Source organism: Mesorhizobium sp. L-8-10 (assembly GCF_016756635.1).
Taxonomy (GTDB): domain Bacteria; phylum Pseudomonadota; class Alphaproteobacteria; order Rhizobiales; family Rhizobiaceae.
In genome coordinates this window covers 8,010,310-8,067,980 of record NZ_AP023263.1, presented here as the reverse complement: position 1 = coordinate 8,067,980, position 57,671 = coordinate 8,010,310, and the positions used below count along the sequence as shown (strand labels likewise).

Sequence of the window (57,671 nt, the reverse complement as noted above, 5' to 3'; positions counted from 1 at the left end):
CCGACATTTGCTGCGGCATCGGCGATTTCGCCGTGCTGGCATTCAAGGAGTTCGCGCCGGCCAGGATGGTCGCGCTCGACCATTCCAGGTCGAGCCTGGCTTATGCGCGCCGCGTGGCGGGCGATTTCGGCATCCAGGGCATCGAATATGTCTATGGCGACGCGTCCGAGATGCTGCTTGAGGACAACCAGTTCGACTTCGTCACCTGCCGGCACTCCCTGCAGGTCTTCGACCGGCCCGAACTGATCCTCAAGGAACTGTTCCGGATCTGCAAGCCTGGCGGGCGGGTCTACATCACCAACGAGAAGAACTCGCATTGCCTGGGCGAGCCGCGCGCGGATACCATCCAGTGGACATACAACGAGGTTGCTGCCCTCTGGGCTCATTTCAAGATGGACATCGAGCTCGGTCCGAAGAGCCGCCGCTACATGCTCGACGCCGGCTTCGACGACGTGAGGATGGAATCCTTCATGGTGACCAATCTCGACGGGGATCCGCAGGATTTCGCCGACGTCATCCAGTCCTGGGAAGATGTCTATGCCGGCCGGATGGCCGTCGAGCGGGGTGATTCTCCCGAATTCATCGAGCGCTTCCGCAGAGGCTTCCAGGATCATATCTTCGCCGCCCTGCATCCGAAGGGTTATGCCGGATGGCCGATCTGGGTCGCATCGGGGCGGAAGCCCGCATGACGGACGCCGTTCAAGCTGATTCGCCGCGGGTTCCGTGGTTTTCCTTCAAGAGCTTTCGGGCGAAGTTCGTCGTAGTGGTCGGTGCGGCGATCATCTTCGATCTGATGCTCGCCGGCGGCGTGGCCATCTGGAATGTGCAGAACCTGTCGCGTGACGCCACCCGGACGATCGGCGATGGGCTGACCAGGGCCTCGCAGGAATATCTGGACACCTATATCGAGACGACTGGCCGGCGGGCGGACTCGCTCCTGGCCCAGGTCCATTCCGAGGTGACGACGCTGGCCAACGCCATGCAGGGGCTGATCGACAGCCCCGAGACGAGCAACGCCATCGGCGCGGCTGTGGAAAGCAATCCGGCGCTGAAGGACGATCTCGTCTACAATCCCGAAGCCAAATGGGTGCAGAACGCGCCGGGCAAGTCCGTCGTCAGCGTCTGGGGTTACCTTCTCGGGCCGGACGGTGCGCCGCTGCCCGCGGTGCGGGACGAGATCAGCCGGAGTTCGGCCTTCAATCTCATCGCTCCCGGCATGATGGCGACGGGAGCGCCGAAGCTCCAGCTCTATTATGTCGGGCCGAAAGATCGGCCGATCATGCGCACGACGCCTTACACGGATCAGGCGCAGACGTTCGATCGCCTCTATCCCGGGCACAATGCGGCCAATTTCTGGGACTTCTTCTTTCCCGGCGTCTACGAGGGCTGGCAGGGCTGGATCGGCAATTCCACCGCGCGTCCCGTCGCTTCCAACATCGTCACCACCGCCCCTTATGTGGACGCCATCACCGGCGCCCTCATCGTCAGCTTCTTCCATCCGCTGTGGACCAAGGATCGTTCCGATGTCGCCGGCATGGCGGCGGTCGACATCACGCTCGAACAGCTCTCCAGCCTCGTCACCAACGTGACCATCGCGGAAACCGGCTTCGCTTTCCTGACGACATCGCAGGGCAATGTGACGACGGTCAGCGATGCCGGCGTCGGCGCTCTCGGCCTCGTGTCGAGCGATGTCAGCGGACAGGGCGTCACCGGCGTGAGCCGTTCGCTGCGCAGCAGCACGCAGCCCGCGATCGCGGCGCTGAAGCTTCCGACGGACCAGAACACGAAGATCGAGACCGTCTTCCTCGAAAAGGACGGCGAGCAGGTTCCCTATATCGTCGTGCTGCGGCAGCTCGAACCGACCAACCTCTGGAACGGCAGCATTATCGTCAAGGAGGCCATGACGCTCGGCTTCGTCGTGCCGCAGAGGGAGATCTACGCCGCGCTGATCGCCGCCCAGGCGGACATTTCGAACGCCACGAACCGCATACTGAACTGGCAGCTCGCTGCCTTCTGCATCTCGCTGCTGATCGTTTTCCTGGCGGTCTATGCGATCTCGGGCCGCATCACGGCTGGGCTGAGCGCGCTGGCCGACGCGGCGCGCCGCCTGCAGGCGAAAGACTATTCGGTGCGTGTCTCCATCCCGACGCGCGACGAGGTCGGCGCTGTCGGCGTGGCCTTCAACAAGATGGCGGAGGAGATCCGCTACCATACCGAGAACCTCGAAGGGCTGGTCGCCGAGCGCACGCGCGAGCTCGGCAAGGCCAATGAGGAGATCACCGCGCTCAATGCGCGGCTGAAGAGCGAAAATCTGCGGCTGGGCGCCGAGCTCGACGTCGCCCGCCACATCCAGATGATGGTGCTGCCCAAGTCGAGCGAACTGGGCGCCATCCCGCGCATCGAGATCGCCGGCTATATGGAGCCGGCCGACGAGGTGGGCGGCGACTATTACGACGTGCTGCAGGACGGCAACCGGGTGAAGGTCGGCATCGGCGACGTGACCGGTCACGGGCTGGAGAGCGGCGTGCTGATGCTGATGGTCCAGTCGGTGGCGCGTGCGCTGCAGGAGAAAGGCGGCGGCGACCCCAAGGAGTTCCTCGAGGTGCTGAACCGCGCCATCTACAAGAACATCGAGCGGACGCGCACCGACAAGCATCTGTCTCTGGCGTTCCTCGACTATGAGGACAGGCGAGTGACCCTTTCGGGCCAGCACGAAGAGGTGATCGTGGTGCGCGGCGAAGGCGAGGTCGAGCGTATCGACACGGTGGATCTCGGCTTCCCGATCGGCCTTGAAAGCGACATCGCTTCGTTCGTGGGGACGCGCGATTTCCATTTCGACAGCGGCGACGTCATCGTGCTGCATACCGACGGCGTGACCGAAGCCGAGGCGCCGAGCGGCGAGCTGTTCGGATTCGACCGGCTTTGCGAGAGCGCGAGGCGCCATCGCAACGGCAGCGCCGACGAGATCAAGGACGGCATCATCTCGGACCTGATGGCGCATATCGGCTCGCAGAAGATCCACGACGACATCACCCTGGTCGTGATGAGGCACAGGTAGGCGCATGCACGACAGCATCGGCAATACGGAGCTCCACAACGGCGCCTCGGCGATCGCCAACAGGCTGCGGCTCGCCGATGGCCCGATCGACCTCGCCTGGCATCATTGCAGCACCACCTCGGAGTTCCTTGGCGAGTTCTTCGCGCTCCGCTGCAAGGCGTCGGGCGCAGACTACAACGAGGCCCGGCACAGCATCGGCTATCTCGTCAACGAACTGCTGGAGAACGCGGTCAAGTTCAGGGCGCCGGGCGACATCGTGATCGAGAGTTCGCTGGAGGGCGCCAGGTTCGAACTGAAGGTCACCAATCTGGTCGATGCCGAAACGGCGGCGCGCTTCGGCGCGTTGCTCGTCGAACTGACCGCGCGCGATCCCGGCGACCTCCTGATCGAGCGCATCGAGGCCAACGCGGCCGACGCCGGGTCCAGCGGATCGGGGCTTGGTCTTCTGACCCTGATGAGCGACTATGGCGCACGCTTGGGCTGGACATTCCACAGGATCGCGGAGGCCGGGCCGGTGCGGCTGACCACTTTCGCCGCGCTAGACATCGCCTGAGACCAACACTGGAGCCGATTGCATATCATGGAAATCAAGACGGACGACTACAGGGTCTGGAGCGAGGCAGCGACGATCCATTATGAGGGAACGATGCGCCTGTCGGGCACGGAGGCCTATGCGCCGATCCTCGAACTGATGGACAAGGTGCTGGCTGCAAAGCCCAAGACGATCGTGCTCGATCTCACCGAGCTCCAGTTCCTCAATTCATCGGGCATCAACCTGCTCGCCAAGTTCACGATCGAGGTGCGCAAACGTCCCGAAGTCGGGCTCGCGGTGAAGGGTTCCACGCGCATTCCCTGGCAGTCGAAGTCGCTGCCGAACCTGAAGAAGCTGCACCCGGCGGTCGATCTCGTGATCGGCTGAGGGCCTGGAGTTACCCCTGATCCGACCGCGCGGAGCCTGTCCTCGGGCTTGCTGGAGGCAAGACCCGTGGGCGCGGCCACCTTCTCCCACAGGGGGAGAAGGCCGGAGCTTGGCTCAGCGGCCGTTACAAATCGTCAAGGCTCGCGATTGGCCGAAACGTTGCCGCGGCGTTCCCTTCTCCCCTTGTGGGCGAAGGTGGCCTCGCCCGACAGGGTGAGGTCGGTTGAGGGGTGCCTGCCACCATCTTAGGTTTCATTCCTCGCTCAACAACAACTCCCGCGCCATCTCCGCTGCCGTAGGCCTGTCTCCCGCGGGACCCAGACCGGCTTCGAGCAACCTGACCAGGCAGCGGTCGTCGAGCAATCCCGCCAGCCTTACCTCCGGCCGAACAGTCCTGCGCCGCTCCGCGAGCACCGCGTCCGCCGTGCCACAAAACAGCGGTGCGCCTTGGGCTATCGACACGCCGACGGCGCACAGCGACCAGATGTCCGCCGACGGCGCGGGCTTCGCGCCGTGAAGCTGTTCGGGAGCCATCCAGGCCGGCGAGCCGACCATCTCCTTGCCGTCGAGCGGGTCGTCGGCGATGAGGCCGGCGACGCCGAGGTCGATCAGGGCGGGCTGTTCCCCGCGGAACATCACATGAGCCGGCTTCACGTCGCGATGCACGATACCGCGGGCATGGAGATAGGCGAGCACGGCGGCCAACTGGGCGACGAGCCGCCGAAGCCCGCCCGGTCTTGTCCACCGGTCGCCCGGCGGCTCGAGCCGCTCGAAAGCGATCCAGTTCTGGCCATGACCATGCACCGTCGCCAGGCCGGGATGGCGCGCTCCGACGTTGAGGGCGATCTCCCGGGCAAACCGCCTTGCGCTGACCGGATCGGTCGCTGCGGCCGCCTCGTCGAGTATCTTGACCACGACCGAAGTCGCGCCGTCGACCGCCTCGTGGACGGATACTATCGATCCCGCGCGGAGCGGCCCGACCAGTTCGTAGGGACATGGCCCGGCCATCGCGGCCGCAACGGATCAGAGCGCGCCCAGCCGCCGCCACAGCGGCAAGGCGACCATCGTGATCTTCTCCATATTGTCGCGCAGGATCCGCAGGTTCTCCTCTTCGCTTTCGATGATGCTGCCTTCATGGCGCACCTTGTCGCCGCGCGACTGGAGCAATGTCCAGACCGCCGCGGTCAGCGCGGCCGGGTCGGCTGATGTGCCCGAGGTCAGGGCCTCGTAGGCGAGCATCTCGAACACAGTGACCGTGACCGCCGAACCGATGGCGGGGGCGGCCAGCGCCGTCACAGCGCGGCCGGCGTCGGCGCAGGCGGCGAGATGATGCCGGTTATAGGTGCGGGCTGCCACGACGGCCTCGGGCGTGACCGCGTTGACGACGGCCATGGCCTGTCGCGAGCCCACCAGCATGCCGAGCACCTCGCGCGCCGATGCGGTCGAGCCGGCCGCCTCCGGCAGGTCGAGAAGCTCGCCGATGGAGCGGGGGCCCTCGGTCAGCGCCTTCAGTGCCGGCGCATAGAAGCCTTCATTGAGGTTCGCCTCGCCGAGCGGCACCTTGATGTCGCGGGTGACGGCGGATGGCGGGACGACGAGCATCAGGCTGCGCTCGCGCAGCCGCTTGTCACGGCGCCGGTCGGGGATAAGCCTGACGCCGCGCATGAAAACGTCGCGGCGGAAGGTGCGAACCATGAAATAGTCGCGCAGGGTTTCCCGCATGCCGTCGGGGGCGTCCTGGATCAGCGTCCGCTGCCCGGCGTTGAGGGAGAGCTCCGGAAAATTCTCCAACAGGTTGGCCGAGCCGACGAATTCCAGCTTGGCGGCGGCGAGATCGCGCGCCACGTCCGCGTGGTAGCAGGGCGCCCAATGCGCGTTCAGATATTCGTGGCTGAGATAGGCGAGGTTGCCGCTGTCGCGCTCCTTCTCCAGCCGCGCCACGAGGTCGGCCGGCAACAACCCGGCGCCGGCGTCGCAGACGCGGCGCGCCAGGTCGATCGCCTTGCTGACCCCGATATCGCTGCGCTCGTGGCCTAGGGCGGCGAAATCCGAGATCAGGCGCTGCAGCGGCATGGTCGACGTCCAGCCGGGCAGCGCATTGTAGGTCACGTAGGCGAGGCCGCCGGGCTTCAGATGACGGTCGATGAAACGCGTGATGGCGGCGCGGTTGGCGGCGCTGATCCAGGCCCAGACACCGTGCAGCGTGATGTAGTCGAAGACGGGAAGCCCGAACCGGTCCGACTGCGCGAGCTCTTCGAAAGAGGCCTCCTCCAGCCTGATGTTGCCGAGGCCGCCGGACCGCGCCAGTTCGCGGCCACGCGCGATGTGGGCGGGGTTGAAGTCGAAGCCCCAGACCTCGCTGTCGGGATTGGCGGCGGCGATCGCCAGCGCGCTTTCGCCGACCCCGCAGCCGAGCTCGCAGTAGCGGAACGGCTCGCCCGCCGCCACCGGAGGCTCGACATTGCGCAGCAGGCACACGAGGTCGAGATGGGCCGGCGACTGGTCGACATAGAAGCCCGGAAGATACTCGATGTCCGAGACGTAGCCATCGTTCCAAGTGCTCATGCTTCGATCCTGTCATGGGTATCGGTCGGCAACCGGGCAAGCCCACCTCCGCCCCGGTCCGATCCGCATCGGGGACGCTACAGCATCGGGCGTCCGAGGGGGAGGCGGTCGCGGCAAGAAATCCCGCACGGACAAGATGATAGGCCGGCGGAATGCGGCGGTGGCCGCGCCTATCTCAAATGCGGCGCCGGGCGGAACTCCGCCTCGACCGGCCGCGTGCGCGGCGCGGATGCGGCGAGCCAGGTGTTCCAGCCGAGCCGGCTCGCTTCCGCCCGGTCGGGGTCGCCGCCCAGCCTGAGCGGCGGAACCTCGCCGGGCAGCAGGCCAAGGCGAATGCGGAAGGCCTTGTCGGCGCCGAGCGCGATCGCCGCCAGGTCGGCGAACATCCTGGCCTGCGCGCCGTCCGGTAACAGCGAGCGAAACACGGCGTAGTGGAGCGGCTCGACTTCCAGGGCAACCGAGGACTGGATGTCGAAGGTACGCTCGCCCAGGACCGTGTCCTCGCCCAGCCGGCAAAAGGCGCCCTCGGGCGTACCGGGGCCGGGCAGCCTCGTCCTGTCGGCCTCGTCGATGGGCAGCCATTCGCCGTGGAACTGCTCCACCGTCACCTTGCAGCCGAGCACGCCGCGCAGCGCGCTTTCCACAGCGCTCGCCGAGCGTCCCTCGCGGCCGAGCAGGCCGCCGAAACGCACCAGCGTTGCGTCCCGTGTTTCCATCCGTTCCGACAGCGACGGCATGCCGATGCCGGCCAGCGCCCTGAGTGCGGCGTCGATCGGCTGGCCGGTCTTCAGGTGGCGGTCGCGTTCCTGCTCCACCACGATCCGGTATTTCGCCCAGGCGTCGTAGAGAAGCCCTGCGAGGCGGTTGTTGAACAGGTCGAAGAACTCCCGCAGGCCGCGGTTGCGGTCGCGCACGCTGATATGGACCATTTCGCTGAAGGCGTGCGGCAATACGCCGGACGGTCCGGTGAGCCCAACCACGGTCTGCGTCATCTCGACCGGGCCGCCGCCGCGCGGACGCCGGAGCGCGGTGACCTCGGCCGCCGCGAAGCCGAGCGGAACCGCCGAGCGGATGTTGAGCGTAGCGTTCGCGGGCTCGACGCCGCGCCCGGCCGCGTCGGGGGTCACCTCGCTTGCGGTCTTGGCCTCGTCGGCCGCGATCGCCTCGACGATGCGCACGGCCTGGAAGAAATCGTAGGCCTGCGGTCGATCGAACAGGTCCGACTTCAGAGAAGAATGCGGTCGCCGGCGCGTGCTGGCCATGTCTTGAGCACTCCGCTGCGGCCCTTCACCAGGGCTGTGAGGCGCGAGAAGGAATTGACGCCGGCATAGAGCCCCAGGAAGCGTTCGAGAACGCTCGCCATGAGGAAGACGCCGTTGCCGGAGAAATTGCCCTCGTCGAAGGTGACGGTCACGTCGATACCGCGGCAGAAGGCGGTCTGGCCGCGGCTCCTCACGCGCGCCGTGCCCGGCTTCGAGGACAGGCCGAGCATGCCGTCGATCAGCGCCTGCGTCTCGGCCGAGTTGCGGAAGTCGTAGAGCAGCAGCATCTCCTTCAGCGCCTCCACGCCGCCGTCGGATACCAGCGAGAGATGGTTGAGCGACAAATGCGAGATCAGCCGCCAGCGGGCGCCCTGGCCGTAATCCGGGCGGATGGTCGGGGTCGGCGCGGTCAGGAGCCGCATCGTCTTGACCAGCGGAACCGGATCGACCATGCGCAGCGCCGGCTGGCCGCCGCCGAAGGGCAGCCGTTCGGGGCGGTTGCGGTTGAGGCAGAGCGTCTCGACCGACAGCACGCTGTCCGGCTCGGCCGCCGGGCTAAAGGCCGGGTCGACGATGGACAGATAGACCTCGCTGCCGGGGTTTTCCGGATCGGATATCCGCCGCGCTGCGAGCCACCATGCAGGCTGCTCGCCGTCCATGCTGCCGTGGCGTTCGTCGAGGCTGTGGCGCACGCTGTAGAAGGGCAGGATCTCGCGCCTGTTGCCATCGGCGTCCGAGGCGGTGACGGCTTCGACGCTGTAGACCTCAAGAGCGCGCGGTCGCCGGCTGTCGGGCACGACCCGATATTCGCTCGTCCGGTGGTCGACGGCGATCGGCTCGGCGGTCTGGGGGAAGAGGTTGACGATCGGTGTGCAGCCGAGCGCGAAGCTTGCCGCCGTGACCGAGCGCTCCAGGCTGGGCGAGGGGCGCTTGAGATAGACGAAGACGTCGAGCGTGCGTCCCTTGCCGGCGAGCCGGCCGATTTCGGGGAAAGCGAGGTCGACGAACAGGAATTTCTCGGGAAAGGCGAAATATTCGGTGAGGATGCGATAGCCGATATGCGACCCCTTCTCATAGGGCAGCAGTCCTTCATGCTCGCCGAAGCCGCCGGGCGAGAAGGCCGAGGCGTCAAGCACCACGGCATCGGGATCGTTCGCGCCTTCCGCGAAGGCAACGGCGATGGCGTCGTTGAGCAGCAATTCGTAAAGCGGATAGACGAGTTGCGGCTGGCCGCGCAGGAACATCCGCAGCCGGTCCGGTGCGTGGCTCGCGAAGCTGCCGTCGGGCGCCGTCATCTCAAGTGTGAGGCGAAGGCAGGCGGCGGCGTTCTGGGCGCGCGGCGTGCTGGGCGCGGTGATCGGCCGGCCTGAAAGCGTGGCCGTTCGCACTCCCAGAGGATGCAGCGTCACATCGAAGGCGGTGCGGAAACGGCAGCGTTCGCCTTCCATGGGCTCGGTGTCGATGAGCGTGCCGGCCGGTACGCGGTGGGCGTGCGGCATGTCGGGCTGCGGTTCGAGCTGCAGGATCGACATGGACGGGATCGGCCGGTCGAAATGCGGATAGAGGATGCCAAGCATCGCTCCGGTCAGCTCGGGAAAATCGTCGTCGAGCTTCTGGCGCACCCGCGCCGTGAGATAGGCGAAGGCTTCGATGAGACGGCCGACATGCGGGTCCTCGACCGCGTCCTCCGAGAGTCGCAGCCGCCCGGCGATGCGCGGGTTCTCGGCCGCGAAGGCCGCCGCCGCGCGCCGGATATGGAGCAGTTCCCGGTTGTAGTGGATCAGCATGTCGTCCGACATGGCGCGAGCGCATTCCCCCCGGAGACTTCAGATAACTTGGACCACGGAACGGGGTCCCCCGATCCGACACGGATTCGCCCGCGAGGATGATGAAGCCGCAGGCGGGTGTCAATGGAAGGGCGGCCCCTTGAATGCTGCGCCCTCCAACAACGACGAACGATTCGCTCGCTGCCTCACCCGGCGCGGGCCAGTGCCACGGCGTCTGCGCCGGCCGGGAACCGCAACCGGTCGGACATGTCGTTTGCCGCAAGCCACAGCGCTTCGGCCACATCGGATTCCTCCGCTGGACGAGGTCGCCAGGCGCGTCGGATACGGCTCGGCCAGCGATCGGCGCAAGCCGGATAGGGGCGCCCTCCTGGCCAGTGCACGAGACGACTCCTTCACCGGCCTCGCTGCATTTGGAGGAGCCATCATCGCTCCGGCCGAGTGATAGCCAAGTGCAACTCGAGCCGGCGCCTGCCAGCCGGTGAGTGGCGCTCGGGCGAATACCTCTCGAAAGTTGCGGCAATCGCCAGGCAGGCTACCCTGAACTTGCTCTGTGTGAAGCGCCTGGTGCCGAAGGGGCGGACGCGAGCGACGTCGGTCGCCCGTGCAACGCCTCCGCCGACTCGCGGACGACCTCGGAGATCTGGAGGAGTTGTTCGGCGAGCGGGCTCGCCTTGCGCCAGATCATGCCGATCGTTCGGGACGGCTGCGGACTTTTGAAGCGTGCGACGGACACCGAAGCGGAACGGGTCTCCACCGCCACGGCCATCTCCGGGATCAAGGTGACGCCGATGCCCGCGCTGACCATCTGCACCAGTGTCGAGAGCGAACTGCCGTCCATCAGTTCCCGCGGTCGCGCCGACTGCCCATTGCAGAAGGAGAGGGCCTGGTCGCGGAAACAGTGGCCCTCCTCCAGGAGAAGCAGCCGCATCTCGCGCAGCATCTCGCGGCTTGGTACCGGCTTGCCCTCGTCCTCGCCCGGCCGGACCAGGACGAAATCTTCCGAAAACAGCGCGACTTCGCTGAGGAAAGGCTCGGACACCGGCAGGGCGACGATGGCCGTGTCGAGCCGGCCTTCCGCCAGTTCCCGGATCAGCTTCTGCGTCTGCGTCTCGCGCACATGGATGTCGAGGCCGTCATGCAGGCTGGTCAGCTTGCCGATGATGGTGGGCAGCAGGTAGGGCGCGACGGTGGGGATGACACCGATCCGCAGCCGTCCCACCAGCCGCTCGCGCGACGCGCGCGCCAGATCGCCGAGCTCGTCGACCGATCGCAATATGTCGCGAACACGCAGCGCGAACTCTTCGCCGAAGCCGGTGAGCCGGACCTGCCGCGCGCCCCTTTCGAAGAGTTCGGTGCCTAGCGTCTCTTCCAGCTCCCTGATCTGCACCGACATTGCAGGCTGGGAAATCGCGCAGGCATCGGCCGCGCGCCCGAAGTGGCTGTGGTGCGCCAGCGCTTCGAAATAGCGGAGCTGCTTGAGTGTGACATTGACCATAACCTCATATTATCCCAGCGATCAACAAATCCAACTTCAATTTATCGCTGGGGTTTGGTACAGGATCAACATGAGGAAGAGCGGGCCGCGCCCGCCGCCTCTCGCCGCGACCTGCGTGCGGGTCGCCCCAATCCCACGTAGCAGATCAACCGAGCCACGCCGGAGAGTACAATGGACGCGAAGACTGAGAAGAGCGAGGGCAAATGCCCCGTCGTGCACGGGGTGGCCCCCAGGGCCAACCGGGACTGGTGGCCGAACCAGCTGGACCTTCAGGTTCTTCACCAGCATTCGACCCTCTCCAACCCGATGGGTGAGGCCTTCGACTACGCCAAGGAGTTCGAGAGCCTCGATCTCGATGCCGTCATTGCCGACCTCAAGGCGCTGATGACGGATTCGCAGGACTGGTGGCCGGCCGACTTCGGCCATTACGGCCCGCTCTTCATCCGTATGGCGTGGCACAGTGCCGGCACCTACCGTATCGGTGACGGGCGCGGCGGCGCCGGCGCCGGTCAGCAGCGTTTCGCACCGCTCAACAGCTGGCCCGACAACGTCAACCTCGACAAGGCGCGCCGGCTGCTCTGGCCGATCAAGCAGAAATACGGCCGCAAGATCTCCTGGGCCGACCTCATGATCCTGACCGGCAACGTCGCCCTCGAATCGATGGGCTTCAAGACCTTCGGTTTTGCCGGCGGCCGCGAGGACGTCTGGGAGCCGGAGACGGACATCTACTGGGGCCCGGAAGGCAAGTGGCTGGCGGACGAGCGCTACAGCGGCGATCGTGATCTCGAGAACCCGCTCGGCGCCGTGCAGATGGGCCTGATCTATGTGAATCCGGAAGGACCGAACGGCAATCCGGACCCGATCAAGGCGGCGCGCGACATCCGCGAGACTTTCGCGCGTATGGCGATGAACGACGAGGAGACCGTCGCGCTGATCGCCGGCGGCCACACCTTCGGCAAGACCCACGGCGCCGGCGATGCCGCGCTGGTCGGGGCCGAGCCGGAGGCGGCCGGCATCGAGGAACAGGGCCTCGGCTGGCGCAACGCCTTCGGCTCCGGCAAGGGCGGCGACACGATCGGCAGCGGCCTGGAAGTGACGTGGACGACGACGCCGACGAAATGGTCCAACAACTTCCTCTGGAACCTGTTCGGCTACGAATGGGAGCTGACGAAGAGCCCGGCCGGCGCGCATCAGTGGACGCCGAAGCACGGCATGGGCGCCGGCACGGTGCCGGATGCGCACGACAAGTCCAAGCGTCATGCGCCGACCATGCTGACCACCGACCTGTCACTGCGCTTCGATCCCGAATACGAGAAGATCTCGCGGCGTTTCCTGGAGAATCCGGACCAGTTCGCCGACGCCTTCGCCCGCGCCTGGTACAAGCTGACGCATCGCGACATGGGCCCGATCCAGCGTTATCTCGGCCCGCTCGTCCCGAAGGAGATCCTCCCCTGGCAGGATCCGATCCCAGCCGTCGATCATCCGCTGGTCGGCGAGGAGGATGTCACTGCCCTGAAGGCCAAGATCCTCGCCTCGGGCCTGTCGGTGTCGGAGCTGGTCTCGACCGCCTGGGCTTCCGCCTCGACCTTCCGCGGCTCCGACAAGCGCGGCGGCGCCAACGGCGCCCGCATCCGCCTCGCCCCGCAGAAGGATTGGGAGGTCAACCAGCCGGCCCAACTCGCCAAGGTGCTCGACAAGCTCGAAGCGATCCGGAAGGAGTTCGGCGCCGGCGGCAAGAAGGTCTCGCTCGCCGACCTGATCGTGCTGGGCGGCGCCGCGGCGATCGAGAAGGCGGCCAAGGATGCCGGCAACGACGTGCAGGTCCCCTTCACGCCGGGGCGCATGGACGCCTCGCAGGAAGAGACCGATGTCCACTCCTTCGCCCCGCTCGAACCGGTGGCTGACGGCTTCCGCAACTATCTCAGCGGCCGGCAGCGCCTGTCGCCCGAGGAGAATCTCGTCGACAAGGCCCAACTGCTCACGCTGACCGCGCCGGAGATGACTGTCCTCGTCGGCGGCCTGCGGGTGCTCGGCGCCAATGTCGGCGGCTCCGCGCACGGCGTCTTCACCAGCCAGCCCGGCGCACTGACCAACGACTTCTTCGTGAACCTGCTCGACATGGGCACGGAGTGGAAGGCGGTCTCGGATGCCAAGGACGTGTTCGAAGGCCGCGACCGGAAGACGGGCGAGGTCAAGTGGACCGGCACCCGCGTCGACCTGATCTTCGGCTCGCACTCGCAGTTGCGCGCCCTGGCGGAAGTCTATGGCAGCGCGGACGCCAATGAGAAGTTCGTCAAGGACTTCGTGGCCGCGTGGAACAAGGTGATGAACGCCGATCGCTTCGATCGCGCGTGATACCTGTGGGGATAGCGGTACGGCGCTGAGGTTGCCAGACCGACCACGAATTTCGGGGCGGCGTTTCGAACGGAGCGCCGCCCTCGATGTCTTGGGTACGCAAAAGTTCAGGGTGCGCTACGACCACGCCTGCCCAGGTGCTAATGACGCCAAACAGCTCAGCCGAGTTGCCGTGACACGGCGCCCCGGTCGGGAAGCTCTGCTCCCTCGATTGTCAAACGGTGCGATCAAAAGGTGTCTTGAAGCTGCCAACAATCGAAATTGCGGCCCCCGGGGGCTGGCGACTACCGGGGTTGGTCCTTCTCGCCGGCATCTTCCTCCGCGGGGGAGGACAGGCGCTCCTCCTTCTGTTCGGTCATTTCATCGGCGCCCAATTGGTAGTCCGGCGACCCGCGGGGCGGATAGTCGAGCCTGTCGCTCAGTTGTTTGGCCATCTCAGGATGGAATTGCGGGAAGGGCAAGCGACCTTTCCTTCTCCATTCGGCCACGGCCCGGCGGCTCTTCTCGCCCAGCCCCGCGTCAAGACCTTCGTCGCGACCAAGATACAAGGTCTGCGATGGGAAGGCGAAGCCCGTGCCGGAAGTCTCTACGATTTCTTTGATGCGAAGCAGCAAGTCCTCCCTGATCGCATAGTAATCGTTCCATTCCCGCGTTCTTGCATAGACGCGGATTTCGATGTTCAGCGAGCTGTCGGCGAACTCCACAAGTCGGACACGGATGGTTTCGTCGTCGATGCGGGGATGCCCGTGGAGCATTTCCCGTATCTTTGCCAGGACATATCTCAGCTGATCGGATTCGGTCTCGTAGCGAAGGCCGATGACATGGCGAACCATCATCTGGTCGCAATGGGCCCAGTTGATGATCTGCATGTCGGCGAATTGCGAATTGGGAATGGAAATTCGGGTGCGGTCGAGCGCCCGGATCTGCGTCGAGCGAACGCCGATGCTCTCCACGGTTCCACTTTGATCCCCGAAGGTGCAAAAATCGCCAACCCTGATCGGGCGATCAAGATAAAGAATGAAACCGCTGATGAGGTTCTCGAGCGTCGGCCGGACGGCAAGCGCCACCGCGAGACCGCCAATCCCCAATCCGGCGACGATGCTGTACACCGGCAGGCCGAGCAGCTGCGCACCATGTGCGAGGATCACGATACCGCCCACGACGCCGACTATTCTCGCAACAAGCCGCAGCAGGCTGGCGTCTATGCCGCGGCCGGAGAGGCCCGATCCGCCGACGGTCGCCTCCACCGCCACGACACATAGTAGCCAGAAGGCCCACGCCGATGCCACGTGCAATACGACGACGCGGACCACGTCGACATATTGCGAAAAGTCGCCGGTAATGTTGATCTGGAAGGCGAAGAACCGCTGCAGCAATGCGACGACGAAGACGATCGCCAACGGTGTCAGGATTGCTGTCCACCCGGCCCTGCCTCCCGCCCTCCGCAGAAACCGGTGCAAAGCGAACAGCAGGATTCCCGCAACGATCGAGCAGACGACCACCGCGACAGCCTTCCAGATCGGGACACCCAGCGCCGTCCGCTTCAAGCTGTCAGGGATGGACTCGACCAGCGCTGCAGGGATCATCGGCCCCGTGACGAGCCGGAGTTCGTCGCTCCAGCTGTCGATCGGCAGGCCGCTGCGCAGAGGTGTGTTGCCGACGACACGAAGGAAGCGGGGGGCAAGGCGAATGGTCTCCCGGCTGAAGAGAAACTCCCCCTGTCGTTCGCCGTCCTTGACCTTGACAACCCTGAACGGCGTACCACGAATGGCGAAGTTGCCCGCATCGACATCGGCGGGAGCGGCTTCGGCCTTGGGAAAGCCTATGCGACCGAATATGTCGAGAAGATATGCGGCTGTCTCGCCGCCGACCTTTCTTCGGGACGCTTGCGGAACCGCCGAAAGATCGATCAACGATTCCACCTGCTCGGCGAGGAGTTCAACTCGCGCTGCATGCTCTATGTCCCGCTTCTCGAGGTAGGCCCCGAACGCGTCTTCGAACTCCCGCGAGAGACGATCGAATGCTGCAATCGTATCCCTGGGGCTATCGGTCAATATCGCTACGAATTCCCCGCTCTCGACTCCTTCCTGAGCGATCGCGCGGATTGGTATCCAACCCAGGAGGAGAATGCATGCTGCCAGCATCCAGTTGGCGTATCCGAACGTCCTCACCTCACCGTCACTTTCGACCACCCGAGAACACCAATTGGACTTCGCGCCGAATGCGCTCAACCGCGGCTACCCGGACACACTTTATGTGTGCAGCGCGGTTTGGCAAGCTGAAGCCCACAGCCATACTTCCGCACGCCGCGCGCAAGTGACCGAGGAACCGGGCTCTTGGAGCGGTGCGGAAGAAACGCCAGTCTGCAGGCCACAGTGCACCGGGCGTTGGACTGGACGCAGGGCATGGCCTGCGTGGTCGCCAGCGACATGTGGAGGGGACCAGGCAGCTTGGCGGTCAGGCCCGGCGTCTTCTGCCGATCTCGTGGAACCGGCTGCGGTTCCCTGACACCACCGTCGCGATGGAATTGATCGGCGTCTTCTGGCGCATCTTCGGTAAGTCCGTTTCAAGGACCCTGAAACCGCACTGGGCTTGCCGGAGCCCCCAACTCCTGAGAAGGTGGCGTTATGGAGAGGCCGCGAGGTCCGAGACGGCACGCCTATGCGAGAACGACGGCGACCGGAAGGCCCGGCGGCAGGTCGGTGGGGAGAATGTCAAGGTTGGTCTCGGATGCGCCGGAGCGGCGCGGTTGTGCAGGTGGTCGCCGAGCGAGCGCCGTCTTCGCGAATATGGTGAATGCTGTGCCGGGCGGCCTCGAAGAGGAGGCAATTCGTCACGCTTACGACCTGGTGACCGTTCCCGCCTTGCCCCTGAGCCCGGCGGGCATGTAGGCGTTCCGGAGGGCCTCGACCTGTGCCGCCGGGCAGTTGAGATCGGACGTCAGTACTCGAGTGGATCCAGATGCGTAACCGCTTGTTTTCCGTGTCGTTGATCGTGGCGTTCCTGGTTTCCTTGATGGTCGGGTGCGGCCGGCCGCCCGAGCTTGTCGGGATCGACAATCCGGCAATCCCGGCGAAATCGACCCCCCGGGTAAGCCGGCACCGCATCTTCATCGTCACCACGCGCCAAGCGTCCGAGGTGGTGGGCGCTTTCTATTCGGCCAACCGGGCGCCGGAACTCGGCCTCGCCTCGGTCGACGTTACTGTTCCGCCGAACCATGTGCTCGGACAGCTTGAACGGCCGAAGAGCTTGCCCCCCGACCCGCGAGCCGAATTCGCTGTGGTCGACCCCGTAGTCTACGGCAGCGACGAGGCCTTCATTACCGAGATCGACCGTCAGGTCGCCGCCCGTCCGCTTGGCCAGCGAAGGCTGCTCCTTTTCGTCCACGGCTATAACAACACCACAAGCGACGCGATCCTCCGGCTGACGCAGTTCATCGAGGACACGGGTTTCCAGGGGATTCCGGTGCTCTTCACCTGGGCTTCCGCGGCCCTGACGCGTCGCTATGTCTACGACCTCAACAGCGCGCTCATTGCACGCAGCAAGGTCAAGGAGATGGCTGACATCCTCGGGCGGACACGTGCCGAGAGCGTCAACGTCGTCGCCCATTCGATGGGCACCTTCCTCACGATGGAGGGGCTGGTGGACGCCGCGCAGGCCGGTCGCGGCGGGCGGATCGATGTCATCATGCTGGCCTCGCCCGACATCGACATCGATCTGTTCCGCACGCAGATCGGACAGTTGCCCCCATCTCTCCGCGACAGAATGTACGTCCTGATCTCAAAGGACGACAGCGCGCTCAGGGTGTCGCGCCGGATTGCGGGAGGGGTTCCACGCGTCGGAGCCGCCGACGCGGAGGACCTGGAAGGGCTCGGGATAACCGTTATCGACCTTTCCGAGATCGACGATTCGAGCTCCGGCAGCCATTCCAAGTTCGCCGGCTCACCCGAGGTGGTCCAACTCATCGGGACAGGGCTGAACTCCGCGGGCCGTTTCAGCGAGGGGACGACCCCCGGCCTCACCGAGATTCTCGCCGGTGCGCCGATTCGCATCCTTGGCAACTGAAGCATGTCTCTCGAAACTTTGCAGCGGTTTCGGGGAAAAGACAGTGCGCCACGCGACACGCTGTAGTGGGTGCACCTTTGAGCTTCGGGCCTGCTGCACTGCTTGTGTCTGAGAGCGCGGCCGGGCCGCACGGTGGTGGTGCTTATGCTTGAGATGTGGCGCCGGTCGTTCGATCCGGTTCCCAGAACGTGCGTAGGGTGGGAAACCGCCCAACGGCGAAATACAGTCACTTGGCGGTCGTGCGACCTTCCTGCGCCGGCACGCGATTTCGTGTCAGTCGAGGCATTTGGCGACATCAAAGCTTGATGTCGCCAAGGTTTGCCTCCACATCGGTGCCGATGAGGGAGATTCCGGATCAGCGCTCGGCGTTCGGGTGGGCCTTACCCGTTTCGCTCGTCGTGCATGTGGCGGTCATCGCGCTTCTGATCTTCGGGCTGCCGACATCGTTCTCGCAGCCGCAGGAGGAGCAGGCGATACAGGTGGATCTGGTGCCGCCGCCGCCCGAGAAGGCCGAAGCCGAACCACCGGCGAAGCCCGAGCAGGAAGCAGAGGCCGAAACGCCGTCTCCAGAGAAGAACGAGGCCATGAGGCGAGAGGCCCCGCCGGTGGTGAGGCCCGTCTTCCAGTTCGGTGAAAAGGAGGCCGGTCCACGCGACGCTCGAGATGGCGCCGGCGCGCAAGACGGCTCGGCTTCCCCGACGGCGCAACATGACCGGAAGGAACAGGCCGCGGCCGAGGCGCAGGCTGAGGCGACGGACCAAGTCGAGAACGGAATTCCGCAGCCCGTCGCGCCCGCGATCCCGACGCCGAGGCTGGCGGACGACACCGAGGTGCAGGAGCCCATGAAGGACGCGAAGAAGCTCTTCTCGCGATCGGCGCTCGGAGGGCCGGTCGCCACGACCGCGATGGGCGGTGTGCCGCGGGCGATTCGGGTCGGCCGCCTCTGCGTCACGGAGTTGCGTGAGCAACTGCTTCGTGCCTCGCCTCCGTATCTGCCCGACCTCTTGCCGTCCGAATCGAGAAACGACGGCAAGTCCGTGGAAATTTCCAGGACTGCCTTCCGCGCGAACGGGCAGTGGTACGACCTGGGCTATCGTTGCGAGGTCGATGGCGACGCGACGAAAGTCGTGTCCTTCGCCTTCCGCGTTGGCGATCCTGTCCCGCGCAGCGAGTGGCAGCGCCGGGGGCTGCCGGCGCAATAAAGCATGTCTCCCGAAAGTGGGTACCGGTTTCGGGGACAAAGACATGCGTCAAATCAAAGACCTACAGCGTGTTGCGTAAATCCGTTTTCACGCAACACGCTGCAGGGGCCGCCGATCACTTCGGAACACTACAGCACCGGGCATTTGAACTCGGCCAGCAGGTCCTTCACGAAAGGGTTCCTCGTCGCCGGGGCCGTCACCTGGAGCACGGCCTGCCGGGTGCCGACCATGAAGCCGAAAGGCACGACGTCGGTCGGGTTCACTTCCAGGATGCGTGCCGCGTCGAACAGCCGGAACAGCGCCCAGGGTCCCTGCCGCCGCAGGATGTTGCGCTGGCCGTCCATCTCCGGCGTCATCGACAGGCTGGCTTCGGCGTCGGGCCGCTCGGGGGGCCAGTGGAAGGGCGTCGGCGTCACCGGGCCGTGCGCATAGACCAGGACCGGCCCGCCTATGTCGAACTGCAGCGCCCGGGCCTTGGGGTCGAGCCGCAGCGGCTCCACCACGAAATCGACCGAGGGCGCGTCCGCGCCGGCGAAATAGGCGATAGTGATGTCGTCTGCCTGCTCGAAGGCCCCCAGAACATCGTCCCCCAGCCCTAGCCCCGCCTGCTGGCCCGTGCGCCAGCGCCACGGCCTGGCGCTCGTGTCGATAAAGGGCTTGAGATAGTCGTTGCGGAACGCGGCGATCTGGCCGTTCGGCCCGAGAAGCGACGAGAAATCGGAAAGCGAGGCGTCGCTCGCGCTGGCCGGATCGAAAGGGTAGCGGCCCGATGTCGTCGCGTCGCAGGCCGGCTTCACCGTCGTGTTCCAGATCTGCGCCAGCCTTTCGCGCGAACTGCCCCCGGTCACCGCCGCCGCCTGCGAGAGGATGCGCCGGAAGAGCGGCTGCAGCGGGTCGGGCAGCGCACTCACCTGCTCGCCGAGCTGGTTGAGCAGCGTCTGCGGCTGCGCCGCGAGCTCCAATATGTCGCCACCCGTCGCGACATGGTTGATCTGCCGGTAGAGCGGCTCGAGGGCCGCCAGCATCGCATCGACCTGCGACTGCTGGCCCTCGGCCGCCGAGACAGCATCGTTGTAGGGCTTGAAATGTTCGGTGACGGCGGCCGCGACGTCGATCACGCGCTGCGGCGAAAGCACGGTGTTGGCGACACGTTCCACCTGTGCGGTAGCGGCTCCGGGCAAGCCGTCGAGCGGGCCCTTGTCGGGCTCCATCCGGGTTTCGGCGCCGATCGCCGCCGTCAGTTCCGTCACCGGCGAGGGCTTCCCGGTGATGAGGGCCATCGCCCGCGCCACGTCGCCGGCATTCGCGCCGTCGATCATCGTCAGGTCGGAGAGCAGGCTGTCCCACTGGCGGATATAGTCGACGCGGTAGAGATCGAGCAGGCCGTCGCGGATGCGCTGCGCCTCGCGCTGGCGGTTCGCGATCGTGTCGGCCACGCCCATTACCCAGAGATCCTTCGCCAGACGCTCGGACACCGTGCCGCTCGCCGGCAATGCCGAACCGAAGAAGCCGGACCGGGTATAAAGCCCGGGGATACCGTTCCAGAAGCTCTGGCCGCTGACGCGGGCGAGCGCCTGCGGCCCCGCCATGCTCATATGGTCCACCGGACGCCAGACCGGCAGCTTCTGGATTTCGGCAAGGGTGGAGAGCGTGTCGTAGGCGAGCCGCGCCAGCGTGTAGGTCGAGAGCCGGCCGCGCGCCCGGTCGACAAGGGCCGCATCCGCCGTCGGCGCCGGGAAACCGGCACCGGCCAGCGCCGCAAGATGGGCGGAGACGTCGGCGTCGGCCTGCGGCGTGCGGTCGTAGGGCAGCCACTTGGCGGTGAAGTCGGGGCCCAGCAGGGCAGCGGCCGAAGGCTCGAGCGGTCGTTCTCCGGCCAGCATCAGATAGAGCTTCAACTGGTGGAACCGCAGCGGTGCCGGGGTCTGCGGATCGTCGAGCCCGTCGCGCAGGTAACGCCAGGCGAAAGGAAGCAGCATCGTGGAAAGGCTGCGGTCATAGGCGTCACGCGCCGCCGCCTCGACGGCCGACGTGCCGTAGAGGCCGAGGGTTGCGCGTCCCGGCCGCTCCTCGGCGAGGCCGCGCAAATCGTCGAGCGCGGCCAGCACCGGCTTGAAGTCCGACGGCGCCCGACCCGCCGGCGCCGCTGCCGCGATCGTCTCGCGCGCGGAACCGAGGCCCTGCTCGAGCCGGGCCGTATAGGCGCGGCCCTCGCTGAAGCCCAGCCACCACAGCGCGATCAGCCCGAAGGTGGCGATGGTCAGGATCACGTTGGCGGCGATGCCCTGCGCCCGCGCCACCATCTCGGCCGGGCGCGACAGGCCTCCGGCGCCCGCCTCGGGCAGGATGACGTCGTGCACCAGCCGGCCGAGGAAATAGGGCCGGCCATGCACCGGCCCGCCGTCGTGGCGCAGCGCCAGGTTCTGCGGCCGCTGCGCGAAACCCGCGGCCAGGTGGCGGGCGAGCATGTCGACCGCGAGGCCGTTCTGCGTGGCGCTGGTGAAGAACAGGCCACGCAGTTGCGGCGCAGCCTCGAAACGGTGCACCGCCGTCAGATAGGCGACAAGCGGTTCGAGCGCCGTCCGCATCGCCGCGAACTGAGCGGGGAACTCATAGGCCTTGCGCCGCCGGTCGTCGTCGGGCTCTTCCTGCAGGCGCAGGAGGAGATGCTGCGAAAGCCGCTCCACGATGTCGGCGAAACCCCGGTCGAAACGCTCGGCCGCCGTGGTGGAACCGCCCGCGGACGGCGCCAGCGGCAGGCCGAGCACCGCGGTCCGTTCTTCGGCGCTCAGCGCGTCGAAGAATTCCTCGAAGCCGGCCAGCAGGTCGAGCTTGCTGACCACGAGATAGACCGGCGGGCGGGCACGCAGCCGCGCGGTCGCCTCGTCCAGCCGGCGGCGCAGCGTCGAGGCGAAGTCGAGCACGGCCTCGGCCGTCATAACGCTGAGCTCGCCGGCGCTCACCGCCACCAGGATGCCGTTGACCGGCTGCTGCGGCCGCAGGCGCCGCAGATGGTCGAGCAGCCGCAGCCAGAGCGGCGTGGACGGCCGCTCCGAAGGGTCGAGGAAGCGGCCGGAAAGCTCGACTATCACGGCCTGTTCCGCGACGTGGAAGCCCGCGGCGGTATCGGGTGTCGCTTCCGCCTGGTAGGGCAGCGAAAGCCCCGAATTCCGCACGATCGCGGACTTGCCGGCGCCGTCCGATCCCATGACCAGATACCAGGGCATCGAATAGCGGTCGCGGGCAAAGGGATTGACCGGGCTTCCCTTGCGCACCAGCCGCATCGCGCCGCGTGCGGCGTCGCGGAAGGCGGAAAGTTCAGCCTCCATCGCGGCCTCGCCCTGATCCTCCGCCTGCCGCTCCTCGTCCTGCTGGCGCCGGAGCGCGGCGAGCAGCGCCTGGTCTTCGCTGCTGCGCTTGACGCGGATGAGATAGCCGATCACGCCCCAGGCCAGCGCGATGACGAGCATGATCGCCAGGCGCACCGATGCGGGGCCGAGCGGACGTATTTCGCCGAAGGCGAGCAGCGGCCCGATCAGCCAAACGAACAGCGCCGCCAGCAGGGCAGCGAGGGTCAGCAGGGCGCCCGGTGTGGTGAGGACCCGGCCAATTGCCTGCAGGCGCTTGCCGAGCCTCACGACAGGCTTTCCTTATAGGCGATGATGCGCCGGGCGGCCGCGACATAGGCCGGATTCACGGAGAGCCCGCCACTGCCGGTGAAGAGCTGCGTGCTTTCGGTAACGAAGTAGAGCCGATCGTCGGCCGGCAGCGCGGCCGCGTGCTTGTCGAGCCACGTCTTCAGGGCCGCGGCATCCGGCTTTCCGGCCGCTTCGGCAAGCGCGATGCGCGCCTTCAGCGTATCGACGTCGGCATCGAGGTCGACGAGTTCCGTCTCGAGCATCGCGACCAGGCTCGGCGCCAGCGCGTTGCGCCGCAGCCGGGCGCGCGCATCGTCTGTCGCAGCATCGAGCTTGGGGCGCGCGTCGAGACCGATAGCGTAGGCTTCGGCGCGCGGTGCCGCGGCGAGCTCGGCTTGGAGCCCGTCGAGCTGCCGCATCGAGGCCAGGATGGAGGGAAGGGCGTCGAGCCGGGCGGGGTTAGCCAGGGGAGCGATGCCGGAGGCTGCCTCGGCGCCGCGCGCGGCGAGCCGCGTCTGTTCGTCGAAATCTTGGGTGACGAGATAGCCGAACCCGATGCTGGCCGCGACGATGGCGGCGATCGCCGCCCATTGGACGACGACGGCCGGACGTGGACGCTGTTCCGTGCCGATCAGTCCCGCCTCGGTGAAGACGGCCTTGCGGAGGGCGTCGCCGATGAAGAAGCCATGCTCCTCCTCGTCGAGCCCGAGATCGGGCGGCAGCATGCCGATGCGCGGCATGGCGAAGCGGCGCGACAGTTCCGGCAACAGCCCGTCGATGGACAGCGCCTCCTGCCGCGCGCTGGTGAGATAGATGCCGCGCAGGGTCCCGCCTTGCCATGTCCTCCCGCTGCCCGTCATCAATGCATCGAGAAGCGGCTGGATCGTCGGCTGCAGCCCGGCGACCTGTGCGCCGAAGCCGTTGATGCGGGCGCAGCGCACCGGGTCGGCTTCTCGCGACAGCCACTCGACGAGCCGCGCGCGCATCGCAGCGAGCAGCGATTGGAAACCAAGCGTCACGGCCTCGCCGGCCTCGGCTGCCGAAGGATTTTTCCCTAGCCCGGCGAACGGCAGGGCGAAACCCCAGGGCTGGGACCGTTCCTGTGGTTCCTGACGGTCGAAGAATTCGAGGAATCCCGGCAGCAGGTCGATCTTGGCGAGCATGAGATAGACGGGGGCCCGACGGCCCGTCGCGTCCTCGATCTCGCGCAGGGCTTGCGCGGCGCCTTGTGCCATTTCGCGATGCTCGGTCTGGTCGGCGAGCGTCAGGTCGGCGGGGCTGGCGACCAGCACGATGCCGTTTAGCGGAAGCTGCGGGCGAAGGCTACGCAGCAGGTCGCAGACCGCCCGCACGCTCTGGTCAGGAAGGCCGAAGGAGGTCTCGACGAACACCGCTTCCTCGCCGATCCACCAGCGCGCGCCGCCGATCGTTGTCGGTGAGGAGAGCCGGAGGCCCGAGCGGTCGAGCAGGCTCGACTTGCCGACACCGGGGGCGCCGGTCACCAGATAGAAGGGCACCGAATAACGGGCTCGCCGACCGGAAAGACCCCGGTCGGCGAGCAAGGCGAGCACGGCGCGCCGCTGGTCGCGCAGCCCCGGCGTGCCGGATCGGCCGCCATCCCCGGCGAAGAAGCGCCAGAAGACGACGGGCACCAGGCTCCACAGCGCGAGCGGCGCCAGCGTGGCCGCGAAACGCAGATCCGGATCGGCGATTTGCGCCTGACGCCAGATCAGCCAGCCGGCGGCGATCGACAGCAGAAGTCCGGCAAGCCAGGCTGCCAGGAGCCCCGGCCTCATGTCTGCGGTTCCGCCGGTATCTGGAACTCGACGCGGCGGTTGCGGGCGCGGCCTTCCGCCGTGGCGTTGCTGGCAATCGGGTCGGTTTCGCCGCGCCCCTCGAAGCTCACGCGGCTCGGATCGTCGACATGGCGGCGCAGCATGTCGGCGGCCGAGCGAGCCCGTGCCACCGAGATCGCCATATTGTCGCCGAGCGGGCTTCCGGGTCCGACGGGCACGTTGTCGGTGTGGCCGATGACCAGGATCGGGCCCTTCTCGCCGTTGAGCGCGGCGCCGATGCGGCCGACCAGCGGATCCTCCGTGCCGGAGATGTCGAGACCGCCGGACGGGAAGGAGGCTTTAAGCATGCGAATGAGCACCGAGGTGCCCGATGGCGCGACCTCGACGGTGCCGGCGGCGATGTCGCTTGCAAGGAATGCCGACAGCCTCTCGATCTGAGTTTGGCGTACCGGCGGCTTCGGGTCGGGAATGTCGGGCACGCCGGTCCGCTCGACGACGACCGGCATGGCCGGGGCGAGCACGCGGATCTTCTCCGCGGCCGCCTCGACGGTTCCGCGCAGGCTGATGCTGGAGAAGATCCAGAGGGCGGCCAGAAGCGCGGCGACGATCGCCGCGGCGAGCCACGGACCGGCCATGCTGCGCGGCGCCCGGTGCGGGGCCGCCACGCCCTGCCAGGCCGCCGACAAGCTGCGATCGTAAGGCCCCCGCACGCGGCGGATGGCGCGGTAGAGATCATGGCGCAGGCGGGTGTGCTGGCCGAGACCGCCCTCCGACACCCGATACTTGCCGACGAAGCCGATGGCCAGGCAGATCGCCATCAGTTCCAGCGCGTCGACATTGTCTTCCGGATTGGCCATCAGTTGCGAGAGCAGGTCGTAGAAGCGCTCGCCGCCCCAGGTCTCGTTGTAGAGCACGCTGACCAGGCTGCCGTTCGCCCAGCCCGACTGGCCGCCCCAGCGCGTGTTGAGGATGACGTCGTCAATCGTCGCGCTCAAGGCGTATCGCGCAATGCGCACCGTGCGGTTGGGGACGTCCTTCGCCATGGCCGCGGTCTCGAAACGCTTGATCTCGTCGAGCGTCCGGTTGCGGAATTCGGCGATGTCGTCGGGCGCGGCACTTTCATTCAGCCTGCCGGCGGCGCTGCCCGAGGCGAGCCGCGCCGCGATCGCCTCGCCGCGATGGTTGAGCAGCCCTACGATCTCGGTGAGCAGTCCGGCCAGGACGGGCAAGATCTGGGAATCGAGCGCGGGCGGAATATAGCCGTCGTCGAGCACGACCGTATTGTCGGCGCGCACTTCGACGACGCGCGCCAGGCCGATGCCGAGCAGTCCGTTGCGTTCGCTCGTCTCCGGCGCATAGCCGAGCCGCAGCTTGGCGACGGTGATCGGCACCGGCGCCGATTCGCCGCTGTTGGCGTCGGGCACCTCGATGTCGCGGGTCGCATAGCGGGTCAGCATGTCGGCGCCGTCGTCCGCAGTTTCGCGGCTTCCGGGCTGGGTGATCGGCAAGGTGAGATAGACGACACAGTTGCGCAGATTTTCGCCGAGTTGCAGCGGCTGAAGCTCGGCCGCGCCGTCGGGCACCGAGAAGGGCGTGCCGTCCTCGAATACGCCCGCCGCGCGCTCGACCGCGAACCGGCCGATCGACAGGAGCTCGCGGTTCAGCACCAGTTCGGTCAGGCCCCAGCCATAGGCGCGCAAGCCGCGCACCCGGCCGTTCAGCAGGCGCTCGACATGCCGGCCTTCCTGCTGGAAGTGCTGGGCGCGGATGAACATGCCCTCCGACCAGACCACCTTGTCATCGAATGGCATGCCTGATGTCCCCACCCTCGTGCCGCGATCCGCTATCGCTGGTCATATGACTATCATATCCTCCCGTCGCGTGTTCAATCCTGAGGACCGAGTTCGACCGAAAGCGTCTTCAGTTCCGCCTTCAGCTTGAACTTCTTCTCTCCCTGCATAGGCACCATTGCCCGCCACTTCGCCTGCTCGAAATCGCGGAAGCCGACGACGACGGCGACGATCGTCGTGCCCTCGATCAGATTGGCCTTGATGCGTTCCACCCCGCCGGGGTTGAGCATGATCTCGGCCTTGCCCAGCATGGTCGGGCCGAGCGTGGCGGCGTCCTGCTCCCAGAGCTGGCGGAAGCTCGCATTGGCGAAAGCGGTCTCGCCGTTCAACTGATACATGCGCATCATCAGCGGCGAAGGCTGGCCGTCGGGCAGGGGATTGACGAGCGGCGAGGCCATGGCGATGAAGTCGATCGACGCCTCCGTAGGTGCCGGCTTGATCTCGATCTCCTTGGGCGGCGGCTTGCCGAAGAGCCCGCAGGCCGAGAGCCCCAGGAACATCACCAACACCCACCATGTCCGGAGAATGCCGGGCATGCAAAACCCCATCACCTGCCGGGCGTCAGCCAGCACCACCGAGAAGGCGGCACTACCTCCCCCGGGCTTCGCCTCCCGCAAGAAGGTCTTGCAACCGCCCCTGAAACTTTCGCCGTTCCCCGTCCGGCAATTGAGCCGCCGCCTCGTCCACCGCCCGCGCGAAGGCCTTCAGCTCGATGCCGGAGAGCGAATCAACGAGTTTCGCCACGTCATCACGCGGCGACGGTAACGGCTCTTCCGCCGATGTGGTAACCGGAATTGCCGCTGAGGGCTGCTTTGACGAGATATCCACGGATTTCGGATCGGCAGGGCCTGTGGGCGGCTCGTCGGACGCCCACCAGTCGTCCAGGATGCGCTCGACCGCCGCCGTCGCCGGATCGGCCGGGGCTGCTGCCCGATCTGTCGCCGATTCTGTCGGCGGAACCGGAAGAGCGGCGACGCCGAAAGGTCCGTCGGGCGGGAGCTTTGCGATCGGATCAGCCATCGGCTGCCGCGTCTGCGCGGGAGACAACACGGCCGTCTCGTCGATGCGCACCAGCACGACCGCATCGCCCAGCCTCAGCACGTCGCCATTGGCGAGCAGGCGCGGCAGGCCGAAGCCGACCGGCTCCTCATTGACGTGGACGCCGTTGGTCGACGTGTCCGTCACCACGAAGCCGCTGAAGTCCCGGTCGATGCGGCAATGGGTCTTCGATATGACCCGCTCCGGGTCGGGCAGCGTCCAGTCCGCCGTCGGCGAGCGGCCGACGACGAGGCTGCCCTGCTCCAGCGTCTTCTCCAACTGGGCCCCCATCAGACGGTCGGGCCCTTTCAGAACCAGTTTGAGCTTCAAGCCCCCCTCCCGAACTTTTCCGTTCCGTCGACGAATCGGAAGCCGGCATTTCTCCCATCTCACGTCGGAGGAGAACACCGGCAGGCGGATGCGAAAAGTCTCGCCGCTAGGCCATGCCTGCCGCGGAATCACGCCGCGCCGCCACGACATGCACATCGTAATGCATGCAGGACCTTTCGTGGAGCCTGACGTGCCACGGTATCTCGCGCGCCGGCCCCAGCTTGCGCAGGCCGCCGCTCGACAGCGCTCCCTCGCTCAGCATTCCGTCGAGAATGGCTTCCGCCGATCCGCCATGCGGGCCGCGCTGGGAATGTCCGCCGATCCAGCCTTCGACGGCAGTGACATGGCCGGTCCAGTCGAACGGGACGGCGAACAGGGCCTTGCCGTCGTCGCACAGCACACGCCCGATCTCGGCGAGGCCGCGCTGCGGATCCCCGAGGCAGTCGAGCAGGTTGAGCCCCACGGCGAGCGCGAATGTGGCGGGCTCGAAGGGCAGGGCCTGCACGTCGCAGATCCACACGTCCATGCGTTCGCGCCCTGCAATATCGATGCCGAATGCGCGGCGGTCATAGACCAACCCGACCCGGCGCCGTGCATAGTCGACATGGCCGTGGACCACGGCGCGCCGCGCGACGCGGGCGAGCGGCGTCGAGACGTCGATGCCGAGCACGGTGCGGCCGGTCCGCGCCGCGAGTTCCGCCACGGAGCGTCCGGCCCCGCAGCCCATGTCGAGCACCGGTCCCGACGCCAGGCCGTCCGAGATCATGTCGAGGCCGCCGGCAAGCACGCGGGCGACGCTGCCCGGAGAGGCGTTGCCGGCAGCCGATCCCGTCTCCGCGGGGTCCTGGTCGCCCCAATGGTCCCACACATAGGAGGAGACATGCTGGCGGATCGAATCGAAAGCGCTGCCCGGGCCGGAGGCGTCGCCGATCAGGCTTTCCACCGCCGGCGTCAGGTCGCGGCGCGCCAGCAGATAAAACAGATTGTCCTGCACGTAGCGGCGCACATCGGGCAGTATCACGGGCAGTCCGTCGATGACTGGATATTCCGCTCCGCAGTTCGGGCAACCGAGGATGCCGGCAGTGATCTCGTCGTCGGTTCCGGCCTCGACGATGTTGATGGCCAGATGCGACGAGACTTCGCGCGCGCGGCAGACCGGGCAGATCGGCCGCAGTGTCTCGAAGTGGCGGGGCCGCACCTCAGCCGCCGATCATCACGGTGGGGCAGCCGGGCGGCAGGATCTTGCCGACCGGGCTGGGGATCGGGGCGACACAGGACGGATGCGCCGTCATGTCGCCGACGCGCGCCGCCGGCAGGCCGCCGATGAATACCGTCGCCGAGCCCTTCGAGATCATTCCGGGGCCGGCCGGAATGCAGCCCGCGAGCATGCAGGGCTGCGACATGTCGGTGATACGCGCGGCAGGCATGTTGCCGATCATCACATTCGGCTGTCCCTTGACGATGGCAAGCGGCATTGCAGGGTGGGGCGTCGGCGTCGGGACGGGTGCGGCCGGATGGATCGGCGCGTGGCAGTGCGGTGCGTCCTGCAGGATCTGGTCGCCGATGCGTGCTGCGTTCATGACGAACTCTCCCCCTTTCGAGCCTCGCCCACGCGCTTGCGCAGCGTCAGCACGTTCCAGCCGTTTACCCGCTTATAGGCAACGTCGTCCAGCAGGTTGCGCACGAAATGCATGCCGAGCCCGCCGACCTGCCGCGCCTCGAGATCGGCCGAAAGATCGGGCGGCGGCACGGCGAGCGGGTCGAAGGGGACGCCGTCGTCGCTGATCTCGATCACCAACCGCCCCGGCTCGGCCGTCGACGTGACGAATATCTCATGGGCGTGGCCGTCCCGGAAGGCATAGGCGATGGCGTTGCTCAGGACCTCGTCGACCGCAACGTCGATGCCCTCCACATCCTCGCGTGCGATCGCGTGGCGGGCGCAAAAGGCGTCGATCTGGGCGAGCACGCCGGGAATGGCCCCGGCATCGTTGGGCACCGCGAAGGTGCTGCTCCCGGCGGCGCGGCCATGTGCCTTGTAGAGCAGCGCGGCGGCGCTGCCGCCGCCGGCGCGCGCGATCGCCGGCTGCACGAGGCCTTCGGGTCCTTCGACCGGCGGCGTCAGGTCGGCGGGCAGCGGCACGTCGCCGGCCCCCAGCCAGACGATCTCCCCGGGCGAGAGGCGCCCGCCTTCCCCGTGTCGCGTCGTCTCGATGCGCGCCTGTCCCCGCGTTGCCGACTCGACCGCTCCCGTCACGAGGTCGAGCCGCAGCACCGCGGCGTCGAACCCCGGTGTTGCGCAGATTTCTTCGCAGGCGGCGAGCGCGGCCTCAGGTGTCGGGGTGACGGAGAGGGCCGCTCTCAGAAGCTGGCGGAGGGCGGCCGCGGCGAGCGCCCCGCCGATGCCGCCGCGCTTGACGCGCACAGCCGCGACGGCGAGGAAGTGATGGCCGAGCCACACTGTGTCGTGGAATGAGACGGCCTCTTTCTCCTGCGCCGTGCCGGCACCCAGTTCGACGTCGCGTCGCACGGGGAAGCGCTGCGGCAGGAGCGCGTCGCGGATGGCCTTCGCGATATCGTCATGCGGGGCGGGCACGTTCACCAACGTCTCGTCTCGATGCGCCCGGGAGCGGTACTCCCGGCAGGGTTCAACCGATAGGCTAAGCGTGCCTGTTTAACTTTTTGTTCCGGCGATGCAGCTATGGCACCCCCGGGATCGGCCGGCCCGAAGTCGTACTCCCGGATCAGGGCGGTCGTTCCGCCGCAGCGCGGCGGACGTTGCGGAAAGAGGCCCGGCGGTGTACCCAGCATGGGATAGATCTCCGCAGACAGTCGAGACGCAATCGTCATGAACATCGCCGAGAGTCGCCGCGACGGCAACCTGATCATCGCCCCGAGCGGCAGGATCGACACGACGACCTCGCCGGTCTTCGACCGGCACCTGAGTTCCGTCATCGATCGAGGCGATACGCAGATCGTCATCGACCTGGGACAACTCGAATACATCAGCAGTACTGGCCTGTCGGCATTCATTTCTGCGGCTAAGAAAGTGAAGGCAGCCGGCGGCCGTATTGCACTTGCCGGCCTCAACAAACGTATTCGCCTCGTGTTCGAGATGAGTGGTTTCTTAAGGCTGTTTCCAGTGTTTCCCGACGTTGACGCCGCTGTCGGGCCCTGAGCGCGAAAACGCTCTGGACCTGGGACGATGTAGATACTACGATCACGTAACGTTACATATCGTTTGATTTAGACGCCGCCGGCTTCGGAGAAGGGTCCTCCGGGGCGGTGCGGGTTGCCGCGCCGCCAGGCGGCTGTCCGGTGGGGGATGAGGGGGCCTGTCTTGTTGAACGTTGACTTGCAATCGCTGGTTGGGCGCCTCAACCAACACTGTCGGTCGACGCTGGAGGGCGCCGTCGGCCTGACATTGTCGCGCACCCACTACAATGTCGAGATCGAGCACTGGCTGGCCAAGCTGATCGAGGCCAACGACAACGACGTCGCGGCCATCCTCAGGCATTTCGAGATCGATGCCGGCCGCCTCGCGGCGGACCTGACCCGCATGCTCGACAAGCTGAAGACCGGCAACAGCCGGTCGCCGGCGCTGGCGCCCAACATCGTCAAGCTCATCCGCGAGGCCTGGATCTTCGCGTCGCTGCAATATGACGCCGCGGCGGTGCGCAGCGGCCATCTGATGGCGGCACTGCTGTGCGACGATTCGCTGGCCGCGCTGGCACGCGATGCATCCCCAATGCTCGCCCGGATCAATGCCGAGACGCTGCGCGCCTCGCTCGGCAAGATCGCCGCCGACACAAGCGAATCGGGCGGCGCCAGCCTGGCCTCGGGCGGGACGGGCAAAGCTGCCGGGGCCGGCGCTCCCGCCGCTTCGGTCGGCGGCTCGGCGCTGGAGCAGTACACCATCAATCTCACCGCGCGGGCGCGCGAGGGCAAGATCGATCCCGTGCTGGGCCGCGACGCCGAGACACGGCAGATCATCGACATCCTGACGCGGCGGCGCCAGAACAACCCGATCCTCACGGGCGAGGCCGGCGTCGGCAAGACCGCCGTGGTGGAAGGTTTCGCCCTGAAGATCGCGGCCGGCGACGTGCCGCCCTCGCTGAAGGACGTCGAGCTGTTGTCGCTCGACCTCGGCCTGCTTCAGGCGGGTGCCGGCATGAAGGGTGAATTCGAGAACCGGCTGAAGAACGTGATCGAGGGCGTGAAGTCGTCGCCCAAGCCGATCATCGTCTTCATCGACGAAGCCCACACGCTGATCGGCGCCGGCGGCGCAGCCGGCCAGAACGACGCGGCTAACCTGCTGAAGCCGGCACTCGCCCGCGGCGAGATGCGCACCATCGCGGCCACGACCTGGGCCGAGTACAAGAAATATTTCGAGCGCGACCCCGCGCTGACGCGCCGCTTCCAGGTGGTGAAGGTCGAGGAGCCGGACGACGAGGCGGCGATCGCCATGATGCGCGGCCTTGTGCCGACGCTGGAACGTCATCATGGCGTGCGTGTCCTGGCCGAGGCGGTCGAGGACGCGGTGCGCCTGTCGCGCCGCTACATACCGAGCCGCCAGCTTCCGGACAAGGCGGTCAGCCTGCTGGACACTGCCTGCGGGCGTGTCGCCATAGCCAGCTACGCCATACCTGCGCCGGTGGAGGACCGCCGCCGGCGCATAGACATGCTCGACACCGATCTCGCCGTGCTGGCACGCGAAGGCCGCATCGGAACCGACCATTCGCAGCGCGTGGGCGAGTTGAAGGCCGAGCGTGCGACGACGGTCGCCGAGCTCGAGGCGCTCGAGGCGCAATGGGACAAGGAGCGTGACCTCGTCGGCAAGATCCGCGCGCTGCACGACACGCTGGGCGAGCTCGACGAGGAGGCCGCGCCGGTCGAGGGCGCCGAGGATCCCGCGAAGCTGCGCGCCGACCTCGCCGCCTGCAAGGACGAGCTCGCCGCGCTGCAGGGCGAGAAGCCGCTGATGCATGTGACGGTCGACGGTCAGGCGATCGCCGAGGTCGTCGGCAACTGGACCGGCATTCCGGTCGGCCGCATGGTCTCGAACGAGATCAAGACGGTGCTCGGCCTGAAAGATAAGCTGGAGGAACGCGTCATCGGCCAGCCGCATGCGCTGGAGGCCATTGCCGAGACCATCCGCACGTCGCGCGCCAAGCTCATCGATCCGCGCAAGCCGATCGGTGTGTTCCTGATGGTCGGTACCTCAGGCGTCGGCAAGACCGAGACGGCGCTCGCCGTCGCCGACCTGCTCTATGGCGGCGAACAGAACCTCACCGTCATCAACATGTCGGAATTCAAGGAGGAGCATAAGGTCTCGATGCTCGTCGGCTCGCCGCCCGGCTATGTCGGCTATGGTGAAGGCGGCGTGCTGACCGAGGCCGTGCGCCGGCGGCCCTATTCGGTCGTGCTCTTCGACGAGATGGAGAAGGCACATCCCGGCGTGCAGGACGTCTTCTACCAGGTCTTCGACAAGGGCATGCTGCGCGACGGCGAGGGACGCGACATCGACTTCAAGAACACCGTCATCATCATGACGTCGAATGCGGGAACCGACCTGATCCACCGCCTGTGCGCCGATCCGAAGACCAGGCCCGATCCGGAGACGCTGGCCGAGCAACTCCGGCCGGAACTGCTCAAGCTGTTCAAGCCGGCCTTCCTCGGCCGCTGCTCGGTCGTTCCCTATTTTCCGCTGGCCGACGACATCATCCGCAAGATCGTCGCGCTGCAGTTGAACCGCATCCGCAAGCGCTTCGCCGAGAACTACCGGGCCGAGCTCGTCTGGTGCGATGGCCTTGTCGACGAGATCGCCAGCCGCTGCACCGAGGTCGAAAGCGGTGCCCGGAACATCGAATACATCCTTTCCCGCGGCCTGCTACCGCAACTGTCCGCGCATGTGCTCTCCGTCCTGGCCGACGGCGGGCAGGTGGGCGGCATCGAAGTGTCCATCGGCGCGGACGGGCGTTTCCGTTTCGCCCCGGCGGGCGGCGGCGCCGGAGGCGGGGAGCAAGGCTTGCAGGGGGTAGAGGCGTCTGCGGGCGAGGTGACCCCGGCCTAGGCCGGAAGGCAGTTCCGAGCGGCTTCGGCCGGGCGGCGCCCGGTTGAAGCCGAGGCGTTTTGGTTCGTGGATAAACAGGAGCACAGCATGGCAATCTATTTGAAATATGAGGGCATCGACGGCGAGGCGACGCACGACAAGCACCAGAAGTGGATCGACGTCTCCAGCCTGCAGTTCGGCGTCGGCCGCGGCATCTCCACGCCGACGGGCGCGGCCGCCAACCGCGAGGCGAGCGAGCCGTCGATCAGCGAGGTGGTTGTCACCAAGCAACTCGACGGCTCGTCGACGGCGCTCTTCACCGAATCCGCCACCGGCGCGGTGGGCAAGAAGGTCGAGATCCACCTGGTGAACACCGGCAGCCCCGGCAACACCTATGTGGAATACACGCTGACCAACGCCCTGATCTCGGGCTACAGCCTGTCCTCGGGTGGCGACCGGCCGACCGAGTCGATTTCGATCAACTTCACCAAGATCGAATACAAGCACATCCCGTATGACGACAAGAACAAGGCCGGCACGCCGGTGACTGTCAGCTACGACCTGTCGACGACCAAGAGCGGCTGACGCCGAAAATCCCTGCGCGGCGCCCGGCCTCGAGGCCGGGCGTCCGCCGAGGCAGCATTCTGAATGTCCGATACGCTTGTTCAGGCGGAGCGTTGGCTCACTTTGGAAACTCCGCTCGGAGCGGACGCCTTCGTCGCGACCGAAGCGAAGGGCGTGGAGGGCTTGTCGCGACTTTTCGAATTCACGGTCTCGGCCCTGTCGAGCCGACAGGCGATCCAGCCGCAGGACCTGCTTGGCAAGAGCGTCACCGTGTCGATGGCCCGCCCCGGCGGCAACAGGCGCATCGTCAATGGCATCGTCATCTCCTTCAGCGGCGGCCTGGTTACCCGCAACAACTACCGGCTCTTCACGCTAAAGGTCGCGCCCTCGCTGTGGCTGCTCGACCGCACCTCCGACTACAAGGTCTTTCAGGACAAGACGGCCGTCGAGATCGCCGAAACGCTGCTCGGCGACGGCGGCGTCAGTTTCGAGAAGAAGCTGCAGGCGAGCTACGACAAGCGCGACTATTGCGTTCAATTCGGCGAGACGGATCTGGCCTTCCTGCAGCGGCTGCTCGCCGAGGAAGGCATCCTCTATTATTTCACGCATCAGGACGGCAGCCACAAGCTGGTGCTGACCGACCATGTCGGCGGCTATGCCGACGGCGCGCAGGAGCAGGTCGCCTACAGGCAGGGCCTGGAGGACGCCACCGATGCGGTCCACCGCATGGATTTCAGCGCCAGCCTGACCGACGCGAAATGGACGCTCGGCGACTATGATTTCGAGGCGCCGGCGAGCCCGCGCGAGGGCAACCGCAAGACCAGCCTGCAGCCCGCCTCGACGAAATCCTGGGAGCACTACCGGTTCCCTTCGGGCTCGGTGCAGGACGCGACACTGACGCGTCTCGCCGGCGTCGCGGTCGATGCCGAGGAAGCCCGCTTCGAAGAGGCGACCGGCGCCGGCACCTGCGCGAGCTTCACGCCGGGTCACCGCTTCACGCTTTCCGAGCATCCGGTGGAAGCGCTGAAGAACAAGAAGCATGTCGTGACCGATGTCCGGCATGAAGTGGTCGACCGCGCGCAATTCACCATCCAGCCCGGCACCGAGGGCAAGCCCTACTACCGCAACAGCTTCGCCTGCATCCCCGCGAACCGGCCGGCCCGCAACCCTTTGCCTGTGCCCAAGCCGATCGTGCGCGGTCCCCAGACGGCGCTCGTCGTCGGTCCGTCCGGCCAGGAGATCCACACCGACAAGCACGGGCGCATCCGCATTCAGTTCCCCTGGGACCGCTACGGGGCCAAGGACGAGAAGAGCTCCTGCTTCGTGCATGTCGCCCAGGCCCTCGCCGGCAGCGGCTGGGGAACGGTCTTCATCCCACGGATCGGCATGGAGGTGGTGGTGCATTTCCTCGACGGCGACCCAGACCGGCCGCTGGTGACCGGCGCTGTCTATAACGGCGCCAATGCGCCGCCCTGGGCGCTGCCGGGGAATATGACCAAATCGGGCCTTCTGTCGCGCAGCACGCTGTCCGGCGGCGCCGCCAACGCCAATGAACTGTCCTTCGAGGACAAGAAGGGCGAGGAGAAGATCCTCTTCCATGCCGAGAAGGATTTCGTGCGCGAGGTCGAGAACGATGACACGCTCGTCGTCGACCACGACCAGACGCGGACCGTCAAGAACAACCGCACCACCACCATCACCGAGGGCAATGACGAACTGACCATCAAGGCCGGCAACCGCACGGAGACGATCACCAAGGGCAACGAGACGCTCGACGTCAAGCAGGGCAACCGCACCGTCACGCTCGGCCAGGGCAACGATGCGCTGACGCTGGATGCCGGCAACAGGACGACCAAGCTCACAAAGGGCAACGACACGCTGACGCTCGACGCCGGCAACCTGACAACCAAGGCCTCGGCCGGGACAGTCACGATCGAGGCGGCGCGCGGCATCACCCTCAAATGTGGCCAGAACACCGTCGAGGTGACGCCGCAGGGCATCACGGTCAACGGCATGAAGGTGACGGTGCAAGGCACTGCGAAGTCGGAGATCAAGGCGCCCATCGTCGACGTCTCGGGCGACGGCATGGTCAAGGTCGCCGGCGGCATGGTCAAGATCAACTAGTTCGGTGTGACGGCGTGAAGATACAGACCGATCCGTTCCGCAAGGTTTCCGCCGGCACTGCCGCGGAGATCTGTGCGCGCATGGATCTGTCGGCTGAGGGCCGGGCGTTCCTGCTGCCGACGCTGTCCCCGCAAGGCTATCTTTCGCTCCTCGTCGAGGCCGAGGCCATCGGCGACGCCATCCGCTTCCTGGCCTTCGCGCTTCCGATCCGAGAGGGTGTCTGGTGGGCCGTCGCCGTCGCCCAGGGCAACCTCGCCGCGCCAAGCCCGGTCGAAGCCGAATGCCTGGAGCGCGCGGCCGGCTGGGTCTACCAGCCCGACGACGCCAGGCGGCGCGCCTGCATGGTTTCCGCCGAAACGGCGAACTTCGACGGCGCTGCCGCCTATGCCGCGCTCGCCGCCTTCTGGTCCGGCGGCAGCATGGCTCCGCCCGACATGCCCGAAGCTCTGCCCGATCCGCGCCTTGGCGCGATCGGCGTCGGGGCGTCGATCCTGCTGTCGATCACCAGCGGCGATCCGCTGACGCTGAACGAACGCTTCAGGGCCGCGATCGCGCGCGGCATCGACATCGCCAATGGCGGCAACGGGCGGCTCGAAGGCGACCGCCCGATCAAGGCAGGGTAGCGGGGCGCATCGAGGACAAGATCATGACGACGCCGAACCGCAGTCTACGAATTGTTCATGGTCTCTCCGGTATGGTCGCCCCGGCGGCGTGCGCTCCGGTCGCCGGAGCGAGCGCGCCTGATGTCACTGAGATCGCGGGCGAGGGGGGCTGCGCATGACTGCGCCGGTAGTCGACATCGACGGGCTGCTGGCCCCGATCCCCGGAGACCTGCCAGGTGGCACCGATCCGCGCTCGGACTCGTCGTCTTCGTCGCTCTATTACCGGACCAAGGATGCGCGCAATGCGGCCCGCTCGGCCGAGCGCGCGGCCGTCGAGATCGGGGCGCCCGCGCCCGACGAATGGGGAATTGTCGAGAGCACCGCGACCGAGATACTCGCCGGCCAGGCCAAGGATCTCGAAATCGCCTCCTGGCTGGTCGAGGCGCTGGTGCGCCGCCACGGCTTCGCCGGCCTGCGCGACGGGTTGAAGGTGCTGGCCGGGATCGCCGCCGGCCACTGGGGCCACTGCTTTCCCGAACTCGACGAGGATGGCGTCGAGGGCAAGGTCGCCGCGGTCTCCGGCCTCAGCGGCTCCGGCGCCGTGGGCACGCTGATCCAGCCGGTCCGGCTGACGCCGCTGACCTCGGGCACGCTCGCCAGCTATTCCCTGTGGAGCTACGAACAGGCGACGGAACTGGAGAAGCTGACCGACGCCGCGCGCAAGCAGTCGCGCATCGAAGCCGGCGCCGTGACGATGGAGCAGTTCCAGCAGAGCGTCGCCGAGACGCCGGCGGCGGAGTTCGCGGCGACCACGAAGCTGGTCGACGAATGCCTGGCCGCGCTGGCCGGGATGGCGGCAGCCTTCGACGCCGTCGCGGGCATGGACTCACCGCCCGTGTCGGCGCTGCGCGATCTCCTGGAACAGGTCAACAGCGCCCTGAGGCACTTCGCGGCCGACAAGCTCGCCGCCGCCGCTTACGACACGCCAGTCGAGGAGCCCGCCGCCGCCGAGGCGCAGCCCGCGGCCGAGGGCGGCTCGGCGCTGCCGGCCGTCCGCCGCATCGAAGGTTACGCCTCGCGAGAAGAGGCGCTGGCCGAGCTGGTGCGCATCGCCAGCTATTTCCGCAAGACCGAGCCGCATTCGCCGATCTCCTACACGCTGGAGGAAGCGGTGCGCCGGGCGCGCATGACCCTGGTCGAACTGCTCACCGAACTTTCGGAGGACCCCGCGCATATCCAGCGCATCCTCATGGCCGCCGGCATACGAAACCCGGAGGCCGCCGCCGGGGGCTAGCGTTTCGAGTTCACGTCGCATGTAAACACTCGCAGAGGGAATTGTCATGGCAGAGAGCGTCCAACAGAAACTGAACCGTGTGCGCAAACCCCGCGTTCACATCACCTATGACGTCGAGACGGAGGGAGCGCAGGTCCGCAAGGAACTGCCCTTCGTCGTCGGCGTGATCGGCGACTTTTCCGGCAAGCCCTACGAGCCGCTGAAGCCGCTGCGCGACCGCAAGTTCATCCAGGTCGACCGCGACAATTTCGACGAGGTGATGCAGCGCATGACGCCGGGCGCGGAGTTCAAGGTCGAGAACACTTTGGCCGGCGACGATACACAGCTCGCCGTCCAGCTCAAATTCAAGTCCATGGACGACTTCGAGCCGGCGGCGATCGTCGACCAGGTGGAGCCGCTGCGCAAGCTGCTCGCCGCCCGCAACAAGCTGCGCGATCTCATGTCGAAAGTGGATCGCTCGGAAGAACTCGAAAGCCTCCTCGAGGAAGTCCTCCAGAACACCGACAAGCTGAACGCCCTTGCGGGCGAGCTTGGCACCGACAAGCAGGGAGCGTGATCCATGACCGCTGAAGCCAAAACGGAAGACGGCGCGGCCGCGGCCGCCGAGACCGGCACACTGAGCCTGCTCGACCAGGCCATCGGCGTTACCAAGACGGCCGAGCCCGACGAGATGCAGGACCTCCTGCGCACCCTCACCTCGGAGGCCCTGTCCGGGACGGTGACGTTCAACAAGAACCTCACCCAGACCTTCAACAAGGCGATCGCCGCGATCGACGAGAAGCTGTCCAAGCAGCTTTCGGCGATCATGCATCATGAGGACTTCCAGAAGCTGGAAGGCTCCTGGCGCGGCCTCAACTACCTGGTCAAGAACTCGGAGACCAGCGCCACGCTGAAGATCCGTGTGCTCAACATGACCAAGAAGGACCTGCACAAGGATCTGACGAAGGCCGTCGAATTCGACCAGAGCCAGATCTTCAAGAAGATCTACGAATCGGAATTCGGCACGCCGGGCGGCGAACCCTACGGTGCGCTGATCGGCGACTACGAGTTCGGCAACGGCACCGAGGACCTGGAAGTGCTGCAAGGCATGTCCAATGTCGCGGCCGGCTCCTTCGCGCCTTTCATCTCGGCCGCCAATCCGTCGATGTTCGGCCTCGAGAGCTTCACCGAGCTCTCCAAGCCGCGCGACCTGGAGAAGATCTTCGAGAGCTCCGAATACATCAAGTGGCGCAGCTTCCGCGACAGCGAGGACAGCCGCTTCGTGACGCTGACCATGCCGAGGGTCCTGTCGCGCGTTCCCTACGGATCGAGCGGCCGGCAGATCGACGAGTTCAAATTCGAGGAAGCGCCGATCAACGCGGACGGCAAGACCACGGCGATGACGTCGGACCAGTTCACCTGGATGAACGCGTCCTATGCGCTGGGCGAGCGGCTGACAGCGGCCTTCTCGCAGCATGGCTGGTGCGTCGCCGTGCGCGGCGCCGAAGGCGGCGGCAAGGTGGAGAACCTGCCGAGCTTCACCTTCACCAGCGACGACGGCGACGTCGATCAGCAGTGCCCGACCGAAATCGGCATCACCGATCGCCGCGAGGCCGAGCTGTCGAAGCTCGGCTTCCTGCCGCTCTGCCACTACAAGTCTTCGGACTATGCCGTGTTCTTCGGCGCGCAGACGACGCAGCGCCCGAAGAAATACGACAAGCCGGATGCCACCGCCAATGCCGCGATCTCGGCGCGCCTGCCGTACATCATGGCGACGTCGCGTTTCTCGCACTATCTCAAGGTCATGGGCCGCGACAAGATCGGCTCCTTCCTCGAGGCCAAGGACTGCGAGACCTGGCTGAACGACTGGATCCGCAACTACGTCAACGGCAATCCAAGCGCCAGCGCCGACATGAAGGCGAAGTATCCGCTCGCCGAGGCGACCGTGACGGTCAAGGAGATCCCGGGCGCACCCGGTTCCTACAACGCGGTCGCCTATCTTCGCCCGTGGCTGCAGATGGAAGAGCTCACCGCCTCCATGCGGCTCGTGGCCCGCATCCCGCAGATGGGCTGACGGGCCGGCAAGGCGTAGCTCGATGGGCGAGGCGCAATCCGACGGGCCGGCGGCTTCCGCTTCCGACGCAGGAGAACGGGCCGGCGTCGCCCTGCGTGAAACGATCGTCGCCGCGGTGCTCGACCGCGGCGACGACACGCTTCGGGAAGTGTTTGCCGCCTTCCTCGCGGGCGAGGCCCGGGACGGCGGATTGTCGGCCTGGTTCGGCGACCGCATCCGTGCCGCCGCGTCGCGCCGCGACATTGGCGCCATCAGGCAATTCATCGCACGCGACATTGCCGCGATCGACGCGCTGATCGGCGATCTCCTCGACGCGATCCTTCATCACGAGGATTTCAGGCGTCTGGAGGCGAGCTGGCGCGGGGTGGACTATCTCATCGACCACGTCGAAAGCGACGAGAAGGTCAAGGTGCGTTTGTTCAATGCCACCTGGGCCGAACTGGCGCGCGACTTCGACCGCGCCGTCGAGTTCGATCAGAGCACGTTGTTCTCCAAGGTCTATAACGAGGAATACGGCATGCCGGGCGGCCTTCCCTATGGGCTGCTGCTGTGCGACTACGCGGTGCGCCACCGCTATCCGGCGGGCGCTCCGCAGCCCACCGACGATGTCGGTACCCTGGCCGGCCTGTCCCAGGTGGCTGCGGCCGCTTTCGCGCCCTGCGTGGTGAGCGCGGCGCCCGAATTGTTCGGTGTCCAGACCTTCGCCGACCTGTCGCACGCCCAGAAACTCGACACGGCCTTCAGGCTCGCCGAATATCAGCGCTGGCGACGACTGCAGCAGACGGAGGAGAGCCGCTTCCTCGGCGTGGTGCTGCCGCGCATCCTGCTGCGCGCCAGATATGACGACAGCCATTCGCGCCTGGACGGCTTCCGCTACCGCGAGGGCGGCAGCGGCATCGACGCGTGGCTCTGGGGCAGCGCCGTCTATGGATTCGGCGCGGTCGCCATCCGAGCCTTTCACGACTGGGGCTGGTTCGCCAACATACGCGGCGCCTATCAGGATCGCGAGGAGGCCGGCATCGTGACCGGCCTGCCGGCGCCGCGCTTCTCGACCGGCGAGGCCGTCGCCTACCGCCGGCCGCTGGAGGTCGAATTGACCGACAAGAAGCAGAAGGCGCTCGAGGACCTGGGCTTCATTTCGATGAGCCCCTGCAACTTCACGCGCTCCGTGGTGTTCCTCGGCACGCAGTCGCTGCATGTGCCGGCCGATATCCGCGACCCCGTCGAGCGGGCCAACAGCCGGCTCTCCTCCATGCTGCAATATGTGCTGTGCGTCAGCCGCTTCGCGCACTACGCCAAGGTCATGGCGCGCGACCGCGTCGGCGCCTATACGACGGCCGAAGACCTGGAAACCTATCTCAACGACTGGCTGCGCGGCTACATGCTTGGCAATGCCGACGCCGGGCCCGAACTGAAGGCGCGTTATCCGCTGAGCGGCGGCGGCGTGGAGGTGAAGGAGGTGCCGGGCCGGCCCGGCATCATGAACTGCGTTATGCATCTGCAGCCGCATTTCCAGTTCGACCAGATGGTGACCGGCTTCCGGCTGCGCACCGAAATGCAGGCCGCTCATGCCGGCTGACAGGATCTGAAATGGCAAGGCCCGCGACCAAGCTGCCGCCGCGGCTGTCGCTGTTCGACCGGCTGCTGCAGGGCGACAGCATCGAGACAGACCGCAATGCCGACCGCGCCATGCGCGAGTTGCGCGAGGCGGTGCGGCGCGACCTGGAGATCCTGTTCACCACCCGGCCGCGCTACCTGTCGATGCCGGCGGAACTGGAGGAACTGCGCAGCTCGGTTCTGTCCTTCGGCCTGCAGGATCTGCAGACCCAGCAATTGGCGACCCCGTCCCAGCAGGGCCAGTTCCGGACGCGCCTCGAGGCCCTGATCCGCCAGTTCGAGCCGCGTTTTCGGGACGTCAGCGTCGAGTTGCTGTCCGGCACCGACAAGCTGGACCGGACCCTGCGTTTTCGCGTCCATGCCGTGCTGCAGACGGATGCCACCAGCGAGGCCGTCGTCTACGACACGCTGGTCGACCCGGTTTCCGGCGGCCTGGTCCTGGCCGCCGGCGCGGGCTCGGAGCCGATCGGGTAACGAAGACGCCTCCCGGGCGCCGCTCCTTCGACCGGGATGACGGCCGTCGATTCGGCCCGCGGCTCAGGCCTCTTCCCGGTTCCGTTTTGGGGGCTACAAGATCCCTGCCATGAGTGCGAGTGCGCCCGCCATGGAATGAAACGCCAGTATTCACCAAATTTGCGCGCGGCCTCGCGGGACCGTGCATGCACGTCTCATAGCCATCTTCGGGGAAACGGCAGTTTTATCGGGCGAGGCGGTGGTGAAGATCGTCGAAACCCTATGCCGATCCGAGAATAGTCGGATCGATTCCTGAATTCGTGCTTCCGATATGCAACGCGCCGGCTTGGAGAACAGCTCGCCGGGATTGCCTTCATCAAAACGAGGGATGGTACCCTCCACCCATTGGTATCGTCCTTGGTTGTGCGAAAGCTGGCAGGATTGCCTTCCGTGGTCTGCGATCAGCGGACGACAATGGAGTAGGTGCTGTCCGGCCACGGCGGGTACGGCAGCCCATGGAGGCATGATGGCGACGTTCAACGGCACCAATGGCAACGACGTTGCGAATGCGAATACCGGGACGCTCACCGGTTTCTCGGGAGGCACGGTCGCCCAGCTCCAGGATGCCTCAGGCGATACCTTCAATGGCGGCAACGGCGCCGACACGATCGTCGCCGGCAGCGGCAACGACACGATCAATCTCGGCAGCGGCCAGTTCGTTGCAGGCGAGATCATAGACGGCGGCGGCAACAGCGCCACCGGCACGCGCGATCAGATCGTGCTGACCACGGGAGGCTCGGTCGACTTCTCCATCGGTACCGTCTCGGGGATCGAGACGCTGACGGGCAGCATCCTGGGCGACACGGTGACGATGACGGCCTCGCAGTGGGCCGGGTTCAGCACGATCAACCTCGGCTTGCTTTCGGACACGGTGAACGTCATTGCCAGCGGGAACATTTCGGCGCTCGCCACGCCGACGATCAGCAACGTCGAGACCGGCAATCTGACCGGAACGGCGGGCACCGATACCGTCACGCTCAGCGGCGCGCAGCTTAACGCCATCATCATCGGCTCCGGCAGCATCAATCTCGGCGCAGGCACGGGCGACACGATCAATCTGACCTCGACCTCCACCGACCTCAACACGCTGGGGGCGAACAATGCGTCCATCCAGGGCGTCGAGGCGATCTCTGCCGCTGGTGCTGCCTCCGGCGTGACGATAAGCCTGACGGGCCAGAGCGAGGCCTTCGCTATCACCGGAAGCAATCAGAACGATGTGATCACCGGCGGAACCGGGGCTGACACCATCGTCGCGGGCGGCGGGAACGACACTGTCAACATCGCAACCGGCCAGTTCGTCGCGGGCGAATCCATTGACGGCGGCGCCGACGGCGGCACAGGTACGCGCGATCAGGTCGTGCTTACAGGCAGCAGCGCGACGGTTAACTTTTCCGTTGGAACAATCTCCGGGCTGGAGACACTGACCGGCACGTCGGGCAACGACGCAGTGACCATGACCGCGGCGCAATGGGCTGGCTTCAGCACGATCAATCTAGGCAGCGGCACAGGCGACGTCCTCAACGTCGTGGCCAACGGCGGCATTTCAGCTCTTACGACACCCGCCATAAGCAGTGTCGAGACAGGCAGTCTCACCGGAACGGCCGGAACGGACAGTGTCACGCTCAGCGGTGCCCAGCTTGACGCCATCATAATCGGCTCCGGTACGATCAATCTTGGCGCCGGCTCGGGCGATACGATCAATCTCACCTCCACGTCCGCCGACCTCAACACGCTGGGGGCGAGCAACAATTCCATCCAGGGTGTCGAGGCGATCTCCGCTGCCGGCGCGGCATCGGGCGTCACGATCGCCCTTGGTGGCCAGAGCGAAGCCTTCGCGATCACGGGAAGCAATCAGAACGATGTGATAACTGGAGGAACCGGGGCCGACACGATCCTGGCCGGCGCGGGCGACGACACCGTCAATATCGCGACCGGCCAATTCGTCGCGGGCGAGTCCCTGCAGGGCGGTGCAGACAGCGGCAGCGGTACCCGCGATCAGATCCTGTTGACCGGCAGTAGCGCGACGGTCGATTTCTCGCTGGGTACCATTTCGGGTTTCGAGACCCTTACCGGCACCTCGGGCAACGACACGGTGACCATGACCGCCGCCCAATGGGCGGGGTTCAACTCGATCAATCTCGGCAGCGGGCCGAGCGATGTGCTCAATGTCGTGGCCGGCGGTGATCTATCGGCCCTCTCGACGCCGACGCCGAGCGGGATCGAGTCGCTCAACGTCGTCGGCACGTCGGGCAACGACGTGATGACGGTAAGCGGTGCTCAACTCGACGCGATGGTCGGAGGATCCGGTACCATCAATTTCGGTGCGGGCTCGGGCGACACACTCGATCTGACCTCGACCTCGGTCGATCTCAATCTGTTGGGGGCGAACAACAATTCGATCCAGGGCCTTGAGGCGATCTCGGCCGCGTCAGCTACATCGGGCGTCACCATCTCGCTCGGCGGCCAGACCGAGGCCTTTTCGCTCACGGGCAGCGCTTTCGCAGATACGATCACCGGCGGCTCCGGCAACGACACCATCGCCGGCGGCGCCGGCAACGATGTCATCGACGGGGGCGGCGGCACGGGCGATACGGTTGTGTTCAGCGGTGCCCGTGCCGACTATGCGGTCTCGCTGCAGGGTTCGACCTATACGATAGCCGACAATCGCGCCGGTTCTCCCAACGGCGCCGACAGCGTGACCAATGTCGAGAACTTCCAGTTCTCGGACGGAACGCGCACCGCGAGCCAGCTCAACCCGACGGTGCCCACCCAGAACAAGATTGCTCTTGAAAACCAGAAGCAGGGCAATCCCCAGAGCGAGTGGGGCATCCAAGGCGACGGCTCGGCCAACATCCAGGGTTTCGCCGCGGAGATCAGCACCAACATCGGCGGTACGGTAGAATTCAAGATCGCGACAGACTCGACCAACTACCGTATCGATATCTACCGCCTCGGTTACTACAATGGCGACGGTGCCCGGAAGGTGGCGTCGATCCAGAGGACGCTGGGCACGGCCCAGGTCCAGCCGCACCCAATCGTCGATATGTCGCGCGGTCTCATCGACGCCGGCAACTGGTCGGTTTCGGCGAGTTGGCAGGTCCCGCAGGACGCGGTCTCCGGCGTCTATATAGCCAAGCTGGTCCGCCAGGACGGTACGGAAGGGGCGAGTCATATTCCGTTCATCATTCGGGACGACGCTTCCACCAGCGATATCGTCTTCCAGACCTCCGACACGACCTGGCAGGCCTACAATGAATGGGGCGGCGCCAGCCTCTATTTCGGCGAAGTGCCGGTCGATCCCGCGAACATGATCGGCTATTTGCCGCCCAATTGCGGCTGCGGGGTCAATTCGATCGGCCGTGCAACGGCGGTGAGCTACAACCGCCCGATCGTGACCAACACCAGCGTCATAGGCGGGACGCACGACTTCATCTTCGGCGTCGAGCATTCGGCTATCCGCTGGCTGGAGCAGAACGGCTACGACGTCTCCTACATCTCGGGCGTCGATACCACGAGGGCCGGTGCCAACCTGCTGAACCATCAAGCCTTTCTCTCTGTCGGTCATGACGAATACTGGTCGGCCGAACAACGTGCCAATGTCGAGGCGGCGCGGGACGCAGGGGTCAATCTCGCCTTCTGGAGCGGCAACGAGGTCTATTGGAAGGTGCGGTGGGAAACGAGCATCGACGGCAACGGCACGCCGTACCGTACGATGGTCACCTACAAGGAAACCTGGGGCGGCACGCCCGACCCCAGCCCCATCGGCACCGGCACCTGGCGTGACCCGCGCTTTGCCGACCCTGGCCAGGAGCCGGAAAATTCGCTGACCGGCACCATGTTCACGGTCGACTCCTATCGGCTGGATACAATCACCATCCCCTACGAGTATTCCAACCTTCGCTTCTGGCGAAACACCGATGTCGCCAACCTGCAGCCCGGCCAGACCTATTCCCTGGTCCAGAACCTGCTCGGCTACGAGTGGGACTCCGACGTGGAGAACGGCTTCCGGCCCGCCGGACTGATCAACATGTCGCTGTCGACCGTCTCGGTGGACACCTATCTGCGGGACTACGGGACCCGGGTAGGGTCGGCCGACGTGACACACAGCCTGACCATGTACCGTGCCGAAAGCGGCGCGCTCGTCTTCGGAGCGGGTACGGTCTTCTGGTCCTGGGGCCTCGACGATCAGCACGAAGGCGCCGCGACACCCGTCGATCCGAATGTCCGGCAGGCGATGGTGAACATGTTCGCCGACATGGGTATCCAGCCCAGCACGCTGGATGCCAGCCTGGTTCTTGCAACGCAATCGACCGATACGACCAAGCCCACTTCGACCGTCACGTCTCCGACCCTGGGAGCGGCCTTCATCGAAGGGCAAAAGGTCACGATCACCGGGACCGCGCAGGATTTCGGCGGCGGCATTATCGCCGGCGTCGAGGTCTCGACCGATGGCGGACAGAGCTGGTGGAAGGCGACAGGCCGCGAGAACTGGAGCTACAGCTGGAACGTGCAGGCCAGCGGCACATACACGATCCTGTCCCGCGCGGTCGACGACAGTGTCAATCTCGGTACACCCTCCACGGGCGTTCAGGTAACGGTCAATCTGCCTTCGACGTCCAGTTTGTGGACCTTGGCGAGCAATCCGGCGACCGAAACGACGCTCGACAATGATACGATCGTCGAGAGCGGGGTCGAGCTCGGCGTCCGCTTCCAGTCGCTCACCGGCGGCGTTGTCGAGGGCATCCGATTCTACAAGGGCTTCTACAACCTCGGCCCGCACACCGTCAGCCTGTGGACATCGAACGGGACGCGTCTGGCCACCGGCTTGGCCGTGGGCGAAAGCATCAAGGGCTGGCAGACAGTGGTGTTCTCGTCTCCGGTGCGTATCGACGCCGGAACGACCTATGTGGCGTCCTACCACTCCGAGGGGTATTGGTCGTCTACCGACAACTATTTCACGTCGACCTATACGAATGGGGCACTCTCGGTTCAGCCTGGTGGCTCTGTCTACGCATACAGCAATAACCCGGGCGCTTTCCCGGCCAACACTCCGTTCAACAACACGAACTTTTGGGTCGACGTGGTCTTCAACCCCGATCCCAATCAGCCGCCGGTGGCGACCGACGACAGTTTTACGATCGGCAGGGACGGCACGCTTACCGTATCTTTCGCCGCGCTGACGTCGAACGACACCGACCCCAACGCCAATCAGCTTACCGTCACGGCTGTAGGCAATGCCACAAACGGAACGGTGGCCCTCGATGCGCAGACCGGAAACGTGATCTTCACGCCGACAGCGGGCTACAGCGGACCGGCAAGTTTCACCTATACGGTCTCGGACGGACTGGGAGGTACGGACACCGGCAACGTGGCCGTGACGGTCGAAGAGGGGCCGGCCGGGGTAACGTTCTTCCAGGGTACCGACGGACCGGCGGGGCCGGCGCATGACGAAGGCACGGCGTCGCTGGAACTCGGGATGAAGTTCATCGCATCGGCGCGCGGAACCATCACCGGCATACGCTTCTACAAGCCGTCAGGGGCCACCGGGACGCACACCGGCTCGCTGTGGTCCTCCACGGGCACGCTGCTGGCGACCGTCACCTTCACCAACGAATCCTTCAGCGGCTGGCAGACCGCCACCTTCTCCAATCCGGTTGAGATCACCAAGGGGACGACTTATGTCGCCTCCTACCACACGACCGGGCGCTATGTGGCGGATTCCAACTACTTCGCGACTGACCGTACCAGCGGGGCGTTGACGGCGCCGTCATCGGCGGCGAGCGGTGGCAACGGTGTCTATCGCTATGGAACGGGAACGTTGTTCCCAACGGCAAGCTATCAGGCTTCCAACTACTGGGTCGATGTGGTCTTCAACCAGTCGACTACCAATGCCGTCCCGGTCGCCAACAACGACAATGGCTATGTGGTCACGTCCAACACGCAGATATCGCTGGCCGCTTCCTCGCTTCTCGCCAACGATACCGATGCGGACGGCGACACGCTCGCCATCACGGGCGTTGGAAACGCGACCAACGGCACGGTGGCGTTCGACAGCAACAGCAATATTGTCACATTCACGCCCACGACCGGCTACACGGGACCGGCCAGCTTCACCTATTCCATCTCGGACGGGGCAGGCGGAGCGTCTTCCGCGACGGTCAACATGACGGTCAATCCGCCCGAGACGACGCAGAGCCTGTTCTCGCCAAACGGCACGCCGACGACCGTCACGGTCAATGATTCCGGCGGAGTCGAACTCGGGATGAAGTTCCAGGCCGACGTTGCGGGGTGGATCACCGGCTTCAAGTTCTACAAGGGGCCACAGAACACGGGGCCGCACGAAGCGCATCTGTGGACGTCGACGGGGACGCTGATCGCGTCGGCAACCTTCACAAACGAGACGGCGAGCGGCTGGCAGTCCGTGACCCTGCCGCAGGAGGTCGCGATCCAGGCCAACACGACCTACGTCGTGTCCTACCACTCGAACGGCTTTTATTCGGCAAGCCCGGGTTTCTTCGACACGGAGTTCTCAAACGGCAATCTCACCGCGTTGTCGAGCGGCTCGAGCGGTGGCAACGGGGTCTATGCGTATGGTGCGAGCGGCCTGTTCCCGACCAATACGTACAATGCGACCAACTACTATGTCGACGTCGCGTTCAGACCGCAGCTGGCGGCATAGGAGGAGGGGCCGTGCCGATGGAAGCCGTTGAGCATCGCCTGCCCGTAACGGTGCTGACCGGCTTTCTCGGCGCCGGCAAGACGACGATGCTCAACCACATCCTTCACAATCGCGAAGGGCGGCGGGTCGCGGTCATCGTCAACGATATGAGCGAGGTCAATATCGATGCCGATCTCGTTCGCGATGGCGGGGCGGGGCTGTCGCGCACCGAGGAGACCCTGGTCGAACTGACCAATGGCTGCATCTGCTGCACGCTGAGGGATGACCTGCTGAGCGAGATCAGGCGGCTCGCCGCCGAGCGGCGGTTCGACTACCTCCTGATCGAGGGCACCGGCATCGCCGAGCCGCTGCCGATCGCCGCGACATTCTCCTTCCGCGATGCCGAGGGCAACGCGCTCTGCGACGTCGCGCGGCTGGACACCATGATCACGGTGGTCGATGCGGCGAACCTCCTGTCGAACTATTCCGGTTCGGACCTCCTCAGGGACCGTGGTGAGGTCCGTGACGCCGAGGACGACCGCTCCCTCGTCGACCTGCTTGTCGAGCAGATCGAGTTCGCCGATGTCGTCGTCGTCAACAAGATCTCCGAAGTGGCGCCCGGGATGCGGCTGGAACTGCGCCGCGTCATCGCCGCCCTCAATCCGGACGCGCGCATCGTCGAGACGGATTTCGGTCGGGCGCCGCTCGCTTGCGTGCTCGATACCGGTCTGTTCGACGAGGTCAAGGCGGCGCGGCATCCGCTATGGCACAAGGAACTCTACGGCGCGAAGGACCACCTGCCTGAGACCGAGGAATACGGCATTGCGAGCTTCGTCTACCGGGCCCGCCGTCCTTTCGATCCCCAGAAGTTCCACGCCTTTCTGCAGGAGGAGTGGCCGGGCCTGCTGCGGGCCAAGGGGCATTTCTGGCTGGCGAGCCGCCCGCGCTGGGTGGGACTGCTGTCGATCGCCGGCACGCAGCGGCGCACCGAGCCGAAGGCACTGTGGTGGGCGTCGGTACCCAAGGCGGACTGGCCCAGCCATCCGGGGTTTCGTCCGCTTCTCAGCCGCCACTGGCACCCGACCTGGGGTGACCGCCGGCAGGAACTGGTCTTCATCGGGGCCGGCCTCGACGAGGCCGCCATCCGTTCGGCCCTCGATGGCTGCCTATTCGGCCCGGAGGCCGGCTTCAATCCGCTCACTGCCCGCAACCTGCGCGATCCGTTCCCGCCGTGGGAGGAACGACACGCGGCCTGACCTTTCAACCTGGAGAAAAAGTATGGACAAGGAACTCTACGCCGACGGTATGAGCGAGATCACCGTCACCGGCTCGATCGTGAGGATCGATCTGATGAGCCTCTCTGCGACCGAGCGCGACGAAAAGAACAATCCCAAGCCGGTGTTCAGGCAGCGGATCATCATGCCGGTGGACGCTTTCGCCAATGCCGTCGATCTGATGCAGAAGGCGCTGGGTGGGCTGGTCGAAGCGGGTGCGGTACGCCGGATCGGCGATGTCCAGAGACCGCAGGCCGCGGATGGCGCCAAGGTGCGCTCCGAGCCGGCGTCGCAGTCGGTCAACGCATCGCCCAACTTCAACTGACGGCAGGAGCGTCGGCGGGTCCGATGCTCGAACGATAGAGAGAGCGGGGGCTCTTTCGGAACGGTGACGACAGGCTGCGCGACGCGGCCGAACTCGACCGTTTGAAGCGCCTCCGCCGCCCCGAGGCCGCTTCGAGTACGACACATGCAGCCCAATCCGCATACCAATCTTCAATGCCTGGCACTGGTCGCCCGCCATCACGGCGTCGATCTTTCTCCCGAACGGCTGGTGCACGACTATGCCGTCGGCGAGGAGCCGGTGCCGACGCGGCAATTGCTGCGCATGGCCAAGGATGCGGGGCTGCGAGCGCGGCAGATACGGCTTTCCTGGCAGGCGCTGATGAGGCTCGGTGACGCCTATCCGGTGCTCGCCGAGCTCGACAACGGCAATTGGGTGGTGATCGCGGGCCCGGTTCTCGGTGGCGAGCAGGAGATGGTCCGGGTGCTCGATCCCCTGGCTTCGAGGCCGGAGATCCTGCTGGTCACGGAGCAGCAGCTCTGCCGGGGTTGGCGCGGCTCGATCGTACTGCTGAAGCGCAATTACCGCATGTCCGACGAGGACCTGCCGTTCGGCTTCCGTTGGTTCGTGCCCGAGATCATCCGCCAGCGCGGACTCTTCGGCGATGTCGCCCTGGCGGCCTTCGTGCTCTATGGCCTGGGGCTGCTGACGCCGATCTTCTTCCAGTTGGTCATCGACAAGGTGCTGGTGCACCAGAGCTATGCGACGCTGACCGTGCTGACCATCGGCATCATGGTTGCGCTCGTCTTCGATGCCGCCTTCGGTTTCCTGAGGCGATATCTGCTTCTCTACGCGACCAACAGGATCGACATCCGGATCGCGACCCGAACCTTCGGGCATTTGCTGAACCTGCCGATCGCCCTGTTCGAGCACGCTTCCGCGGGCGTGCTGGTCAAGCATATGCAGCAGACCGGTCGAATTCGCGAATTCCTGACCGGGCGGCTTTTCCTGACGCTGCTCGACGGGCTCTCGTTGCTGGTTTTCGTGCCGATCCTGTTGCTCTACAGCGTCAAGCTCACTCTTGTGGTCATCGGTTTCGCCGTGCTCGTCGGCCTCGTGGTGATGCTCCTCGTCGGGCCGTTCCAGCGGCGTCTCCAGGCTCTCTACAAGGCGGAAGGCGAACGGCAGGCGCTGCTGGTGGAGACCGTCCACGGAATGCGCACCGTCAAGTCGCTGGCGCTCGAGCCGCGACAGCGGCGGGTATGGGACGACCGTTCGGCCGAGTCGATCTCGGTGCGTTTCCGGGTCGACAAGATATCGGCCGTCGCACAGTCGCTCACCGGCCTCCTGGAAAAGCTGATGAGCGTCGCCATAGTAGGGCTCGGCGCGCTCGACGTCTTCGACGGGACCATGACGATCGGCGCGCTCGTTGCCTTCAACATGCTGGCCGGCCGCGTTTCGGGGCCGCTGGTCCAGATAGTCACCATGGTCCACGAATACCAGGAGGTCGCGCTGTCGGTCCGCATGCTGGGCGAGATCATGAACCAGCGTCCGGAGCAGCACGGCCGCGGGCGCGGCCTACGGCCGGATCTCGATGGACGCATCGAGTTCGACCGCGTTTCGTTCCGCTATGCGCCGGACGGCCAGCCTGCCCTCGACGATGTCTCGTTCACCGTACCGGCCGGCTCGGTCTTCGGTATCGTCGGCAAGAGCGGCTCGGGCAAGACGACCATCACCCGCCTCATCCAGGGGCTCTACCCGGTGCAGCAGGGACTGGTGCGCATCGACGGCCATGACAGCCGCGAGATCGACCTCGTCCATCTCAGGAAGAGCATTGGCGTGGTGCTGCAGGACAGTTTCCTGTTCCGCGGCACGGTACGCGACAACATCGCCGCGGCGAAGCCCGACGCCAGCATCGAGGAGATCGCCGCCGCCGCCCGCATCGCCGGCGCCGAGGAGTTCATCGAGCGTCTTCCCCGCGGCTTCGAGACCATGCTGGAGGAGAATGCGGCGAACCTCTCCGGCGGGCAGAGGCAGCGGCTGGCCATCGCCCGGGCGCTGATCACCGATCCGCGCCTCCTCATCTTCGACGAAGCGACCAGCGCGCTCGATCCCGACAGCGAGGCCATCATCCGCCAGAACCTCGCGCAGATCGCCGCGGGCCGCACCGTCGTGATCGTCTCGCACCGGCTGTCGACCCTGGTCGACGCCGACGCGATCCTGGTCGTCGATCGCGGCAAGATCGCCGACATCGGCCGCCACGACCAACTCGTCTCGCGCTGCATGACCTATCGCCATCTCTGGGCGCAGCAGAACAGGCAAGCCGCATGAGCACCGACACGGAAGCGAAGACAAAGAACCTGCCGGTGCCCGCCGACGGGCACAGGCGGGACGTGGCGCGCGGCTTCGAGCGAACGCCCGTCATCGCGGAATTCCAGTCGGATGCGGTCGAACTGGAGGAACGTGTCCCGCCCCGGATCGCCCGGCTGACCCTCTACGGCGTCACCGCGCTGATCGGTGCGGCGGTGTTGTGGGCGTCGCTCTCGTCGATCGACGAGGTCGTGGTCGCTCCGGGCAAGCTGATCACGACCGAGCCGACCATTGTGCTGCAGCCGCTGGAGACATCCATCATCCGCTCGATCGACGTCGCTGCCGGCGACGTCGTGCACGCCGGCCAGACGCTCGCCACACTGGATGCGACCTTCAGCCAGTCCGATGTCGACCAGCAGCGGGCGAAATTCGCGGCCCTCGATGCCCAGGTGAAGCGGCTCGAAGCAGAGCTTGCGGGCCGGGACTACGCCACGGTCGCCGGCAGCACACCGGACGAGCAGTTGCAGCTTCAGCTCTTCGAGCAGCGTCGCGCCTTCCGCATCGCCCAGCTCGACAATTTCGACCAGCAGATGGCTGCGCAAAATGCGGCAATCGCTGCCGGCAAGGACCAGGCGGCGATTCTGGACCGGCGGCGCGACGGGCTCGTCCAGATAGAGGAGGCACGCGAGACGCTCTACAAGCAGGAAACCGGCTCGCTGCTCAACCTTCTCAGCTCCCGCGATGCGCGCCTCGACGTGGAGGCGAGCATTGCGCAGCTGCGCGGCAAGGAGACGGAGGCGACCCATGCGCTTGCGAAGCTCGAGGCCGACCGGCGGGCCTTCATCGAGGATTTCCGCCGGGCGACATCCGAGCAGCTCGTCGAGCGCAGGAACGAGCGCGACGCGGCGGGCGAAGAGCTGAAGAAGATGGAACTGCGGCGCAACATGGTGGCGCTGACCGCGCCGGCCGATGCCGTCGTACTCGATATGGCCCAGCGCTCCGTCGGTTCGGTCGTGCGCGAGGCCGAGCCGATCGTGACGCTCGTGCCGCTCGACGTCCCGCTCGAGGCGGAAGTCTCCGTCAACGCGCGGGATATCGGCAGGATCGAGGTCGATGAACCGGCACGGATCAAGTTCGACGCCTATCCGTTCCAGAAATACGGCACTGCCTCGGGCTCGATCCGTACGATCAGCCAAGACGCCTTTGCGCCGGATCCGAAAGGCGGCCAGACGGAGACCGCGGAGCTTCCCTTCTTCAAGGCGCGGGTGCTGCTCGGCGACAAGAGGCTCGATGGGTCGGGTGAAGAGGTGCGTCTGTTGCCCGGCATGGCGGTGACGGCCGAGATCAAGGTCGGGCGCAGGACAGTGATATCCTATTTCCTCTATCCGCTCATCCGCGGCCTGGACGACAGTATCCGCGAGCCGTGATCGGGAGTCTGGCAACTTTGCGTCTTCCCGCATCGTCTTGATTTCGCGAGTTCGCCTCCGATCCGATATCGGGATCCTGCGAACTTCGAAATCACGACACCGGCATGCGTCGAGCCTCGATCCGCTCGTTCAACGCGTATCGGCTTCCAGATAGGACGGATCGAAATCCGCGAGCTGGATGAGGGCCGCGCGGTTCAGCAGCTCGACCCTGCCGGCACTGAAGACAAGCAGCTCGCGTTCGCGCAGATAGCGCAGTACGCGGTTGAGATGGATGCTGGTCAGGCCGAGCGCGTCGGCCAGGAGCTGCTGCGAGAGCGGGCATTCATATCGGGTCGGCGTGGCCAGTTCCACCTCGTTGAGGCGGTAGCCCAGTTCCAGGAGGAAATGTGCGATACGCCCCAGGGCGCTGCGTCGGCCGAGATTGACCAGATGTTGCGCCACGATCGCCTCGTCGCGCGCGAAGCTCCATAACACGGCTTCGGTGAGACGGGGAGATTGCTGCATGGCCGAGATCATCTGGCTGCGGCTGACCTCGGATACGACCACGTCAGTCAGCGCCTCGACGCTCTGGTCCGATGTCTGGAGGAACAGGCTGTTCAGTCCGACGAAGTCGCCGGGAAGCTGGATGTTGATGATCTGCCGTCCGCCGTCCGGCAGCCGTTTGTAGGAGCACATCCAGCCATCGTGGAGGACATAGGCGACCGGAGCGCTATGGCTTTCATGGACGAGTTCCTTGCGCCTGCTGACGGCGTGTCGCGCCGAACGAAAGTCGGCAAGGGCGCTCTTCTCCGCGATCGTGGGTGCGAATCTGTCGAGCCTTCTGGCGAAAGCGTCCGCCTGGCGGGAATTCGTTGTGTGCAACTGCTTACCCCTTGATGCAGCTGGTCCCTGTTTCAAGCTTCGCTCCAAGCAAATATCCCATCCTTGGAAGCAGCTCTTGAATAAGGAATGATCCCCTGCAATTTTTCTCCCTAAAGCGACTATCCCAATTTTCTTTGACAGGCGACGCCATTGTCGGGTTGTTTCGGCGCCATTATTGGTTGTTTTCGGCCTGGTGATCGCGCGCCCGCGCAGGCTAAGGTGGAACAGGGGGAAATCGCCGCGGCAATGTCCACGCCGGCTGAAGCGGGCAGAAGACGCGTCGCGCGGCGGCCGTGATGCTCGCGCGCCCTGTTTCCACGACGCTGTTCGCGAGGAACCGATGCTGCCAGTGACGTGGCGATAGGCCGATCTCCTTCCTGAAGTTGTTGCTCCGGGCGAGAGAATGTCGCCCGCAATGATCCTCAGCTGCTCCGATGCTTGATCGGCAAGATATCGAGAGGCAGCAGGTGGAGAGCATATCGGCCGCTCGGCTGCAGATTTCCCTGCGCAACAACGCGTGATCGCAGCCTCGGTTCCGCTTCCTGCGGCGATGCGCTCGCACCTCCAGGGAGCAGGTATCGGAAAAGGCCTGCCGTACGACCGCTGGCAACATTCGCAACGTAGATCGTTAGAGCTATCCTTCGGGAAGTATTATTATTACTTAATTTTTCTGCCTGCAAGGCGAAAAAAAGGCGATGCGCCTGACTGTTTTATTTTCATTTGACTGAGAGTTGATCGTAGAAAATCCCGTCGTCGTTTGTAGTGTTCGGCATCTGTGTTGGCGGCTTCGATTGCATCTTTGCTTTCCCCAGGGGGTGGCCATCGCGGATGGTTGTGGGGACGATGCGGTACAATCGTCGAATGGGTATCTTCGCTGGACTTGTTATTCCCACATCTGGTTCCTTCGTGAATTTCAATCCTTCCCGCGCCGGCAGATTATGTTATCGGGCGCGGCGAAATCATGAAAGAGAGGGGTTTGTGTCCACAAAATCTCGATCTATTCGTGCTTAGTCAAATTAGGTTAGATCGAAGAGAACGGAAGTCACATCGAGTTCTGAAGGGCGACATGGTCGTAGCACGACATAAACTCACTGTGCCGGTTGTCTGATTAGGATCGATCGAGTTTGGTATGGGGCTAATCGAAATTATCAATTGATTAACCCAAGTTAATCTCTGTGATATTGGGGAGTGTATAGTGGTGGGTAGCCGTGACCCTCTCACGGTGTCGGGCGGGGTCCAATCCGTATCCTTTATGCTGGCGGTGGTCGTAGCGACCATGACGGCCCGGGGGATGTGGAATGATTCCGAACGGCGAGACTTGTGTTGGGGAGTAACGCCAGTCTGCAATGCGTCGGGGCGACGCGTTGCGCGTTCGGACTGGACATCAGGGGTGAACAGTCATGACTTCAGCTATCGCAACCAGTGGAAGCAATGCGCCTATCAATATGAAGACCGCAGCCGCAGTCGGGCTTACGGGTATCCAACGCGTCGCGGCTTCGGAAGAATCGGTCCATGCGGACCGCTCGTTGGTCATCGTCGACGGGCGGGCGCTCGATCGCGAATGCCTCGCCCAGAGCATCACCGCCCATCGGGTGGGTATGCAGGTGCTGGCGTTCGGGTCGATCGAGGAATGGAAGCAGAAGCAGGACGAATATCCGCCGCTGGCGGCTATTCTTCTCAATGTCGGCGGCAGGAAGATCGCCGATCCGAACGTCTCCGAGGAAATCAGGAAACTGGCAACGGAATTCGGGACGACGCCGGTCATCGTGCTGGCGGATACCGATGAACTGTCCCAGATCATGAAGGCGCTGGAGCTCGGAGCGCGCGGTTACATTCCCTCGTCGGTCGGCATCGATGTCTGCATCGAGGCCATCGGGCTGGCGCTCGCCGGCGGCATATTCGTGCCGGCCAGCAGCGTCTTTGCCATGCGCCAGGTGCTCGACACCGGCGGCAGCCCTGCTCGGCCGATGGCGGGCATGTTCACGGCTCGTCAGGCGGAGGTCGTGGAAGCCTTGAGGCGCGGCAAGGCGAACAAGATCATCGCCTACGAACTCAAGCTGCGCGAGAGCACCGTCAAGGTGCACATCCGCAACATCATGAAGAAGGTCAAGGCCACCAATCGGACCGAAGTGGCTTACAAGATCAACGACCTCTTCCCGGCGGAGTTTTCCGGATCGAGCAGGCCGCAGGCCTGACAGACTCTCATAGAGGGGATTTCGTCCTTTCCGTCGCCAAGCGCAGCCTCGGCTATCATTCGCAAGCGGGGCTTCTGGCGAGAGACGCGGAAAACCGCGCTGGACAGGACGCTGACTGAAGCCGCGTCGGGATTCCCGCCGCGGCTTATTTTGTGAGCGGTTCCGCTTTGTGTGGTCTCGACCGGCGGCCGATCGGGTCGCCTCGTTTCGGCGCAGCAGCGCCCGACATAGTCGGGGCGCCGCCAATTTGATCCGGAGCGAGATGGGCTTCAAAGCCCGGTGCCGCGCAGCACCACAAGCGGCGTCAGCGCGAGGATCCAGAGATCGGTCCGGAACGACATGGCGCCGGCATAGCGCCCATCATAGATGGCGCGTTCCGCGAAGGAGCATGCGTTACGTTCGCTGACCTGCCAGAGCCCGGTTATTCCGGGGCGCATCATGAAGTAGGCGGTACCCGGATATTGTTGGCGCTGGTCGGGGCACATCG

At 65.7% G+C, this 57,671-nt stretch carries 40 protein-coding genes and 1 pseudogene (2 of these 41 only partly in view); 24 read left to right on the top strand and 17 right to left on the bottom strand.

From position 1 onward, the window contains the following. The 4 genes in view from JN280_RS37340 to JN280_RS37325 are tightly spaced (at most 27 nt apart) and all read left to right on the top strand, a layout consistent with a single transcriptional unit that may run on beyond the window. Positions 1-689 carry the 3' portion of a class I SAM-dependent methyltransferase gene (locus JN280_RS37340; protein ID WP_202309196.1) on the top strand. Its footprint begins 487 nt before the window's first position, so only the last 689 of its 1,176 coding nucleotides appear in the window; its start codon lies beyond the left edge, outside the window; it ends in the stop codon at positions 687-689. After that, complete coding sequence (locus JN280_RS37335; protein WP_202309195.1) at positions 686-3,058, top strand: SpoIIE family protein phosphatase; 2,373 nt, start codon at positions 686-688, stop codon at positions 3,056-3,058. The genes JN280_RS37340 and JN280_RS37335 overlap by 4 nt, the downstream gene beginning before the upstream one ends. Before the next feature lie 4 nt (positions 3,059-3,062). Next, on the top strand, positions 3,063-3,611 hold the full coding sequence (locus JN280_RS37330; protein WP_202309194.1) for a slr1658 superfamily regulator: 549 nt from the start codon (positions 3,063-3,065) through the stop codon (positions 3,609-3,611). A gap of 27 nt (positions 3,612-3,638) precedes the next feature. Then, on the top strand, positions 3,639-3,977 hold the full coding sequence (locus tag JN280_RS37325) for a slr1659 superfamily regulator (protein ID WP_202309193.1): 339 nt from the start codon (positions 3,639-3,641) through the stop codon (positions 3,975-3,977). 252 nt (positions 3,978-4,229) lie between these two features. Here the strand turns inward: JN280_RS37325 and JN280_RS37320 are convergent, their stop codons facing one another. The 6 genes and pseudogenes from JN280_RS37320 to JN280_RS37300 all read right to left on the bottom strand — a co-directional run bounded on the left by JN280_RS37320 (position 4,230) and on the right by JN280_RS37300 (position 11,086). Further along, entirely contained in the window at positions 4,230-4,985 is a 756-nt protein-coding gene (locus JN280_RS37320; RefSeq protein WP_202309192.1) for a protein kinase domain-containing protein, read from the bottom strand. 15 nt (positions 4,986-5,000) lie between these two features. After that, positions 5,001-6,542: a class I SAM-dependent methyltransferase gene (locus tag JN280_RS37315; RefSeq protein WP_202309191.1), complete on the bottom strand. Its 1,542-nt coding sequence runs from the start codon at positions 6,540-6,542 to the stop codon at positions 5,001-5,003. A gap of 170 nt (positions 6,543-6,712) precedes the next feature. Continuing rightward, entirely contained in the window at positions 6,713-7,804 is a 1,092-nt protein-coding gene (tssG, locus tag JN280_RS37310) for a type VI secretion system baseplate subunit TssG (RefSeq protein ID WP_202309190.1), read from the bottom strand. Continuing rightward, positions 7,768-9,603, bottom strand: coding sequence for a type VI secretion system baseplate subunit TssF (gene tssF / locus JN280_RS37305; protein WP_202309189.1), 1,836 nt, complete (start codon positions 9,601-9,603; stop codon positions 7,768-7,770). The genes tssG and tssF overlap by 37 nt, the downstream gene beginning before the upstream one ends. A 173-nt stretch (positions 9,604-9,776) precedes the next feature. Beyond that, positions 9,777-9,881: pseudogene (locus JN280_RS39870) on the bottom strand (short-chain dehydrogenase/reductase); the annotation flags it as partial. A 242-nt stretch (positions 9,882-10,123) separates the two neighbouring features. Further along, complete coding sequence (locus JN280_RS37300; protein ID WP_202309188.1) at positions 10,124-11,086, bottom strand: LysR substrate-binding domain-containing protein; 963 nt, start codon at positions 11,084-11,086, stop codon at positions 10,124-10,126. A gap of 171 nt (positions 11,087-11,257) precedes the next feature. Between JN280_RS37300 and katG the strand changes: the two genes are divergently transcribed. Next, positions 11,258-13,441, top strand: a complete 2,184-nt coding sequence (katG, locus tag JN280_RS37295) for a catalase/peroxidase HPI (protein ID WP_202309187.1) — start codon at positions 11,258-11,260, stop codon at positions 13,439-13,441. Positions 13,442-13,725: 284 nt separating this feature from the next. Here the strand turns inward: katG and JN280_RS37290 are convergent, their stop codons facing one another. Then, positions 13,726-14,754: a mechanosensitive ion channel family protein gene (locus JN280_RS37290; protein WP_202309186.1), complete on the bottom strand. Its 1,029-nt coding sequence runs from the start codon at positions 14,752-14,754 to the stop codon at positions 13,726-13,728. On the opposite strand from JN280_RS37290, the gene JN280_RS37285 reads away from it, so the two are divergent. From JN280_RS37285 to JN280_RS37275, 3 genes are all read left to right on the top strand, one after another. Continuing rightward, positions 14,731-15,723 (top strand): hypothetical protein, encoded by a 993-nt coding sequence (locus JN280_RS37285; RefSeq protein ID WP_202309185.1) that lies wholly within the window; start codon positions 14,731-14,733, stop codon positions 15,721-15,723. The two genes, JN280_RS37290 and JN280_RS37285, sit on opposite strands and share 24 nt — an antisense overlap. Before the next feature lie 679 nt (positions 15,724-16,402). After that, positions 16,403-17,506 (top strand): alpha/beta hydrolase, encoded by a 1,104-nt coding sequence (locus tag JN280_RS37280; protein ID WP_244742664.1) that lies wholly within the window; start codon positions 16,403-16,405, stop codon positions 17,504-17,506. Between the two features lie 404 nt (positions 17,507-17,910). Next, complete coding sequence (locus JN280_RS37275; protein WP_202309184.1) at positions 17,911-18,708, top strand: DUF930 domain-containing protein; 798 nt, start codon at positions 17,911-17,913, stop codon at positions 18,706-18,708. Between the two features lie 128 nt (positions 18,709-18,836). Here the strand turns inward: JN280_RS37275 and tssM are convergent, their stop codons facing one another. The 8 genes from tssM to JN280_RS37235 form a co-directional block, all read right to left on the bottom strand. Further along, complete coding sequence (gene tssM, locus JN280_RS37270; protein WP_202309183.1) at positions 18,837-22,346, bottom strand: type VI secretion system membrane subunit TssM; 3,510 nt, start codon at positions 22,344-22,346, stop codon at positions 18,837-18,839. After that, entirely contained in the window at positions 22,343-24,142 is a 1,800-nt protein-coding gene (locus JN280_RS37265) for a type VI secretion protein IcmF/TssM N-terminal domain-containing protein (protein ID WP_202309182.1), read from the bottom strand. The genes tssM and JN280_RS37265 overlap by 4 nt, the downstream gene beginning before the upstream one ends. Next, positions 24,139-25,953, bottom strand: coding sequence for a type VI secretion system baseplate subunit TssK (gene tssK, locus JN280_RS37260; protein WP_202309181.1), 1,815 nt, complete (start codon positions 25,951-25,953; stop codon positions 24,139-24,141). The genes JN280_RS37265 and tssK overlap by 4 nt, the downstream gene beginning before the upstream one ends. Before the next feature lie 74 nt (positions 25,954-26,027). Next, a complete protein-coding gene (gene tssJ, locus JN280_RS37255) occupies positions 26,028-26,528 on the bottom strand; it encodes a type VI secretion system lipoprotein TssJ (protein WP_202309180.1) in 501 nt (166 codons plus the stop codon). A 52-nt stretch (positions 26,529-26,580) separates the two neighbouring features. Then, positions 26,581-27,360: an FHA domain-containing protein gene (locus tag JN280_RS37250; RefSeq protein WP_202309179.1), complete on the bottom strand. Its 780-nt coding sequence runs from the start codon at positions 27,358-27,360 to the stop codon at positions 26,581-26,583. Positions 27,361-27,466: 106 nt separating this feature from the next. Then, positions 27,467-28,558, bottom strand: coding sequence for a methyltransferase domain-containing protein (locus JN280_RS37245; RefSeq protein ID WP_202309178.1), 1,092 nt, complete (start codon positions 28,556-28,558; stop codon positions 27,467-27,469). Position 28,559: 1 nt separating this feature from the next. Next, a complete protein-coding gene (locus JN280_RS37240; protein ID WP_202309177.1) occupies positions 28,560-28,940 on the bottom strand; it encodes a PAAR domain-containing protein in 381 nt (126 codons plus the stop codon). After that, complete coding sequence (locus JN280_RS37235; protein ID WP_202309176.1) at positions 28,937-29,959, bottom strand: ATP-binding protein; 1,023 nt, start codon at positions 29,957-29,959, stop codon at positions 28,937-28,939. The genes JN280_RS37240 and JN280_RS37235 overlap by 4 nt, the downstream gene beginning before the upstream one ends. A gap of 246 nt (positions 29,960-30,205) precedes the next feature. On the opposite strand from JN280_RS37235, the gene JN280_RS37230 reads away from it, so the two are divergent. The 15 genes from JN280_RS37230 to JN280_RS37160 all read left to right on the top strand — a co-directional run bounded on the left by JN280_RS37230 (position 30,206) and on the right by JN280_RS37160 (position 54,128). Then, positions 30,206-30,535: an STAS domain-containing protein gene (locus JN280_RS37230; RefSeq protein WP_202309175.1), complete on the top strand. Its 330-nt coding sequence runs from the start codon at positions 30,206-30,208 to the stop codon at positions 30,533-30,535. Between the two features lie 147 nt (positions 30,536-30,682). Continuing rightward, positions 30,683-33,430 carry a type VI secretion system ATPase TssH gene (gene tssH / locus JN280_RS37225; RefSeq protein WP_446720803.1) on the top strand — a complete coding sequence of 916 codons (2,748 nt, stop codon included), beginning with the start codon at positions 30,683-30,685 and terminating at the stop codon, positions 33,428-33,430. Positions 33,431-33,517: 87 nt separating this feature from the next. After that, positions 33,518-33,994 carry an Hcp family type VI secretion system effector gene (locus JN280_RS37220; protein ID WP_202309173.1) on the top strand — a complete coding sequence of 159 codons (477 nt, stop codon included), beginning with the start codon at positions 33,518-33,520 and terminating at the stop codon, positions 33,992-33,994. A gap of 63 nt (positions 33,995-34,057) precedes the next feature. Next, positions 34,058-36,097, top strand: coding sequence for a type VI secretion system Vgr family protein (locus tag JN280_RS37215; RefSeq protein ID WP_202309172.1), 2,040 nt, complete (start codon positions 34,058-34,060; stop codon positions 36,095-36,097). A gap of 14 nt (positions 36,098-36,111) precedes the next feature. Then, positions 36,112-36,720 carry a DUF6931 family protein gene (locus JN280_RS37210; RefSeq protein WP_202309171.1) on the top strand — a complete coding sequence of 203 codons (609 nt, stop codon included), beginning with the start codon at positions 36,112-36,114 and terminating at the stop codon, positions 36,718-36,720. A gap of 154 nt (positions 36,721-36,874) precedes the next feature. After that, positions 36,875-37,993: a type VI secretion system protein TssA gene (gene tssA, locus JN280_RS37205; protein ID WP_202309170.1), complete on the top strand. Its 1,119-nt coding sequence runs from the start codon at positions 36,875-36,877 to the stop codon at positions 37,991-37,993. A gap of 46 nt (positions 37,994-38,039) precedes the next feature. Continuing rightward, complete coding sequence (gene tssB / locus JN280_RS37200; protein WP_202309169.1) at positions 38,040-38,549, top strand: type VI secretion system contractile sheath small subunit; 510 nt, start codon at positions 38,040-38,042, stop codon at positions 38,547-38,549. A 3-nt stretch (positions 38,550-38,552) separates the two neighbouring features. Next, positions 38,553-40,046 (top strand): type VI secretion system contractile sheath large subunit, encoded by a 1,494-nt coding sequence (gene tssC, locus JN280_RS37195; protein ID WP_202309168.1) that lies wholly within the window; start codon positions 38,553-38,555, stop codon positions 40,044-40,046. A gap of 22 nt (positions 40,047-40,068) precedes the next feature. Then, the gene (gene tssC, locus JN280_RS37190; protein WP_202309167.1) at positions 40,069-41,625 is read left to right on the top strand and encodes a type VI secretion system contractile sheath large subunit; all 1,557 of its coding nucleotides are present in this window, start codon (positions 40,069-40,071) and stop codon (positions 41,623-41,625) included. 11 nt (positions 41,626-41,636) lie between these two features. After that, positions 41,637-42,137: a type VI secretion system baseplate subunit TssE gene (tssE, locus tag JN280_RS37185; RefSeq protein WP_202309166.1), complete on the top strand. Its 501-nt coding sequence runs from the start codon at positions 41,637-41,639 to the stop codon at positions 42,135-42,137. 505 nt (positions 42,138-42,642) lie between these two features. After that, the gene (locus tag JN280_RS37180) at positions 42,643-48,855 is read left to right on the top strand and encodes a DUF4082 domain-containing protein (protein WP_202309165.1); all 6,213 of its coding nucleotides are present in this window, start codon (positions 42,643-42,645) and stop codon (positions 48,853-48,855) included. Positions 48,856-48,872: 17 nt separating this feature from the next. Continuing rightward, positions 48,873-50,090, top strand: a complete 1,218-nt coding sequence (locus tag JN280_RS37175) for a GTP-binding protein (RefSeq protein ID WP_202315288.1) — start codon at positions 48,873-48,875, stop codon at positions 50,088-50,090. Between the two features lie 22 nt (positions 50,091-50,112). After that, positions 50,113-50,433, top strand: a complete 321-nt coding sequence (locus tag JN280_RS37170; RefSeq protein ID WP_202309164.1) for a hypothetical protein — start codon at positions 50,113-50,115, stop codon at positions 50,431-50,433. 144 nt (positions 50,434-50,577) lie between these two features. Then, entirely contained in the window at positions 50,578-52,722 is a 2,145-nt protein-coding gene (locus JN280_RS37165) for a peptidase domain-containing ABC transporter (protein WP_202309163.1), read from the top strand. Next, positions 52,719-54,128: an HlyD family type I secretion periplasmic adaptor subunit gene (locus JN280_RS37160; protein ID WP_202309162.1), complete on the top strand. Its 1,410-nt coding sequence runs from the start codon at positions 52,719-52,721 to the stop codon at positions 54,126-54,128. The genes JN280_RS37165 and JN280_RS37160 overlap by 4 nt, the downstream gene beginning before the upstream one ends. A 129-nt stretch (positions 54,129-54,257) precedes the next feature. Here the strand turns inward: JN280_RS37160 and JN280_RS37155 are convergent, their stop codons facing one another. Further along, on the bottom strand, positions 54,258-54,989 hold the full coding sequence (locus tag JN280_RS37155; protein WP_202309161.1) for a Crp/Fnr family transcriptional regulator: 732 nt from the start codon (positions 54,987-54,989) through the stop codon (positions 54,258-54,260). A 1,400-nt stretch (positions 54,990-56,389) separates the two neighbouring features. Here JN280_RS37155 and JN280_RS37150 point away from each other — a divergent pair. Next, the gene (locus JN280_RS37150; protein ID WP_244742657.1) at positions 56,390-57,184 is read left to right on the top strand and encodes a response regulator transcription factor; all 795 of its coding nucleotides are present in this window, start codon (positions 56,390-56,392) and stop codon (positions 57,182-57,184) included. 269 nt (positions 57,185-57,453) lie between these two features. On the opposite strand, the gene JN280_RS37145 is transcribed toward JN280_RS37150, so the two are convergent. Continuing rightward, positions 57,454-57,671, bottom strand: the final stretch of a protein-coding gene (locus tag JN280_RS37145) for a sugar transferase (protein WP_274609050.1). The gene runs 583 nt beyond the window's last position; 218 of the gene's 801 nt are visible here — the last part of the coding sequence; the start codon falls outside the window, past its right edge; it ends in the stop codon at positions 57,454-57,456.

Bases quoted from the DNA above. Each gene is read 5' to 3' on its own strand.
- tssC (WP_202309168.1), top strand. From the start codon at position 38,553: ATGACCGCTGAAGCCAAAACGGAAGACGGCGCGGCCGCGGCCGCCGAG.
- tssC (WP_202309167.1), top strand. From the start codon at position 40,069: ATGGGCGAGGCGCAATCCGACGGGCCGGCGGCTTCCGCTTCCGACGCA.
- katG (WP_202309187.1), top strand. From the start codon at position 11,258: ATGGACGCGAAGACTGAGAAGAGCGAGGGCAAATGCCCCGTCGTGCAC.
- JN280_RS37180 (WP_202309165.1), top strand. From the start codon at position 42,643: ATGGCGACGTTCAACGGCACCAATGGCAACGACGTTGCGAATGCGAAT.
- tssK (WP_202309181.1), bottom strand. From the start codon at position 25,953: ATGCCATTCGATGACAAGGTGGTCTGGTCGGAGGGCATGTTCATCCGC.
- tssG (WP_202309190.1), bottom strand. From the start codon at position 7,804: ATGGCCAGCACGCGCCGGCGACCGCATTCTTCTCTGAAGTCGGACCTG.
- JN280_RS37330 (WP_202309194.1), top strand. From the start codon at position 3,063: ATGCACGACAGCATCGGCAATACGGAGCTCCACAACGGCGCCTCGGCG.
- tssA (WP_202309170.1), top strand. From the start codon at position 36,875: ATGACTGCGCCGGTAGTCGACATCGACGGGCTGCTGGCCCCGATCCCC.
- tssF (WP_202309189.1), bottom strand. From the start codon at position 9,603: ATGTCGGACGACATGCTGATCCACTACAACCGGGAACTGCTCCATATC.
- JN280_RS37265 (WP_202309182.1), bottom strand. From the start codon at position 24,142: ATGAGGCCGGGGCTCCTGGCAGCCTGGCTTGCCGGACTTCTGCTGTCG.
- tssE (WP_202309166.1), top strand. From the start codon at position 41,637: ATGGCAAGGCCCGCGACCAAGCTGCCGCCGCGGCTGTCGCTGTTCGAC.
- JN280_RS37315 (WP_202309191.1), bottom strand. From the start codon at position 6,542: ATGAGCACTTGGAACGATGGCTACGTCTCGGACATCGAGTATCTTCCG.
- tssH (WP_446720803.1), top strand. From the start codon at position 30,683: ATGAGGGGGCCTGTCTTGTTGAACGTTGACTTGCAATCGCTGGTTGGG.
- JN280_RS37170 (WP_202309164.1), top strand. From the start codon at position 50,113: ATGGACAAGGAACTCTACGCCGACGGTATGAGCGAGATCACCGTCACC.
- JN280_RS37175 (WP_202315288.1), top strand. From the start codon at position 48,873: ATGGAAGCCGTTGAGCATCGCCTGCCCGTAACGGTGCTGACCGGCTTT.
- JN280_RS37240 (WP_202309177.1), bottom strand. From the start codon at position 28,940: ATGAACGCAGCACGCATCGGCGACCAGATCCTGCAGGACGCACCGCAC.
- JN280_RS37300 (WP_202309188.1), bottom strand. From the start codon at position 11,086: ATGGTCAATGTCACACTCAAGCAGCTCCGCTATTTCGAAGCGCTGGCG.
- JN280_RS37220 (WP_202309173.1), top strand. From the start codon at position 33,518: ATGGCAATCTATTTGAAATATGAGGGCATCGACGGCGAGGCGACGCAC.
- JN280_RS37325 (WP_202309193.1), top strand. From the start codon at position 3,639: ATGGAAATCAAGACGGACGACTACAGGGTCTGGAGCGAGGCAGCGACG.
- tssJ (WP_202309180.1), bottom strand. From the start codon at position 26,528: ATGCCCGGCATTCTCCGGACATGGTGGGTGTTGGTGATGTTCCTGGGG.
- JN280_RS37165 (WP_202309163.1), top strand. From the start codon at position 50,578: ATGCAGCCCAATCCGCATACCAATCTTCAATGCCTGGCACTGGTCGCC.
- JN280_RS37335 (WP_202309195.1), top strand. From the start codon at position 686: ATGACGGACGCCGTTCAAGCTGATTCGCCGCGGGTTCCGTGGTTTTCC.
- JN280_RS37320 (WP_202309192.1), bottom strand. From the start codon at position 4,985: ATGGCCGGGCCATGTCCCTACGAACTGGTCGGGCCGCTCCGCGCGGGA.
- JN280_RS37150 (WP_244742657.1), top strand. From the start codon at position 56,390: ATGACTTCAGCTATCGCAACCAGTGGAAGCAATGCGCCTATCAATATG.
- JN280_RS37160 (WP_202309162.1), top strand. From the start codon at position 52,719: ATGAGCACCGACACGGAAGCGAAGACAAAGAACCTGCCGGTGCCCGCC.
- JN280_RS37230 (WP_202309175.1), top strand. From the start codon at position 30,206: ATGAACATCGCCGAGAGTCGCCGCGACGGCAACCTGATCATCGCCCCG.
- JN280_RS37280 (WP_244742664.1), top strand. From the start codon at position 16,403: ATGCGTAACCGCTTGTTTTCCGTGTCGTTGATCGTGGCGTTCCTGGTT.
- tssB (WP_202309169.1), top strand. From the start codon at position 38,040: ATGGCAGAGAGCGTCCAACAGAAACTGAACCGTGTGCGCAAACCCCGC.
- JN280_RS37215 (WP_202309172.1), top strand. From the start codon at position 34,058: ATGTCCGATACGCTTGTTCAGGCGGAGCGTTGGCTCACTTTGGAAACT.